The 57,671-nt window shown below is 59.3% G+C and carries 40 protein-coding genes, 2 pseudogenes and 2 riboswitches; of the genes and pseudogenes, 23 read left to right on the top strand and 19 right to left on the bottom strand.

Annotated elements, in window-relative coordinates; translation table 11 throughout:
* Window positions 1–480: 480 nt before the first annotated feature.
* The 11 genes from ACXPVS_RS18660 to ACXPVS_RS18610 all read left to right on the top strand — a co-directional run bounded on the left by ACXPVS_RS18660 (window position 481) and on the right by ACXPVS_RS18610 (window position 14,738).
* Window positions 481–1,569 carry a 3-deoxy-7-phosphoheptulonate synthase gene (locus ACXPVS_RS18660; protein WP_458511245.1) on the top strand — a complete coding sequence of 363 codons (1,089 nt, stop codon included), beginning with the start codon at window positions 481–483 and terminating at the stop codon, window positions 1,567–1,569.
* 288 nt (window positions 1,570–1,857) lie between these two features.
* Entirely contained in the window at window positions 1,858–2,739 is an 882-nt protein-coding gene (locus tag ACXPVS_RS18655; RefSeq protein WP_458511244.1) for an esterase/lipase family protein, read from the top strand.
* Between the two features lie 107 nt (window positions 2,740–2,846).
* Window positions 2,847–3,128, top strand: a complete 282-nt coding sequence (locus tag ACXPVS_RS18650) for a peptidylprolyl isomerase (protein ID WP_458511243.1) — start codon at window positions 2,847–2,849, stop codon at window positions 3,126–3,128.
* A gap of 135 nt (window positions 3,129–3,263) precedes the next feature.
* A complete protein-coding gene (locus ACXPVS_RS18645) occupies window positions 3,264–5,132 on the top strand; it encodes an extracellular solute-binding protein (RefSeq protein ID WP_458511242.1) in 1,869 nt (622 codons plus the stop codon).
* Window positions 5,132–6,193 (top strand): microcin C ABC transporter permease YejB, encoded by a 1,062-nt coding sequence (locus ACXPVS_RS18640; RefSeq protein ID WP_458511241.1) that lies wholly within the window; start codon window positions 5,132–5,134, stop codon window positions 6,191–6,193. Before ACXPVS_RS18645 ends, ACXPVS_RS18640 begins: the two co-directional genes overlap by 1 nt.
* Entirely contained in the window at window positions 6,193–7,215 is a 1,023-nt protein-coding gene (locus tag ACXPVS_RS18635) for an ABC transporter permease (protein WP_458511240.1), read from the top strand. Before ACXPVS_RS18640 ends, ACXPVS_RS18635 begins: the two co-directional genes overlap by 1 nt.
* A gap of 14 nt (window positions 7,216–7,229) precedes the next feature.
* Window positions 7,230–8,813, top strand: coding sequence for an ABC transporter ATP-binding protein (locus ACXPVS_RS18630; protein ID WP_458511239.1), 1,584 nt, complete (start codon window positions 7,230–7,232; stop codon window positions 8,811–8,813).
* Window positions 8,810–10,225 carry a sigma-54 interaction domain-containing protein gene (locus ACXPVS_RS18625; RefSeq protein ID WP_458511238.1) on the top strand — a complete coding sequence of 472 codons (1,416 nt, stop codon included), beginning with the start codon at window positions 8,810–8,812 and terminating at the stop codon, window positions 10,223–10,225. The genes ACXPVS_RS18630 and ACXPVS_RS18625 overlap by 4 nt, the downstream gene beginning before the upstream one ends.
* A 286-nt stretch (window positions 10,226–10,511) precedes the next feature.
* The gene (locus ACXPVS_RS18620; RefSeq protein WP_458511237.1) at window positions 10,512–11,903 is read left to right on the top strand and encodes a GntP family permease; all 1,392 of its coding nucleotides are present in this window, start codon (window positions 10,512–10,514) and stop codon (window positions 11,901–11,903) included.
* 7 nt (window positions 11,904–11,910) lie between these two features.
* Window positions 11,911–12,696: a 3-hydroxybutyrate dehydrogenase gene (locus ACXPVS_RS18615; RefSeq protein ID WP_458511236.1), complete on the top strand. Its 786-nt coding sequence runs from the start codon at window positions 11,911–11,913 to the stop codon at window positions 12,694–12,696.
* An 86-nt stretch (window positions 12,697–12,782) separates the two neighbouring features.
* Entirely contained in the window at window positions 12,783–14,738 is a 1,956-nt protein-coding gene (locus ACXPVS_RS18610; RefSeq protein WP_458511235.1) for an acetoacetate--CoA ligase, read from the top strand.
* A 7-nt stretch (window positions 14,739–14,745) separates the two neighbouring features.
* On the opposite strand, the gene ACXPVS_RS18605 is transcribed toward ACXPVS_RS18610, so the two are convergent.
* Complete coding sequence (locus ACXPVS_RS18605; protein WP_458511234.1) at window positions 14,746–15,855, bottom strand: PilT/PilU family type 4a pilus ATPase; 1,110 nt, start codon at window positions 15,853–15,855, stop codon at window positions 14,746–14,748.
* Between the two features lie 120 nt (window positions 15,856–15,975).
* Between ACXPVS_RS18605 and ACXPVS_RS18600 the strand changes: the two genes are divergently transcribed.
* Together ACXPVS_RS18600 and ACXPVS_RS18595 are read left to right on the top strand one after the other, a co-directional pair.
* On the top strand, window positions 15,976–18,513 hold the full coding sequence (locus ACXPVS_RS18600; RefSeq protein ID WP_458511233.1) for a PAS domain S-box protein: 2,538 nt from the start codon (window positions 15,976–15,978) through the stop codon (window positions 18,511–18,513).
* 66 nt (window positions 18,514–18,579) lie between these two features.
* On the top strand, window positions 18,580–18,855 hold the full coding sequence (locus tag ACXPVS_RS18595; protein ID WP_007898282.1) for a peptidylprolyl isomerase: 276 nt from the start codon (window positions 18,580–18,582) through the stop codon (window positions 18,853–18,855).
* 11 nt (window positions 18,856–18,866) lie between these two features.
* On the opposite strand, the gene ACXPVS_RS18590 is transcribed toward ACXPVS_RS18595, so the two are convergent.
* The 8 genes from ACXPVS_RS18590 to ACXPVS_RS18555 form a co-directional block, all read right to left on the bottom strand.
* Window positions 18,867–19,802, bottom strand: coding sequence for a sugar kinase (locus tag ACXPVS_RS18590; RefSeq protein ID WP_458511293.1), 936 nt, complete (start codon window positions 19,800–19,802; stop codon window positions 18,867–18,869).
* A gap of 57 nt (window positions 19,803–19,859) precedes the next feature.
* Window positions 19,860–21,077, bottom strand: a complete 1,218-nt coding sequence (locus ACXPVS_RS18585) for an amino acid deaminase (RefSeq protein WP_458511232.1) — start codon at window positions 21,075–21,077, stop codon at window positions 19,860–19,862.
* 39 nt (window positions 21,078–21,116) lie between these two features.
* Entirely contained in the window at window positions 21,117–21,881 is a 765-nt protein-coding gene (locus tag ACXPVS_RS18580; protein WP_458511231.1) for an IclR family transcriptional regulator, read from the bottom strand.
* Between the two features lie 121 nt (window positions 21,882–22,002).
* Window positions 22,003–22,392 carry a RidA family protein gene (locus tag ACXPVS_RS18575; RefSeq protein ID WP_038982964.1) on the bottom strand — a complete coding sequence of 130 codons (390 nt, stop codon included), beginning with the start codon at window positions 22,390–22,392 and terminating at the stop codon, window positions 22,003–22,005.
* A gap of 44 nt (window positions 22,393–22,436) precedes the next feature.
* A complete protein-coding gene (locus ACXPVS_RS18570) occupies window positions 22,437–23,228 on the bottom strand; it encodes an amino acid ABC transporter ATP-binding protein (RefSeq protein WP_458511230.1) in 792 nt (263 codons plus the stop codon).
* The gene (locus ACXPVS_RS18565) at window positions 23,225–23,887 is read right to left on the bottom strand and encodes an amino acid ABC transporter permease (protein WP_458511229.1); all 663 of its coding nucleotides are present in this window, start codon (window positions 23,885–23,887) and stop codon (window positions 23,225–23,227) included. The genes ACXPVS_RS18570 and ACXPVS_RS18565 overlap by 4 nt, the downstream gene beginning before the upstream one ends.
* A gap of 9 nt (window positions 23,888–23,896) precedes the next feature.
* A complete protein-coding gene (locus ACXPVS_RS18560) occupies window positions 23,897–24,559 on the bottom strand; it encodes an amino acid ABC transporter permease (RefSeq protein ID WP_109636084.1) in 663 nt (220 codons plus the stop codon).
* A 51-nt stretch (window positions 24,560–24,610) separates the two neighbouring features.
* Window positions 24,611–25,459, bottom strand: coding sequence for a transporter substrate-binding domain-containing protein (locus ACXPVS_RS18555; protein WP_458511228.1), 849 nt, complete (start codon window positions 25,457–25,459; stop codon window positions 24,611–24,613).
* A 713-nt stretch (window positions 25,460–26,172) separates the two neighbouring features.
* Between ACXPVS_RS18555 and ACXPVS_RS18550 the strand changes: the two genes are divergently transcribed.
* Complete coding sequence (locus tag ACXPVS_RS18550) at window positions 26,173–26,604, top strand: thioredoxin family protein (protein WP_458511227.1); 432 nt, start codon at window positions 26,173–26,175, stop codon at window positions 26,602–26,604.
* Window positions 26,605–26,672: 68 nt separating this feature from the next.
* Here the strand turns inward: ACXPVS_RS18550 and ACXPVS_RS18545 are convergent, their stop codons facing one another.
* From ACXPVS_RS18545 to cobW, 6 genes and pseudogenes are all read right to left on the bottom strand, one after another.
* Window positions 26,673–28,232, bottom strand: coding sequence for a TerC family protein (locus ACXPVS_RS18545; protein ID WP_458511226.1), 1,560 nt, complete (start codon window positions 28,230–28,232; stop codon window positions 26,673–26,675).
* 274 nt (window positions 28,233–28,506) lie between these two features.
* Window positions 28,507–28,620 (bottom strand): annotated as a pseudogene (locus ACXPVS_RS18540) (LysR family transcriptional regulator); the annotation flags it as partial.
* A gap of 54 nt (window positions 28,621–28,674) precedes the next feature.
* Complete coding sequence (locus ACXPVS_RS18535; protein ID WP_458511225.1) at window positions 28,675–29,211, bottom strand: vWA domain-containing protein; 537 nt, start codon at window positions 29,209–29,211, stop codon at window positions 28,675–28,677.
* Window positions 29,212–29,330: 119 nt separating this feature from the next.
* Entirely contained in the window at window positions 29,331–30,329 is a 999-nt protein-coding gene (locus tag ACXPVS_RS18530) for an ATP-binding protein (protein ID WP_458511224.1), read from the bottom strand.
* Window positions 30,330–30,389: 60 nt separating this feature from the next.
* On the bottom strand, window positions 30,390–34,163 hold the full coding sequence (gene cobN, locus ACXPVS_RS18525; RefSeq protein WP_458511223.1) for a cobaltochelatase subunit CobN: 3,774 nt from the start codon (window positions 34,161–34,163) through the stop codon (window positions 30,390–30,392).
* A 3-nt stretch (window positions 34,164–34,166) separates the two neighbouring features.
* Window positions 34,167–35,222, bottom strand: coding sequence for a cobalamin biosynthesis protein CobW (gene cobW / locus ACXPVS_RS18520; protein WP_458511222.1), 1,056 nt, complete (start codon window positions 35,220–35,222; stop codon window positions 34,167–34,169).
* A gap of 98 nt (window positions 35,223–35,320) precedes the next feature.
* A riboswitch (cobalamin riboswitch) is annotated at window positions 35,321–35,535 on the bottom strand.
* 93 nt (window positions 35,536–35,628) lie between these two features.
* Window positions 35,629–35,857, top strand: a riboswitch (cobalamin riboswitch).
* A 121-nt stretch (window positions 35,858–35,978) separates the two neighbouring features.
* Between cobW and ACXPVS_RS18515 the strand changes: the two genes are divergently transcribed.
* From ACXPVS_RS18515 to cobM, 4 genes are all read left to right on the top strand, one after another.
* The gene (locus ACXPVS_RS18515; RefSeq protein ID WP_458511221.1) at window positions 35,979–36,182 is read left to right on the top strand and encodes a CbtB domain-containing protein; all 204 of its coding nucleotides are present in this window, start codon (window positions 35,979–35,981) and stop codon (window positions 36,180–36,182) included.
* A gap of 11 nt (window positions 36,183–36,193) precedes the next feature.
* Complete coding sequence (locus ACXPVS_RS18510; protein WP_458511220.1) at window positions 36,194–36,901, top strand: CbtA family protein; 708 nt, start codon at window positions 36,194–36,196, stop codon at window positions 36,899–36,901.
* Window positions 36,898–37,311: a cobalamin biosynthesis protein gene (locus ACXPVS_RS18505; RefSeq protein WP_458511219.1), complete on the top strand. Its 414-nt coding sequence runs from the start codon at window positions 36,898–36,900 to the stop codon at window positions 37,309–37,311. Before ACXPVS_RS18510 ends, ACXPVS_RS18505 begins: the two co-directional genes overlap by 4 nt.
* A gap of 83 nt (window positions 37,312–37,394) precedes the next feature.
* A complete protein-coding gene (cobM, locus tag ACXPVS_RS18500) occupies window positions 37,395–38,141 on the top strand; it encodes a precorrin-4 C(11)-methyltransferase (protein WP_458511218.1) in 747 nt (248 codons plus the stop codon).
* 87 nt (window positions 38,142–38,228) lie between these two features.
* Here the strand turns inward: cobM and nfuA are convergent, their stop codons facing one another.
* Complete coding sequence (nfuA, locus tag ACXPVS_RS18495) at window positions 38,229–38,813, bottom strand: Fe-S biogenesis protein NfuA (RefSeq protein WP_458511217.1); 585 nt, start codon at window positions 38,811–38,813, stop codon at window positions 38,229–38,231.
* A gap of 189 nt (window positions 38,814–39,002) precedes the next feature.
* A complete protein-coding gene (locus ACXPVS_RS18490) occupies window positions 39,003–41,297 on the bottom strand; it encodes a fatty acid cis/trans isomerase (RefSeq protein ID WP_458511216.1) in 2,295 nt (764 codons plus the stop codon).
* A gap of 154 nt (window positions 41,298–41,451) precedes the next feature.
* On the opposite strand from ACXPVS_RS18490, the gene metH reads away from it, so the two are divergent.
* Window positions 41,452–45,162 carry a methionine synthase gene (metH, locus tag ACXPVS_RS18485; RefSeq protein ID WP_458511215.1) on the top strand — a complete coding sequence of 1,237 codons (3,711 nt, stop codon included), beginning with the start codon at window positions 41,452–41,454 and terminating at the stop codon, window positions 45,160–45,162.
* Between the two features lie 62 nt (window positions 45,163–45,224).
* Here metH and ACXPVS_RS18480 read toward each other — a convergent pair whose 3' ends face one another.
* Window positions 45,225–52,340 (bottom strand): NEL-type E3 ubiquitin ligase domain-containing protein, encoded by a 7,116-nt coding sequence (locus tag ACXPVS_RS18480; protein WP_458511214.1) that lies wholly within the window; start codon window positions 52,338–52,340, stop codon window positions 45,225–45,227.
* Window positions 52,341–52,453: 113 nt separating this feature from the next.
* Between ACXPVS_RS18480 and ACXPVS_RS18475 the strand changes: the two genes are divergently transcribed.
* The 3 genes from ACXPVS_RS18475 (at window position 52,454) to ACXPVS_RS18465 (ending at window position 55,372) form a co-directional block, all read left to right on the top strand.
* Entirely contained in the window at window positions 52,454–52,672 is a 219-nt protein-coding gene (locus ACXPVS_RS18475) for a DUF2970 domain-containing protein (RefSeq protein ID WP_458511213.1), read from the top strand.
* Between the two features lie 563 nt (window positions 52,673–53,235).
* On the top strand, window positions 53,236–54,894 hold the full coding sequence (locus ACXPVS_RS18470; RefSeq protein WP_458511212.1) for a nitrite/sulfite reductase: 1,659 nt from the start codon (window positions 53,236–53,238) through the stop codon (window positions 54,892–54,894).
* Window positions 54,878–55,372: a DUF934 domain-containing protein gene (locus tag ACXPVS_RS18465; RefSeq protein WP_458511211.1), complete on the top strand. Its 495-nt coding sequence runs from the start codon at window positions 54,878–54,880 to the stop codon at window positions 55,370–55,372. The genes ACXPVS_RS18470 and ACXPVS_RS18465 overlap by 17 nt, the downstream gene beginning before the upstream one ends.
* 83 nt (window positions 55,373–55,455) lie before the next feature.
* On the opposite strand, the gene sohB is transcribed toward ACXPVS_RS18465, so the two are convergent.
* Entirely contained in the window at window positions 55,456–56,481 is a 1,026-nt protein-coding gene (gene sohB, locus ACXPVS_RS18460) for a protease SohB (protein ID WP_458511210.1), read from the bottom strand.
* 405 nt (window positions 56,482–56,886) lie between these two features.
* On the opposite strand from sohB, the pseudogene ACXPVS_RS18455 reads away from it, so the two are divergent.
* Window positions 56,887–57,573, top strand: a pseudogene (locus ACXPVS_RS18455) (S-type pyocin domain-containing protein); the annotation flags it as partial.
* Window positions 57,574–57,671 lie beyond the last annotated feature (98 nt).

The following is a 57,671-nucleotide window of genomic DNA, read 5'->3' as shown; positions in this document are numbered from 1 at the left end:
CATCGGAGACAAATCATGTTCAACGCCCCTTCACCGCTTCGTACCGTCAGCGCCCTGCGCTCGGTGGCGGCTGCCCGGGTGAATGACGTTTGTGCCCCGGTCAGCTTTTATTTTGGGTATTGGTTTAGCCACTGGCGCGCCTGATACCCACACGGCGCCCACTTTAAACGGGCCGCCGCCAGAGAATTCTCAACCCCCGGCCGGCTTCCCGACCGGGGGTTTTGTTTTTTCAGCCCCGCACTTTTTTAGCGACACACCAGACAACCAGAGGATTCAAAAAATGAACTACGCCACTTATTACCGTTACGACAGTTTTACCGCCTGGCGATTTAGCAGCCTCCGCTCGGGACAGCCTGCCGCCTCCGATCGGTCACCCACAGGTGGCAAGCACACACGCGCGGTCAATCCGGCCAATTGTCGAACACCCCAGTAGGGCCAGCGCGCGGGAAAGAACCCGCCGCCAGCCCAGGAAGCCCGAATATGAACTCGTCCGTCTCTGCTCTGCCGCTGTCCACCTTGAGCCCTGCCAATGAAGCGCTGACCCTGCGTCTGCCCAGTTCATTGCAACTCAAACAACAACTGCCACTCAGCAACGCCCTGAGCCAGCAAGTCGCCGCCCACCGCCAGGCGGTTCGCGCGATCCTCAACGGTGAAGACTCCCGTTTGCTGGTCATCGTCGGTCCCTGCTCGATTCACGATCCTCAGTCCGCCCTCGAATACGCCGGCAACCTCGCCCGCCTCGCCGCGGAGGTCAGTGATGAAATGCTGCTGGTGATGCGCGCCTACGTCGAAAAACCCCGCACCACGGTCGGCTGGAAGGGCCTGGCCTACGACCCCCACCTGGATGGCAGCGATGACATGGCCGGCGGTTTGACGTTGTCCCGCGAGTTGATGCGCGAAATGCTTCGCCTGGGACTGCCGATTGCCACCGAACTGCTGCAACCGATGGCCGCCGGCTACTTCGACGATCTGCTGAGCTGGGTCGCCATTGGCGCTCGCACCACCGAGTCGCAGATCCACCGTGAAATGGCCAGCGGCCTGAGCATGCCGGTCGGCTTCAAGAACGGCACCGATGGTAGTGTCGGTGTGGCCAGCGACGCCATGCGCTCTGCCGCCCATCCGCATCGCCATTTCGGTGTCGACAGTCAGGGGCATCCAGCAATCATTCAAACGCCGGGCAATCCCGACACCCACCTGGTGCTGCGTGGCGGACACCGTGGGCCAAACTACGAATGCGACAGCGTCGCCCGGGTGAACAGCGATTTGACCAAACTGAAGATCCCGGCCCGGATCATGGTCGACTGCAGCCACGCCAACAGCGGCAAAGACCCATTGCGTCAGCCAGCGGTGTTTAACGATGTGCTTGAACAGCGCCTGCAAGGTGATCGTTCACTGATCGGCATGATGATCGAGAGTCACCTGTTCGAAGGCTGCCAACCGCTGGGGCCGTCAATGCGTTATGGCGTGTCAGTCACGGACGGCTGCCTTGGCTGGAGCGGGACGGAATTATTGTTACGCCAGGCGGCCGACCGGCTCAGAGCGCAGAACACGGATCAGCAATCGGCGTGAGCCACCCGCTATTCCAGTCCTCCCATCGAGGACTGGACGTCGGAATCGAGACACTATCAACAGGCAAAAGGTGCTCCCAAAGTAGGCCATCGCAGGAAAACGCTCTGTAACAGATAAAAAGATGTCCAAATATTCCGACCAAGACCTCATGTACTTTCGAATTTTCGTACATTTTCTATTCCGTTTTCATCAGGTTACAGCGGCTTTTTCATACAACGCCGAACAGCGGGTGTGCTTTAGAGTGAGCCCATCGATACCCCCCTGAACGACTGCGAAAAAGGAAAGAACATGCTACGGAATGCAACTACTCAGTATCCGATCCTGTTGGTACACGGGCTCTTCGGCTTCGATCGCATCGGCAAGATCGAACTCTTTCAAGACGTCAAGCAAGCCCTCAGGAGTGCAGGCGCAAGAGTGTTTATCCCGCACTTGTCGGCGACCCATAGTAATGAAGTTCGAGGCGACCAACTTCTGGCGCAGATCGAACGGGTACTGGAAGGAACCGGTGCAAACAAAGTCAACCTGATCGGCCACAGCCAAGGCGCACTCGCTGCGCGTTATGCGGCGGCGACAGCGTCGGAGGTAATCGCTTCGGTGACATCCGTCAGCGGACCCAATCACGGCTCGGAACTGGCCGACTTCTTGCGCAAGGCACTGACGCCCGGGCGCCTGCCGGAACACGTCGCTGCGACGGTTGCAACGTTGTTTGCAGACTTTCTGTCGCTGCTCAGCGGCAACCATCACCTGCCGCAGAATGCAATCGCCGCCCTGAATGCCCTGACCACCGAAGGCGTAGGCGCGTTCAACGACAAGTACCCCCAGGGGTTGCCGAAAACCTGGGGTGGCAAGGGTCGCGAACTGGTCGACGGCGTACGTTATTACTCTTGGAGCGGCACCCTTCAGGGCGACCTCCTCGACAAAGGGCTTGATGCTCTGAGTCCTCTGCACGGATTTCTCCGCGCCTTTTCCCACTATTTCACCACCGAACCGGAGCAGAATGACGGCCTGGTTGGCCGCTACAGCTCCCACCTGGGAAAAGTCATCCGGTCCGACTATCCGTTGGATCATCTGGACAGCCTCAGCCAGACCGCCGGTCCGTTGCGCAAGGGCATCGACCCGATAGCCCTGTATGTGCAGCATGCGGAGCGCCTGAGAAATGCAGGCCTATAAAGCAAAGCCATACCCGCCTGCAGGCCTGGACGGAACTTTGAGGAGAAATAGGCCACTGAATCCGGTAGGCTCAGCACTTTACTGAACATTGAAAGGAGCATTTTCCCATGCCTAAAGCCACTGCCCGTCACATCCTGGTTGCCTCAGAAGCCAAGTGCAACGAACTGAAAACCCAGATCGAGGGTGGCGCCGATTTCGCCGAAATCGCCAAAGCCAATTCCACTTGCCCGTCCAGCCGCCAGGGTGGTGATCTGGGTTCGTTCGGTCCAGGCCAGATGGTCAAGGAATTCGACACCGTGGTCTTCAGCGCACCGATCAACGTGGTGCAAGGCCCGGTCAAGACCCAGTTCGGTTACCACCTGCTGGAAGTGACCAGCCGTCAGGACTGATCAACCCTTGAGTTTTCTGCACAACGGCCCGCCATTTGGTGGGCCGTTGTGTTTGGGATAGGTGATACGGGTGGCGAGGGACGCGCCGCTAGCGTACAAATTGTGGTTATTGACCACCCGGCTCTAAGGCTGACAATGCGACTGGCTTTCCCTACTTTATTGTTCACCGCCGTGGCCCTGTTGTTGAGCGTCACCGGTGTGACTGCAGCACCGCAACATGCGTTGACCGTGTACGGTGAGCCGGCGAAGTATCCTGCCGGTTTCAGTCATTTTGCCTACACAAACCCGCGAGCCCCCAAGGGGGGCAGGATGCGCCGCTCAGCTGTCGAGATCGGTCATTTCGATCATATTTTGCCTTACATTGACAAAGGCATTGGCGTCACACAGATCGACGGCCTGCTTTACTCGCCTCTCGCCCAGCGTTCGCTGGACGAGCCTTACACCGTGTACGGCCTGGTGGCTCAGAAGATGGAGCGCTCGGATGACGGTTTGTTCCTGCGCTTCTACCTGAACCCCAAGGCCCGTTTCGCGGACGGCAAACCGATCACGGCCGAAGACGTGCGCTACACCTTCGACTTGTTGATGACCCAGGGCAGCCTGCGTTATCGCACTCAATTTGCCGACGTCAAAGCCGTCGAAGTGGAATCACCTCTAACGGTTCGGTTCGACTTTAAAAGCAATGAAAACCGTACCCTTCCCCTTGATATCGCGACCTTACCGGTGTTTCCCGAGCATTGGTGGAAGACTCGCGACTTCGCCAATGGCGGCGGTTACGAGCCACCTTTGGGCAGCGGCCCCTACAGGGTAGGCAAGGTCGACGCCGGTCGCAGCATCATCTTCAAGCGCAACGCCGATTGGTGGGGCAAGGATTTACCGGTCAGTCGCGGCCTCTACAACTTCGATCTTTTCAAAATCGAGTACTTTGGCGATACCGATGTCGCCCGCCAAGTCCTGCGCGGCGGTGCCTACGACTACAACCGAGAATTCTCCGCCACCGGTTACTCCATCGGCTACGACAGCCCGGCCCTCAGTGACGGGCGCCTGCAAAAGGCGCACCTGGCAATCCAAGCCCCCCAACCGGCCCAGGGCTTTGTGTTCAATCTGCAAAACCCCCTGTTCCATGACCGTCGAGTACGTCAGGCGCTGGTGATGCTCTGGGATTTCGAGTGGAGCAACCGGCAGATGATGCGCGACATGTACATCCGCCAGCAGAGTATCTTTTCCAACACCGACCTCGCCGCCCGACAACTGCCGGACGCCGGCGAACTGGCGATTCTCGAACCGCTACGGGGGCAGATCCCCGACGAAGTTTTCACCCAGGTTTTCCAAGCACCGAAAACCGATGGCAGTGGCTTGATACGCGACAAACAGTTGCAGGCACTCGATTTGCTCAAACAGGCCGGCTGGAAACCCGATGGCGATCAACTGGTCAATGCCGAAGGCAAGCCATTGAGTTTCACCTTCCTGGTCAGCCAGAACGGCATTGACCGATTGCTGCTGCCTTATAAGCGCAACCTGAAACAGATCGGCATCGACATGAACATCCGCCGTATCGACTCGTCCCAATACGTGAATCGCTTGATGAGCCGCGACTACGACATGATCGTCACCGGCTACCCCGTCACGACGTCGCCCGGGGGTGAACTGATCAATTACTTCGGCTCGGTCTCGGCCAACGACCCTGGCGCGAATAACTACATGGTCTTGAAAAACCCGGCGGTCGACACACTGGTCGCCGGACTGATTCGCGCCACCACTCAACCCGAAATGCTGCACTACGCCCACGCGCTGGACCGGGTGCTGCAATGGAACTACTACTGGATTCCCAACTATTACCCGCCGGGCAGCTCCACCGTGTGGTGGAATCGTTTCGGCAGGCCCAACGAGCAAGCGAGCAATGACGAAGCCATCGAGAGCTGGTGGGAAATCAGCACCACGCCGCTGACCAACCAACAGATGACCGCCGAGCAAATCAGCCGTGGCAAACCCGGAGGGCCGCACTGATGTGGGCTTATATACTGCGGCGTTTGCTGCTGATCATTCCGACGTTGGTGATCATTCTTCTGGTCAACTTCATCATCGTCCAGGCCGCGCCGGGCGGCCCGGTAGAACAGGCCATCGCACACTTGCAAGGCATCGGCGGCGCGAGTGTCGGTGGCGGTTCCGGCGAACGCATCTCCGGCACCTCCCGATCCAGTCGCGGCCTCGACCCGCAACTGATCAAGGACATCGAAAAGCAATATGGCTTCGACAAGCCGGCGCACGAACGCCTGTGGCTGATGCTCACCAGTTATGCGCGCCTGGACTTCGGCAAAAGCTTTTTCCGCGGCGCGACCGTCACCGACCTGATCCTGGAAAAAATGCCGGTGACCATTTCCCTAGGGCTCTGGGCGACACTGATCACCTATCTGGTGTCGATTCCTTTGGGCATCCGCAAGGCCGTGCACCACGGCAGCCACTTCGATATCTGGAGCAGCACCGCGATCGTCATCGGCTACGCCATGCCGGCGTTCCTGTTCGCCATGTTCCTGATCGTGGTCTTCGCCGGTGGTACCTCGCTGAACTGGTTCCCGGTGCGAGGGCTGGTCTCGGACAACTTCGAATCGCTGTCGACCGTGGGCAAAATCGCCGATTACTTCTGGCACCTGGTATTGCCGGTGACAGCGCTGGTGATTGGCGGGTTCGCCACGTTGACCATTCTGACCAAAAACTCCTTCCTCAATGAAATCACGCGCCAGTACGTGGTCACCGCCCGCGCCAAGGGTCTGAGCGAACGCCGAGTGCTCTACGGTCACGTGTTTCGCAACGCCATGCTGCTAGTGGTCTCGGGGATTCCCCAGGCATTTATCAGCGTATTTTTCGCCGGTTCCCTGTTGATCGAAGTGATCTTCTCCCTCGACGGCCTGGGTCGCATGAGTTACGAAGCCGCGGTTTCCCGGGACTATCCGGTGGTATTCGGCTCGCTGTTCATCTTCACGCTGTTCGGTCTCGTGATAAAACTCGTCGGCGACCTCTGCTACATCCTCGTCGACCCGCGCATCGACTTCGCCGCGAGGAACGCCTGATGCTCGAACTCTCGCCGTTAGGTCGTCGTCGTTTTGAGCGTTTCAAGAAAAATCGTCGTGGCTGGTGGTCGCTGTGGCTGTTTGTCGGCCTGTTCCTGCTGACCCTCGGTGGTGAGCTGATCGCCAACGACAAACCGCTGATCATCAGCTACCAGGGTTCCCTCTACTTCCCCACCCTGAAGCGTCATACCGAGCAGGAATTTGGCGGACAGCTGCCGTTCCAACCTGACTACCGCAGCGATTATGTGCAGAAGCTGATTCACAAGGACGGTGGCTGGATGCTGTTCCCGCCGATCCCTTTCAGCGACGACACACCGAACTACGACCTCGACCAACCGGCCCCCAGTCCTCCGACGAAGGTCAACTGGCTAGGCACCGACGACCAGGCGCGGGACGTGTTGGCCCGAGTGATTTTCGGTGCGCGGGTGTCGATCCTGTTTGCCTTGATGCTGACTTTTGTCAGCGCACTGATCGGCATCGCTGCCGGCGCGCTGCAAGGCTATTACGGCGGCTGGGTCGACCTGATCGGTCAACGGTTGCTGGAGGTTTGGTCGGGACTGCCGGTGCTGTACCTGCTGATCATCCTGTCGGGGTTCGTCGAGCCCAATTTCTGGTGGCTGCTGGGGATCATGGCGCTGTTTTCCTGGCTGGCCCTGGTGGATGTGGTGCGCGCCGAGTTTCTGCGCGGACGCAACCTGGAATACGTCAAAGCCGCCCGCGCACTGGGCCTGACCGACCGCAAGGTGATCGTCCGGCACATCCTGCCCAACGCAATGAACGCGACGCTGAGCTATCTGCCGTTCATTCTGACCGGGGCAATTTCGACCCTCACAGCATTGGACTTCCTCGGTTTCGGCATGCCCGCCGGCAGTGCATCGCTGGGCGAGTTGATCGGTCAAGGCAAGCAGAACCTGCAAGCGCCGTGGCTGGGGCTGACGGCGTTTTTCACCCTGGCGCTGATTCTTTCTTTACTGGTGTTTATTGGAGAGGCATTGCGAGATGCCTTTGATCCAAGGTCATGAAGCGGACGGCTGATATGAGTAACAACCTGATCGAAATCCGTGACCTCTGCGTGGCCTTTAGCGGCCAGACCGTGGTGCGCAATCTGTGCCTGGACATCCGCCCCGGCGAATGCCTGGCACTGGTGGGCGAGTCGGGCAGCGGCAAGTCGGTGACCGCTCACTCGATCCTGCAACTGCTGCCCGAGACCGGCACTGAAACCACGGGCAGTATTCGCTACCGGGGCCGGGAGCTGGTCGGCGCTCCGGCCAAGGTGTTGCGAGAGCTACGGGGTAACCGCATCGCGATGATCTTCCAGGAGCCCATGACCTCGCTCAACCCGCTGCACAGCATTGAAAAACAGATCGGCGAAACCTTGCTGCTGCACAAGGGCCTGGCCGGCAAAGCGGCGCAAGCGCGGATACTCGAGTTGCTGCATCTGGTTGGCATTCACAAGCCCAAAGAGCGGCTCAAGGCCTATCCCCATCAATTGTCCGGTGGCCAGCGGCAACGAGTGATGATCGCCATGGCCCTGGCCTGCGAACCGGAGTTGCTCATTGCTGACGAGCCGACCACAGCGCTGGACGTGACGGTGCAGCGCAAGATCCTGCTGCTGCTCAAGTCCCTGCAACAGCGCCTCGGTATGTCGTTGCTGCTGATTAGCCACGACCTCAATCTGGTGCGCAGCATTGCCCAACGAGTCTGCGTGATGAAGGCCGGCGAAATCGTCGAGCAGGCACCTTGCGAAACACTGTTTACCGAACCCAAACATCCTTACAGCTGCGAGCTGCTGAACGCCGAACCTGAAGGTGAAGCACTGCCCCGGGACGAGCGCGAGAACGTGCTGGAAGTGGACAATCTGCGCGTTCAGTTTGCTCTCGGTGGCGGGCTGTTTCAGCGCAAGACCTACCTGAAGGCCGTGGACGGCATCAGCCTGAACATTCAACGCGGCAAGACGCTGGGCATTGTCGGCGAATCCGGCTCCGGCAAGTCGACGCTGGGTCAGGCGATCCTGCGTTTGCTCGACTCCGAAGGCCGCATTCGCTTTCAAGGTGAAGCGCTGGACGGCCTGACGCAAAAACAGCTGCGACCGTGGCGCAAGAAAATGCAGGTGGTGTTCCAGGACCCGTTCGGCAGCCTCAGCCCGCGAATGTCCGTGGCGCAGATCATCAGTGAAGGCCTTGAGGTGCATAGCCAGTTGACGCCGGACGAATGCAAAGCTGAGGTAATTCGGGCGCTGGAAGAAGTCGGCCTCGACCCGCAAAGCCGTCATCGCTACCCGCACGAGTTTTCCGGCGGCCAACGCCAACGCATCGCCATCGCCCGGGCGCTGGTGCTGAAACCGGCGCTGATCCTGCTGGACGAACCGACCTCAGCACTGGATCGCACGGTGCAAAAACAAGTGGTCGCCCTGCTCCGCCAACTTCAGGAGAAATATGGCCTGACCTACCTGTTCATCAGCCATGACCTGGCAGTGGTGCGCGCACTGGCTCACGACATGATCGTGATCAAGGACGGCAAAGTGGTGGAAAGCGGTGCCAGCCACGACGTGTTTGAATCGCCGCAGCATCCGTATACCAAAGAGCTGTTGGCGGCGGCGCATCCTGGGGCCGTCCGATGAACACCACCGAAAGCCTCAAGGACTACCAGCGCGTTCGTTTGCTGGCCATCCGCTCGTTGTTCGAGATCATCGAGCAATCCAGTGAAGGCACGGTGATTGTCGACCGCGATGCGAACATCGTCTGGATGAACGAGCGCTATGCCCGACGCTTTGGCCTGGAATCGGCGGAAGTGGCGATTGGCAAGGCCTGCGAAAGCGTGATCCCCGGCAGTCTGTTGCGCGACGTGGTGCGCACCGGTCGACCGATCTTGCTCGACATGCAGGACACCCCCAAAGAACCACTGGTGGTGATGCGCCTGCCGATTCATGACGACGCCGGTGTGGTGATCGGTGCCATCGGGTTTGCGCTGTTCGACGAATTGCGCAGCCTCTCGCCGATGCTCAAACGCTACATGAGCATGCAGGAAGAACTGGCGTCCACCCGCTCGCTGCTGCGAGCGCGCCAGACCAAGTACAACTTCGCGCACTTTATCGGCACCAGTGCCGCCAGCCTCGACGTCAAACGCCGCGCCCGGCGCAGCGCGAGCGCCGAGTCTGCGGTGTTGCTGCTCGGTGAAACCGGCACCGGCAAAGAACTGTTGGCTCAGGCGATCCACGGCGCTTCGCCGCGCGCGCACAAAGCCTTCGTCAGCATCAACAGCGCGGCGATTCCCGAATCGTTGCTGGAAGCGGAATTCTTCGGCACCGCGCCCGGCGCCTTTACCGGTGCTGATCGCAAGGGTCGCGTCGGCAAGTTGCAGATCGCCCAGGGTGGCACCCTGTTTCTCGATGAAATCGGCGACATGCCGTTGCCACTGCAAAGCAAATTGCTGCGGGTATTGCAGGAAAAGGAGTTCGAGCCGGTGGGCTCCAACGAAATGATCCAGAGCGACGTGCGGGTGATTGCCGCGACCTCCACGGATCTGGAAGCCGCGATCAAACGCGGCGAATTTCGCGCCGATCTGTATTACCGCCTCAACGTGCTGCCGATCCAGGTCCCGCCGCTGCGTGATCGACTCGACGACCTGCCTGCTCTCAGTGAAGCGATCCTTGAGGAACTGCGCAGTCAACACGAACTGAACCACGAAGCGCTGGACCTGCTGGCTCAACATGCCTGGCCGGGGAACATTCGTGAACTGCGCAACGTGCTGGAGCGGGCGGCATTACTCAGCGATGACCTGGTGCTGAACACCGCGGATATCCGCGCGGCAATTGGTACGTTTACACCGGTCGCGCGTGCGACGCCTGTAACGATTGAGCCGGTTGCGCATGAGACTTTCAGTGCGTCTCGGGAGCGGTTTGATCGACAGTTGATTGAGGTCACCCTCGCGCAATGCGGCGGGAAGGTTGTTAAAGCAGCAGCGCGGTTGGGGCTGGGGAGGTCGACGTTGTATAAGAAAATGGTGGCCCTGGGGATTGCAGAGTCTCCATAAAGAGACATTCATCTCCACTTGTAGACAGAGCATCGCAAGCAAGTTCATTCCCGTACGTTGACCGCGTCGCGCAGAAAAATGCAGTCAAATGTCAGTGCGAACTGACTCGTGATGAGGTCGGCGTACCCCATACAAATCTCATAATAGAGACAAACGACTAAAACCCAACTCAACCAATCTGCATATATCCTTATATTTCAATAGCTTGCATGCCTGGCACGAAACTCGCTAAAGCCCTCTCTCACCAAGATCCACCCTAAAAAAATAACAATCCAGGAGACACACCATGAGTGTGATCATTGCCTTGGCAGCGCTCACGCTGCTAATGCTCGCGGCCTACCGTGGCTACAGCGTTATCCTCTTTGCCCCGATTGCCGCCCTCGGCGCCGTTCTGCTCACCGACCCTTCCGCCGTCGCGCCCGCCTTCACCGGGGTGTTCATGGAGAAAATGGTCGGCTTCATCAAACTGTATTTCCCGGTGTTCCTGCTCGGTGCCGTGTTCGGCAAGCTGATCGAGTTGTCGGGCTTTTCGCGCTCCATTGTCGCCGCGGCGATTCGCCTCCTCGGCACGAGTCAGGCGATGCTGGTGATCGTACTGGTCTGCGCCCTGCTGACTTACGGCGGCGTGTCGCTGTTCGTGGTGGTATTCGCGGTCTACCCGTTTGCTGCTGAAATGTTCCGCCAGAGCAATATTCCCAAACGACTGATCCCGGCGACCATCGCCCTCGGCGCATTCTCGTTCACCATGGACGCTCTGCCCGGCACCCCGCAAATCCAGAACATCATCCCCAGCACCTTCTTCAACACCACCGCCTGGGCCGCGCCCTGGCTAGGCCTGATCGGCTCGATCTTCGTGGTCTGCGCCGGCATGCTGTTTCTGCAGCGCCAGCGCAACAAGGCTCTGCGCGCCGGTGAGGGTTATGGCACCGAACTGCGCAACGAACCGGAAACCGCGGCCGACATCAAACTGCCCAACCCGTGGATCGCCGTGTCGCCGCTGTTGGCCGTCGGCGTCATGAACCTGCTGTTTACCCAGTGGATTCCACAGTGGTACGGCAAGACCCATAGCCTTGCGCTGCCGGGCATGGCCGCGCCGGTGACCACTGAAATCGCCAAACTCACGGCGATCTGGGCCGTTCAAGCGGCGTTGTTGGTCGGCATCATTATGGTGCTGGTATTCGGCTTCAAGGCAATTCGCGGCAAACTCGCCGAGGGCAGTAGAAGTGCAGTCAGCGGCTCCTTGCTGGCGGCGATGAACACCGCGTCGGAATACGGTTTTGGTGCGGTGATCGCCTCCTTGCCGGGCTTCCTGGTGCTGGCCGACTGGCTCAAGAGCATTCCCAATCCGCTGGTCAACGAAGCGATCACAGTGACCCTGCTGGCCGGCATTACCGGCTCCGCGTCGGGCGGCATGAGCATTGCGCTGGCGGCCATGGCCAATGACTTCATCGCAGCGGCCCACGCCGCCGACATCCCGCTGGAAGTGCTGCACCGGGTGGCCGCGATGGCCAGTGGTGGCATGGACACCCTGCCGCACAACGGCGCGGTGATTACCTTGCTGGCGGTGACCGGCCTGACCCACCGCGAAGCCTACAAAGACATTTTCTGTATTACGCTGATCAAGACCCTGGCGGTCTTTGTGGTGATCGGTACTTTCTACGCCACTGGCATTGTGTGAGGTATACATGACGACTCTTTCGGGCAAGACCGCACTGGTCACCGGTTCCACTAGCGGAATTGGCTTAGGGATTGCCCTGAGCCTGGCCAAGGCTGGCGCCAACCTGATCCTCAACGGTTTCGGTGATGCGTCCAAGGTGATTGCCGAGGTGGAGCTGCTCAATAACAACAGCGGTGGCAAAGTCGGCCATCACCCGGCCGACGTCAGCGACCCTGAACAGATCGCCGACATGATCGCCTACGCCGAGCGCGAGTTCGGCGGCGTGGACATCCTGGTCAACAACGCCGGCATCCAGCATGTGGCGTCGGTTGAGGATTTTCCGGTTGAGCGCTGGGATTCGATCATTGCGATCAACCTGTCTTCGGTATTCCATAGCACCCGCTTGAGCCTGCCCGGCATGCGCGCCAAGGGCTGGGGACGGATCATCAACATCGCTTCGGTGCACGGCCAGGTCGGTTCGGTGGGCAAGGCAGCTTACGTGGCAGCCAAGCATGGGGTGATCGGTTTGACCAAGGTGGTAGGGTTGGAGACGGCCACCACCAATGTCACCTGCAACGCCATCTGCCCGGGTTGGGTGTTGACGCCATTGGTGCAGAAGCAGATTGATGATCGCATCGCCAAAGGGATCGATCCGCAACAGGCGCAACATGATTTGCTGGCCGAGAAACAGCCTTCACTGGAGTTTGTGACGCCGCCACAATTGGGCGAACTGGTGCTGTTTTTGTGCAGTGAGGCCGGTAGCCAGGTGCGTGGCGCGGCGTGGAATATTGATGGTGGGTGGTTGGCGCAGTAACCCACAGATGATCGTTCCCAGGTCGAGGCGTCGAACCGTCCGCGTGGGAACGATCTGAACGAGAGAACAACAAAAAGAGGCAAGCCATGTCCGACATCCTCTGGCAACCCAGCGCCAAGCGCATCGGCAAGACCCGCATGGAGGCCTTTCGGCGCTTCATCAATCAGCGACACGATCTCCACGTCGACGACTACCCTGCCCTGCACCAATGGTCCATCGATCAGCGTGAAGCGTTCTGGCAGGCCATCGTCGATTTCTTCGACATCCGTTTCCACGATCAACCGGATGCGGTGCTGGTGGAAGGCGCGCAAATGCCCAGCGCCCAATGGTTTCCCGGCGCCACCCTGAACTTCGCCGAACACCTGCTGCGCCGTCGCGACGACGCCGTGGCGGTGGTGGCCATCGGTGAAAACGGTCAGCGCGAACAGTTAACCTGGGCCGAACTGGCGGAGCATGTCGCCGGCTTCCAAAATAGCTTGATCGCCGCCGGCGTCGTCGTTGGCGACCGTGTGGCCGCGTGCATGCCGAACACCTGGCAAACGCTGGTGGCCATGCTCGCCACCACCAGCCTGGGGGCGATCTGGTCCTGCTCTTCGCCGGACTTCGGCACCCAAGGGGTAATCGACCGCTTCGGCCAGATCGAGCCGACGGTGCTGATCACTTGCGCTGGTTACCGCTATGCCGGCAAGGCCATCGACCAGACCGCCAAGGTCAATGAAATCCTCGAACGCTTGCCGTCCTTGCAGCAATTGATTGTGGTGCCTTACGCCCGACCGCAAGCGCGCATCGAACACTTCCACACCCGGGCCAACGTGACGCTCTGGGATGAGTTCTACGACGCTGGCGGCGAGCCGGATTTCGTCCCCGTGCCCTTCGCTCATCCGCTGTACATCCTCTATTCCAGCGGCACGACTGGCGTGCCGAAATGCATCATTCACAGCACCGGGGGCGTGTTGCTGCAACACGTCAAGGAACACGGATTGCATTGCGATCTCGGTCCCGGCGACCGCTTGTTCTACTACACCACGTGCGGCTGGATGATGTGGAACTGGCTGGTCTCGGCGCTGGCCGTAGACAGCGCGGTGGTGCTGTACGACGGCTCGCCGTTTCATCCCGCCCCCGAGCGTCTGATTGACCTGATCGATGACGAACGCATCAGTGTTTTCGGCACCAGCCCCAAGTACCTCGCGACCCTGGAAAGCAGCGGCATCAAACCTCGCGAAAGCCATGACCTGAGCCGCCTCAAAACCCTGCTGTGCACCGGTTCCGCGTTGTCACCGCAGAGTTACGACTACGTCTACCGCGACCTCAAGACTGACCTGTGCCTGGCCTCGATGTCCGGCGGCACCGACATCGTTTCGTGCTTTGTGAACAGCAATCCGCTGCAAGCGGTGCGCCGTGGCGAGATACAAGGCAAAAGCCTGGGCATGGCGGTGGAAGTCTGGAATGACAACGGCCAACCTGTGATTGGCGAAAAAGGCGAACTGGTGTGCACCCGACACTTTCCGGCAATCCCCATCGGGTTTTGGAATGATCCTCAGCAGGACAAGCTTCGCGCCGCGTACTTCAGTCAGTTCCCCGGTGTCTGGGCCCAAGGCGATTACGCGGAACAATTACCCCATGGCTCGATGATGATCCACGGACGCTCCGACGCCGTGCTCAACCCCGGCGGCGTGCGCATCGGTACCGCGGAAATCTACCGTCAGGTGGAGAAAGTCCCGCAAGTGCTGGACAGCGTGGCCATCGGTCAGCAATGGCAGGATGACGTTCGGGTCGTGCTGTTCGTACGTTTGCGCGACGGTGTCGAATTGGACCAAGCACTGGAGCAGCACATTCGCCAGGTCATCCGCGCCAACACTACGCCGCGGCATGTGCCAGCGAAGATTGTCGCGGTGACGGACATTCCACGGACGATCAGTGGCAAGGTTGTCGAGTTGGCCGTACGAAATGTGGTGCATGGCCAGAGGGTGAAGAATACCGATGCCCTGGCCAATCCTGAGGCGTTGGAGCAGTTCCGCGACCGACCTGAATTGCAAAACTGAGGAGGCCTCAGTCCATCAACCCCCATTCACCCGGCGGCGCATGGGGGGCTGGTGATGCTTCGGCGCGCAGCTTCAGCCGCAGGCGCAAATTGTTCACCGAATCCGCATGTTTCAACGCTTCCTCCTCATCGATAGCCCCTTCTGCGACCAACTCGAATAGCGCACCGTCAAACGTCTGCATGCCCACCTCTCCAGACTTCTCCATGATTCCCTTGAGTTCTGAAAACTCATTGCGCCGGATCAGATCGCCGATGGTCGGCGTGCCAACCATCACTTCCACCGCCGCCCGTCGCTGACCGTCACGGGTACGCACCAGGCGCTGGGACACGAACGCTTTCAGGTTGTTACCCAAGTCATGCAGGAGTTGCGTGCGCCGCTCTTCGGGGAAAAAATTGATGATTCGGTCCAGCGCCTGATTAGCGTTGTGGGCATGCAGCGTAGAAATAACCAGATGACCGGTATCGGCAAACGCCAGCGCATGCTCCATCGTCTCGCGGTCACGGATTTCGCCGATCAGCACCACGTCCGGCGCCTGGCGCAGGGTGTTTTTCAAGGCCGCGCGAAAACTGCGGGTATCCACGCCGACCTCGCGCTGGTTGATGATCGATTTTTTGTGCCGATGGATGTATTCGACCGGGTCCTCGATGGTGACGATGTGGCCGCTGCTGTGGCGATTGCGGTAGTCGATCAACGCAGCCAGTGAAGTTGACTTGCCCGAGTCGGTAGCGCCGACGAACAGCATCAGTCCTTGTTTGAGCATCACCGTTTCGAGCAGCACCGGCGGCAGCTTGAGGTCTTCGAAACGCGGAATGTCGAGTTTGATATTGCGTGCAACAATCGAGACATCGTTGCGTTGTTTGAAGATATTCACTCGAAAGCGCCCGATACCGGTCAAAGAGATCGCCAGGTTCACCTCCAGCGCCCGATCGAACGCCAGACGCTGTTCGGCGTCCATGATGGACGCGGCAATCGCCGCGACTTCTCCCTGCTTGAACGGCTGATCGGCCAAGGGTTTAAGCACGCCCTCGAACCGTGCACTGGGTGGTGCACCGGTAGACAGATAAAGATCGGAGCCATTCTGGCTGGCCAGGAGCCTTAACAGTGCATCGATTTCCATGGCAAAAAGCACCCGCGAAGCATTCAATGAATAAAAATGACCCAAAAAGGGTCATCCAGCGTCTACTGCGGTACAAGGATAGTTGACGCCGCCTTACCGACTTAAACGCAGGACATCTTGATGAACGCATCACCGACCGGCAGCGATGCCCAGGCCTTGATTGCCCGACTGGACTGGAGACGCAGCCCGCTGGGCGCTGCCAGTACCTGGCCGCAGAGCCTGCGAACCGCCGTGGACATCGTGATTCATTCGCCGATGCCCATGCTGTTGCTGTGGGGCCCGCAACTTACGCAGATCTACAACGACGGCTTCGCCCTGCTGGCCGGCAGCAAGCATCCACACGCATTCGGACAGCCAACGCACCTGATCTGGCCTGAGCTTAAAGACTTTACCGACCCCATTTACAGCGCGGTCCTACAAGGACAGGTGCGGTCCTACAGCGAACAGCGCTTCACCTTGCAGCGTAATGGCCATGATTCCGACTTCTGGCTGGACCTGACCTACAGCCCCATCCGTGATGAAAGCACTCAGGTCGCCGGAATTCTGGTCACGGCCATCGAAACCAACGAACGCCGACGCATCGCCCTGGAACTCGAACAGCGTTCGGCCGCCAGCCTCAAGGCCCAGCACGAAACCGAGGAGCGTCTGCAACTGGCCCTCGCGGCCACCGACGCCGTCGGTACCTGGGATTGGGACATCGGCGAAGACCGCTTCATTGCCGACACCCACTTCGCCCAATTACATGGCATCGACCCGCTACTCGCCAGCCAGTTGCCTATCAGCGCCTACCTCCAGGGGGTGCACCCGGAAGACCGTGCCATGGTCGCCCGCAGCATCAAGCATTCCATCACCCACGGCACCGAGTACGCCGAGGAATATCGTCTGCTGCAAGCCGACGGTCAGTTGCGCTGGGTGTTTGCCCGGGGTCGTTGTTACAAGGACCACCATGGCCGGCCGATCCGCTTCCTCGGCGCAGCCCTGGACCTGACTGAGCGCAAACACACTGAACAAGCCTTGCGGCAAAGTCAGACCGAGCTGCAACTGATCATCAACGCCATGCCGATCCTGATCAGCTACGTGGACAGCGAGGAACGCTTTCGCCTGAACAATTCGGCCTACCTCGACTGGTACGGGCTGACGCCTCAGGAGCTCTTTGGCAAAACCATCCGTGAAGTACTGGGTGAAGAACCCTACGCCTTGTGCGCCGAATACATCACCCAGGCACTGTCCGGCAAGCCTTGTTGTTTCAGCACCAGCACCCCGCACCGTGACGGCAGCCTCCGCCATGCCCTGATGAATTACTTGCCGCGCCACGGCGCGGATGGTGCGGTCAATGGTTTCTACATCTTTGTGATTGACGAAACCGAGCGCAAACAGACCGAAGAAGCCCTGCGCAACCTCAACGAGACCCTTGAGGAGCGAGTCGCCGCCCGCACCCAACAATTGGCCGAAGCCAACCAGCGTCTGCACAACGAGATGTTCGAACGCGAACGCGCCGAAGAGGCATTGCGCCATGCGCAGAAAATGGAAGCGCTCGGCCAGCTCACCGGCGGCATCGCCCATGACTTCAACAATATGCTCACCGGGATCATCGGCAGCCTCGACTTGATGCAGCGCTACATCGCCGACGGGCGCGCCGCCGAGGTGGGCCGCTTCACCGAGGCGGCAGTGTCCTCGGCCAACCGCGCCGCCGCCCTGACCCATCGCCTGCTGGCGTTTTCCCGGCGCCAGTCACTGGACCGCAAGCCACTGAACGCCAATGATCTGATCCATTCCCTGGAAGATTTGCTCAGTCGGACCAAGGGCGACCACATCGAGCTCAAACTGCAATTGGCCGATGACGCCTGGCCGGTCAGCACCGACGTCAGCCAGCTGGAAAACGCCCTGCTCAATCTGGTGATCAACGCCCGGGACGCCATGCCCTATGGCGGCGAGTTGCGGATTGAAACCGCCAACGTTTACCTCGACAGCAGTGACATCAATACCCTGGAACCGGTCAAGGCCGGGGATTATCTGATGATTGCCGTCAGTGACAACGGTACCGGCATGACACCGTCGGTGCTGGCCAAGGCCTTCGACCCGTTCTTCACCACCAAACCCATCGGCCAGGGCACCGGTCTTGGGCTGTCGATGATCTATGGTTTTGCCCAGCAGTCGGGTGGGCATGTCAGTCTGTTCAGCTTATCGGGCCAGGGCACCAGCGTTCGTCTGTACCTGCCGCGACTGCACGCCGCAGAACCCGAAAACATCCTGATGCCGGTCACCAGCGAAGCGCCGGCCGCGATTGCCGGTGAAACCGTAGTGTTGGTGGAGGACGACCCGGCGGTGCGCATGCTGGTGCTCGACCTGCTCAACGAGTTGGGTTATCACGCCCATGAAGCCGAAGACGCGAAGGCCGCCCTGCCCCTTCTGGAATCCAGCCTGCGGGTCGATTTGCTGGTCACCGACGTCGGGCTGCCGGGGATGAATGGCCGGCAACTGGCGGAGATCGCCCGTCAGCACCGCCCCGGGCTCAAAGTGCTGTTCATGACCGGGTATGCGGAAAAAGCCGCCGAGCGCCAGGGTTTCCTGGAGGAAGGCATGGACATGGTGACCAAGCCCTTTTCCATTGACCTGTTGGCCAACAAGATTCGCGCAATGATCGGTCAACCGGACTGAGTTAAGGCATAATCGCGCGCCCCCCGCTGACACCAACATAGCCACCACCGTTACAAGGTACTGCCCATGAAAGCTCAAGCCCGCCATATTTTGGTGAAAACCTCGGAAGAAGCCGAACAGCTCAAACAACGCATCGCCAAGGGCGAAGCCTTCGATGTGCTGGCCAAGAAGTACTCCACCTGCCCGTCCGGCAAACGCGGCGGCGACCTGGGTGAAGTGCGGCCCGGGCAGATGGTCGGGGTTATTGATGCCGTGATCTTCAAAAAACCGTTGCGCGTAGTGCACGGACCGATCAAGAGCAAGTTCGGCTATCACCTGGTGCAGGTGTTTTACCGGGATTGATGGATCGTATTTCAGACTCGAGGGATCAGTGCTCCCGGCACCTGAATCACCCGACTCGCCAACTGATGCCCCGCTTCAGCAGCCTCAACCGGGCTGCCTCCTTTCAAGCGACTGGCCAAATACGCCGCGCTAAATGAATCCCCCGCCGCCGTAGTGTCCACCACCTGCTCAACCACCTGCGCTGGCACTTCAAACGATTCTCCCTCACAACGAATCAGACACGCCTCGGCGCCACGCTTGAGTACCACTTCAGGCGTGCCAATCTGCGCGTAAGCGGCAAACACCGCCTCGCAATCGGAAAACTGAAACAGCGCCTGTTCGTCATCGACAGTCAGCAATGCCAGGTCGACATAGGGCAGAACGCTGCGATAGGCCGCTCGTGCGTCCTCGATCGACGCCCACAACCGTGGCCGGTAGTTGTTGTCAAACACGATCCGCGCATCTCGTTGCCGGGCTTCGACCAGGGTTTCCAGTAACTTCTCCCGACCTTGCACACCCAGTACCGCCAGCGTGATGCCACTGAAATACAGCACATCGTAATCCGGCAGTGCCGCCAGGATCGGCGCGGCGGCCGGGGTGGTGAAACAATCGCGGACTGCCGCCTCGTTGCGCCAGTAAAGAAAACGCCGCTCGCCAGCAGCGTCCGTCTGGATGCAATACAAGCCGGGCAACCGCCCAGGCAAGCGCTGGACCATGCCCAGCCCGATGTTTTCGTCGGCCCAGCTCTGGCACATGGCATCGCTGAAACTGTCGTCGCCCAGGGCTGTGACGTAATCCACCGTGCCGCCCTCACCCAGCGCTCGGGACAGGTAGACCGCCGCGTTCAAGGTATCGCCACCGAAACGCTGTTGCAGGCTGCCGTCAGCGCGTTGCTGCAGTTCAATCATGCATTCGCCGATCAGGGCGATGCGCGGGATGTTGGGGCCAAGAGTGCTGATGATGTTCATTGTTGTGGGGCTCACTCGATCGATCCCACGCTCTGCGCGAGAACGATCGGATAGGGGTTAGAAACAGGTTTCCATGGTTTCGATGACATTCAGTTGCTCATCCACCAGACACCCGATACGCCACTTGTCGAACGTGAGACAGGGGTGCGAAGTACCAAAGGAAATAATGTCCCCCACCCGCAACTCAACCTCGGGCGCCACGGTCATGAACGCATGCTGGTCCATCACTGCCGTCACCTTGCAGGCGCTGACGTCGTCGCCCGTCGCCGGCACCACGCCCGCCTTGTAACGCAACAGCGGCACCGGCAACCCGGCGTCGTAGGCCACGTCGCGTTTACCCAGGGCGATCACCGCAAAGCCCGGTTCCGGCAACGACTGCACGTGAGCCCAGACTTCCAGCGCCGGGCGCAGGCCTTCGTGCAGGTCGCTGCGGCGGTCGAGCACGCAGCATTGCGCTTCTTTATAGATGCCATGGTCGTGAGCGACGTAGCTGCCGGGACGCAGCACACTGAGAAAACGCCCGCCGGCGTTCTGCGCTTCGAAAGATTCAGCGATCAGGTCATACCAGGCTGACCCCGATGCCGTGATGATCGGCTTGGGGATGGCGAATGCGCCGCTGTCCTGCAACTGCACCGCCAGGCGCACCAAAGAATCAGCGAACGCACGGATCCCGCTCACCGCGTGATCGCCGTGAATCACCCCTTCGTATCCTTCGATCCCGGTCAGCGCCAGGGCCGGCTGTGCTGCAATGGCGTTGGCCAGCGCGACCACTTCGCCTTCGGTGCGGCAGCCGCAACGACCGCCGACCACACCGTACTCGATCATCACGTTCAAGCGCGCACCGCGGGAGGCGAAATACGCGCCGAGGTCAGTGACGTTGTCCGCATGATCGACCATGCAATGGAAGTCGAAAGTCGGATCCGTCAGCAGATCGGCGATCAACGCCATGTTAGGCGTACCGACCAATTGGTTGGCCATCAGCACCCGATGTACGCCATGGGCGTAAGCCGCGCGGGTTTGCGTGGCGCTGGCCAGGGTGATGCCCCAGGCACCGGCGTCCAGTTGGCGACGAAACAACGCCGGGGTCATGCTGGTTTTGCCGTGGGGGGCGAGTTCGGCACCGCTGTTGCTGACAAAGGTCTGCATCCAGCGAATGTTGTGTTCCAGCGCTTCGCGGTGCAGTACCAGCGCAGGCAGGCTGACGTCGCGCACCAGATGGGCGCCTGCATGGGCAAAGCCCTTTTCCACGGTGGCAGTATTTTTGGCAGAACACATGGTCAAATTCCTCACATTCGCGGCCGCAGGCAGCGGCTGTTATTCGTTGATGCGACGGGCCAGGCTGTTCGCGCTGTCGATCAGCACCCGGCGATAGTCGTTGTAATTGTTCTGGGCATCGGTCCGTGGGGCGACGATACACAGGGTCGCGATGGCCACACCGCTCGGGTCTTTGACTGGGGCGGCGAAACAATGAGTAAAGGTGTCGGCCACGCTATCGAAGGAGAAAAAGCCATCGATAGCGGCCTGACGGATTTCACCGAGAAACTGCGCAAGCGACAGGCGTTCGCCGTTGGGCAGGATGAAATCTTCGTGGTCGATCAGGTCGACGATTTCCTGGTCGCTCAAGTGCGCCAGCAAGAGGCGCCCGGACGCGGTCCAGGGAATCGGCGCGTTCTCGCCGATGTCCGAGGAAATGCGAAAATGCCGCTCACCCTCTTTCATCAAGGCCACGGTATATTTTCGTCCATTGAGCAGGCACATCTGCGCGGTTTCGCGGGTCTGGCTGACGATTTCCTGCAAGGCATGATCGGCCTCGCGGGTCAGGTCAAAATGGCGTAGATGCGCTTGCCCGAGGAAGTACAGCTGACGGCCGAGGTAGACGTGACCGTCCTGGCCCACGGCCTCCAGAATCCGTCGCTCCAGCAGGGAGGCAACCAATTCGTAGACCGTGGATTTCGGGCTGCCGATGCCGCTGGCAATTTCGTTCGGGCGCAGGGGCTTGCCGACCTCCTTGAGAAAATCGAGGATATCGAACGCCCGGTCCAGACCGCGAGCCCGGCGCTTGATGGTGTCTTCGGTCATGTCTTCAGGTTCCCATTCAAAGTGGCCGGGAGTTTACCGCTAATGATCGTTCCCACGCTCTGCGTCCCAGGGGCGTCCGTTGCGGCGTTCCCACGCAGCGCGTGGCAACGATCTATTAGCGTCAGGCCTTTTTCTTGTACGCGACGCAGTCAATCTCGACCTTGCAATCAACCATCATGTTCGCCTGCACGCAGGCCCGTGCCGGTGCATGTTCGCTTTTGAAGTATTCGGAAAACACCTTGTTGAAGCTCCAGAAATCCCGCGGGTCTTCCAGCCACACACCGGTGCGCACGACATCTTCGAGGCCATAACCGGCCTCTTCGAGAATCGCGATCAGGTTCTTCATGGTCTGGTGAGTCTGTTCGACGATGCCACCCACAATGATTTCGCCATCCAGCGCCGGTACTTGCCCGGACACATGCAGCCAGCCATCGGCTTCAACGGCGCGGGCGAAAGGACGGGGCTGGCCGCCACCGGCGGTGCTGCCGGTGCCGTAACGAGTAATGCTCATGAGTGTTTCTCCTGATTGAAATGTGAAAAGGTTTTTAAAACAAATCAGAAACGCGTGTTCTTGAGAAATTCCGCCAGACGCGGAGATTGCGGGCGCTCGAACAGTTCCTTGGGTGGCCCCTGCTCTTCGATCCGCCCCTGATTCATGAAAACGATTTTGTCCGAGACTTCGAAGGCAAACCGCATTTCGTGGGTCACCAGCAACATGGTCATGCCTTCATCGGCCAGGCCCTTGATCACGTTCAGCACTTCGCCGACCAACTCCGGGTCGAGGGCCGAGGTGACTTCGTCGAACAGCATCAGGCTCGGGTTCATCGCAATCGCCCGGGCAATCGCCACGCGCTGTTGCTGGCCGCCGGACAACTGGCCGGGATAGTGATCGCGACGCTCGAACAGGCCAACCCGCTCCAACCATTTCTCGGCCAGCGCGACGGCTTCATCCTTGTGCAGCTTTTTGACCTTGAGCAAACCGAGGGTGACGTTCTGCAGCGCCGTGAGGTGCGGGAACAGGTTGAACTGCTGGAACGCCATGCCGGTCATCGCACGATGCCGGGCAATGACTTTTTCAGCGTGGCGCACGCGCTTGCCATTGACCTCGTCATAACCGATGGATTCGCCGTCGAGCAGGATCTGCCCACCCTGGAACTCTTCGAGCATGTTCACGCAGCGCAACAACGTGGTCTTGCCCGAGCCGCTTGAACCAATCAGCGTCACCACGTTGCCGCGCTGCATGGTCAGGTCGACGCCCTTGAGCACCTCAAGCTTGCCGTATTGTTTGTGCAGGCCGCGAATGTCCAGCAGCGCCTGGCCGTTTGGTGCAGTAGAAGTGTGAGTCATGGCAAAGCCACCCGCTTTTCAATGTGCCGGCCGAGTAATTCGATGGCGTAGTTGATGACGAAAAAGAGGAAACCGGCGAACAGGTAAAACTCGAGGGTCATGAAGGTCCGGGCAATGATCTGTTGTGTGCTGAGCAGCAACTCGGCCACGCCGATCACCGACAGCAAGGTCGAAGCCTTGACGATCTCGGTTGACGAGTTGACCCAGGTCGGCAGGATTTGCCGTAATGCCTGCGGCAACAACACGTAGCCCAGCGATTGATAAAACGTCAGGCCAATCGCCTTGCTCGCTTCCATCTGCCCGCGTGGCAATGCTTGCAGCGCACCGCGCACGATCTCGGCGACGTGGGAGCCGCAGAACAGCGTCAGACCCAAGGCTCCGGCCTGGAATGCGCTGATCTGCCAGCCCAATGCCGGCGCCATATAGAAACAGGCCAGCACCAACACAAACACCGGCGTGCCACGGATCAGGTCGACGTAGAAACGAAACGGCGCGCGCATCCAGACATTGCCGTAGGTCAGCACCAAACCGGTCACAATGCCGATCAAGGTGCCGAGTAAAATCGCCAGTGCCGAGCACTGAACGCTGGTCAGGAAGCCTTGCCACAGCACTTCCCGCGCCACCCATAACTCATGCAACCAACTCGGGGATTCGTACATGGGAGGCTCCTATCGGCGGATCGCCAGACGCTGCTCGAGGTAGCGCAGCATCATGGCAATGAGGTAACAGGCCGCAACATAGAGCGCTGTGGTCACCATCCAGGTTTCAATCACCCGGTAGCTTTCGACATTGATCTTGCGCGCGTAATAGGTCAGCTCTGGCACCGCAATCGCCGCGGCCAGAGAGGTGTCCTTGAACAGCGAAATGAAGTTGTTGGACAAGGCCGGCAGCACATTGCGCAGCATCACCGGCACGGTGACGTACGCCTTGACCTGCCACTCTCCCAAACCGATCGCCAACCCCGCTTCGCGTTGGCCTTTGGGAATACTCAACAGGCCACCGCGGAACACTTCGGTCAGATAAGCCCCGGCATACAACGACAGGGTGATGATGAACGACGGGATCTTGTCCAGACGAATGCCCAGGCTGGGCAAGGCAAAGTAGATCAACAGAATCAACACCAGAATCGGCGTGTTACGGATCACCGTCACATACACCGACGCCAGCACCCGCAACGCGCGGTGCTTTGACAGCAAAGCAAAGGCCATCATCAGGCCGATCACGCAGCCGATGGCGATCGACACCAGCGCCAGTTCGAGGCCCAGACCGAGCCCCGCCAGCAAGGTGTCGAAATCGCGCCACACGGCGGCAAAGTTCAACTGATAGTTCATGGTCAGCAGTACCTTGAACGGGGCGATCGGAACCGCCCCGCTCTCACGGGATCATTTGAATTCGACGGGAAAACCGATGGCTGGAGTTGGGAGATCGACACCGAACCACTGCTTGAAGGAGGCCGCGTAGGCCGGGAATTCAACACCGGTCATGGCTTCATGCAATGCGGTGTTGACGAAGTTCAGCCAGTCCTGATCGCCGCGTTTGACCGCGCACGCGTAGGTTTGCGGGCTCCAGGCATAAGCCGGGCTGCGATAGCGCCCCTGGTTCTGCACCATCAAGTATTTCACCGACGACTGATCGGTCGCAGCGGCGTCGGCACGGCCGGAGTTCACCGCTTGATACATCAGGTCCACGCTGTCGTATTGATCGACCTTGGCCTTGGGCAAGGCCTGATGCACCAGTTCTTCGGCGTACACGTTCTGCAGCACCGCCACGGTCACGCTGTCGCCTGCGGCTTTCAGGTCCTCGATTTCCTTGTACTTGCTGTTGGTCGGCAACAGCAAGCTGACACCTTCGCGGTAGTACGGCAGCGTGAACGCCACTTGCTGGGCACGGCTGGCAGACACCGTGATGAACTGGCAACTCATGTCGACCTTGTCGGTCAGCAGGTTCGGAATACGCGCATCGGACGACTGCACCACGAACTCGACCTTGCTTGGGTCGTTGAATAACCCCTTGGCCACTATCCGCGCGATATCGATATCAAAACCCTGCAACTTGCCATCCGCGCCCTGAAAGTGCCACGGCGCATTGGTACTGCCCGTGCCCACAATCAGTTTCCCGCGGGCCAACACGCTATCGAGCTTACTGTCCGCCGCCTGGGCCACGCCCATGGCAGCGGCCGAAGCCGCGAGAACAAAAACACACGCTTTAAACAAGGAAGGTCGGCGATGCATGGCAAGCACTCCAGGGTAATGTTTATTCCGTTATACCGGATATTAGTATGTAACAACGGAATAGACAGCAGAAAGTGTGCCACTGGATGGAAGGAAAGTCTTGGCGGAGACGAAAAGGCTATTAATTCAATAAGATAGAAAAATATTACTCGAGCATCGCCCCACCCTCGGCAGCGGAGTGGTTGCTACCGAGGGTTACACCGATAGGTAACAAGACCACAAAAGGTGCGTGGCGCACCTCAAAAACTCGGCGCATGCCTGCCCGTGCGCATTCATGCACCGGGCTATCAGGTTATGACCGTTCATCGGTTATGAGAGTTGACCTGTCAGATTTGACAGTTGTGGACCGCAGGTTATGAGCGCTCAATCCTTCCCTGAAACGCGATTGGCGGGGCTTGCGGTTTCTTGACAGGTCTTAACAGCCCTCAACCGCCAACTTCTGCTCAATGATGAATTCACACAGCAAGCCCAGTACTGAACGCCAGCGAGGCTGCACCTCGAGCGCACAGTTCGCAGACGTCACTGTGCCCGCAGGCACCCACAACGTGGTGATCAAGCCGGGAGCAAACGATGGTCCATTCGACACTGTTGGATCGTATTTCGATGCTGTGCCGCTCGAGCAACGTTGAAGCCTGCCCCACTGGTAGCCAGCTATCTGGCGACCAGCCCCTTCACCACGACAACTCGTGCCTTTGTTGAAGACGGAGAGTTCAATGAGTTCGACAACCACTCATACCGCACTGGCCCCGGTCTACCGCAAGGCCCTGAACACCTGGCGTCCGGTGATCTTGTACTTCGGCAGTGAGCACTGTCCGGCCTGCGAAACGGCCGGGCCGGTGTTTCGCCAGATCGCCGAGCCGTATCGGCATCACGCGCAGATCTACATGCTGAACACCGGCGAATCCCCCCGCCACCCGGACGTCACCGGCACACCCACCGTGCTGTTTTACAAGGAGGGCAAGTTGCTGAAGAAGCTCAAGGGAATTGGCACTGAGCAGACCCTGCAAGAAGACTTCGCCAGGCACATTGGCAAGGTCAAACCCAGATACGCGGCTCGCCAACCCAGCCATGACCTGGCGTGGTTGCATCAAACCCTGCGGACCCTGTGCACCGTGCCTCGGGCACGTCAGGTGGGCAGGGCTTGAGCTGTCTGTCGCCGCATAGCGCGCTTTGGCGAGCACGCCCGCGAAGGCCCCTCAAATCCGGCGTAATATCACCCGTCGATACGCGCCAGCAACACGCGCGTCACCCGCCGCTCTTCAACCGCCACCACGGTCATCCGCCAGCCCTCCCACTCATGGCTATCACCGATCATCGGCAGGCGATCCAGCAAGCTCATCACCAGTCCGGCCATGGTCTGATAGTCGTCGCCGGGCTCTGCCGAGAACCCGGTCCGCTGCCGCACGCGCGCCAGGTTCAACGCACCGCTGACCATGAATCCATCCTTCTCCTCGACCACATCCGGGCCCTCGATTTCGCTGGCGTCAGGTAACTCGCCGGCGATCGATTCGAGAATGTCAGTCATGGTCAACACACCGACGAAGTCACCGAACTCATTGACCACAAACGCAATGTGCGTCGAAGCTTTGCGCATCTGTTCCAGGGCATTGAGGATCGAGTAACTGTCCAGCAAGTTGATGGTCTTGCGCACCAAATGCTCAAGATCGGGCGAGTTGCCGGCCAGGTATTCCTTGAGCAGTTCCTTCTTGTGCACGAAGCCCAGCGGCTCATCCACTGCGCCATCGCGAATCAGTGGCAGGCGCGAATAGGACGAATGCATCAGGCGTGTGCGAATGGCCTCGGCATCGTCGGACAGATCGATGTGATCGACATCGGCGCGCACAGTCATCACGGTGCGGATCGGTCGCTCGGCGAGTTGCAGCACACCACTGATCATCACTCGCTCGCGACGGTCGAACAGTTCTGCGCTTGGTGCTTCACCGTTGTCCAGCAAGTCGGCAATTTCCTCGCCAACCTCCTCCATCGCCAGTTTGCGGCCACCGAGCAAACGCATGACGGCGTGGGCCGTGCGTTCACGAATCGGTCGCAGCCCCTGCATGGATTTTTTGCGGCGAGCCCGGGCGATCTGGTTGAAAATCTCGATCAGAATCGAGAAGCCGATGGCCGCATACAGGTAACCCTTCGGAATGTGGAAACCCAGACCTTCAGCGGTCAGCGCAAAGCCGATCATCATCAGGAAGCCCAGACACAGCATGATCACCGTCGGGTGTTCGTTGACGAAACGGGTCAGCGGCTTACTGGCGACGATCATCAGGCCGATGGAAATAATCACGGCGATCATCATCACCGCCAGTTCATCGACCATGCCCACAGCGGTAATCACCGCGTCCAGAGAGAACACCGCATCGAGTACCACGATCTGCGCCACGATCGGCCAGAACAGCGCATAACCCGCGTTTGACGAGCGTTGGCCGATATGACCCTCGAGCCGCTCATGCAATTCCATGGTCGCTTTGAACAACAGGAACACACCACCGAACAGCATGATCAGATCGCGGCCGGAGAAGCTCTTGTCGAACACCTCGAACAGCGGCTGAGTCAGCGTCACCAGCCATGAAATACTCGCCAGCAGGCCCAGACGCATCAGCAACGCCAGGGACAAACCGATGATCCGCGCACGGTCACGCTGCTCGGGCGGCAGTTTGTCGGCGAGGATTGCGATAAACACCAGGTTGTCGATGCCCAGCACCAGCTCCAGCACAATCAACGTCAACAGGCCCAGCCACGCGGTGGGGTCAGCTATCCATTCCATAAAAATGTCTCGATCTCTTCAGTAAATTCAGAATGCCGGGCACGGCAAGGCGCGGCGCGGAGGCCGTGGAACTGCAATGTCAAAGGTATTCAGAAGTCGAAAGACTGGGTGTTTTGCGTGCATCAAGACTGCGCAGTAGCGAGAGGAGAAAGGATAACCGGGAGGCTCCGAGAGGGTGTTCATGCAAGTCCTGAAAGGAAAAGGGCTTTGGAGCGTACAGGAAAAAGCGACATTTCCCACAGTTTGAAATCATTACAAAATCTGTAATCAGCTCGATCACCGATTCTGGCACCAACGCAATAACCGCCACCAGCCCGCCAGTCTGCGTACCCGGTTTCGGCGCAAACCCAGCCTGGGCGGCGACTTGCAAGGTGCCGCAGATTGGCTCCTGTCGGCGGCAAGAACGCGCATGATTCATTTCTGTGAAAGCCTGTCGCGACCTCTATATGTCATCAATATGCCGGTACTGCGCCTGCAATTGAGTTGCCAATACTTTAGCCCGCTCGAGCCGAATCGGCCCCCGCTCGATGTCGATCAGCAGGCCCGGACAATCAAGCGCGGGCAACATCGGCCAGTCCTTCAATCGGCCATCGGTCACCAGTAACAAGCGCTGATGTTCCGCCGGAAAACGCGTCTGCCTGACCGCCAGCCAGCGCCCTGCCTCACCCAGCGCCGCCAGCAACGGCGTACCACCGCCCGCTCCCAGCCCGTCAAGCCAGCTGCGCAAACCCGCGGAGGCTTTCAACCCTTGCACCTGCCACTTCGGCACATGGCCACTGGCAGTCAGCAATGCCAGGCGCGCACGCTGGCGATAGGCATCGTCGAACAGTTGCGCGAGCAGGCCTTTGGCATCGCTCAACGCCTGATGGCGGAGAGTCGAGGCCGAGGCGTCAACGATCACCAGCCACAGTTCCTGGGGCGAACGGGTGCGCAAGTGAAACAAGACATCGCCGCGCTGACGCGGGCGGCCGTTCAACAAGGTGCCGGGCCAATTGATCGAGCCGCTGCGCGCCGCGTGACGTTTACCCTGTTTGCCATTATCCAGCTGTCCGGCGCGGGGTCTGGCATTCGCCCCCGCGTCAGATCGAGGGCGAATGCCTAGGGCTTTTTTGGCCAGCTCGGCACTTCACGTCGTGCGCCGACCGGGAGCGCCTGAGCGGGCATTTCCCCCCATTGGCCCTGGCCTTCGCTCGGATTGGCATTTTGCGTAGAGGGTGCCTGACTTTGTTGCGGCGCCGGTGGCGATGGCTCACGACGGCGATGGCGCAAGGCAAATTCGGCGACGGCGTCGATATCGTCCTCGGCGATGGCGCTCGCTCCACGCCACGCCGCGTGGGCACGCGCCGCGCGCAACCAGACCAGGTCGGCTCGCAGGCCATCGACCCCGGCGGCAAAGCAACGCTCGGTAATTTGCGCCAGCGCATGGTCGTCGAGCGGGATGCTTGCCAGTGCGCTGCGCGCTTTCTGGCAACGTTCGCGCAGAGACTGCTGCTGGCTTTCCCATTCAGCGCAGAAGCGCTGGGGATCGCTGTCAAAGTCCAGCCGTCGCCGAATGATCTGGCCGCGCTCGGTCGGTGCTGTGTGGCCACTGAGGGCGACGTTCAGGCCAAAACGGTCGAGCAGTTGCGGACGCAGCTCACCCTCTTCCGGGTTCATGGTGCCGATCAGTACGAACTTCGCCGAATGCCGATGGGAAATGCCGTCGCGCTCAATCAGGTTGGTGCCGCTGGCGGCCACATCCAGCAGCAGGTCCACCAGGTGATCGGGCAGCAGGTTGACTTCATCGACGTAAAGCACGCCGCCGTCAGCCTTGGCCAGTACTCCGGGGGAAAACTGTGCGCGCCCCTCGCTCAGGGCGGCGTCCAGGTCAAGGGTACCGACCAGCCGCTCTTCGGTGGCGCCCAGCGGCAAGGTGACGAACTGGCCGCTGGCCAGCAAGTCGGCCAGACCTCGGGCCAGCGTTGACTTGGCCATGCCGCGGGGGCCTTCGATAAGAACGCCGCCAATTTTCGGGTCGATGGCGGTCAGGTACAGGGCGAGTTTCAGATCGTCGGCACCGACCACGGCGGAGAGGGGGAAATGGGGGGTGTCGGTCATCTTCAATACTCGGTCATGGTCAGTAGCAGGCACACCTTGTACCTGTGGGAGCGTGGCGCATTAACTATCTTCTTCGATGTCCAGCAACAGATCCTCCAGCGCCTCCCGATACTCGCCCGGCTCCTTCCACATCCCCCGCCGCTGCGCTTCCAGCATCCGCTCGGTCATGTCACGCAACGCATGTGGATTATGCTCACGAACAAAATCCCGGGTCGCAGGGTCCAGCAAATATGCATCCGTCAGTAACGCGTACTGGTGGTCGTCGATCAACTGCGTTGTAGCGTCGAAGGCAAACAGGTTATCGACTGTCGCCGCCAGTTCAAATGCGCCTTTATAGCCGTGGCGCTTCACACCGTCGATCCACTTCGGATTGGCGGCCCGGGAGCGGATCACCCGGTTCAGCTCTTCCTTCAACGTACGGATTTTCGGCATGTCCGGCTGACTATGATCGCCATGGTAGCTGGCCGCCGCTTCGCCACTGAGGCTTTCCACGGCCGCGAGCATGCCGCCCTGGAACTGGTAATAGTCGTTGGAATCGAGCAAGTCGTGTTCGCGGTTGTCCTGGTTTTGCAGCACAGCCTGAACCTGGCTCAGGCGCTGAGCGAACTGCTCTCGCGCTGCGGTGCCTTCGTCAGCGCCGCCGTAAGCGTAGCCGCCCCAGTTCAGGTAAACCTCGGCCAGGTCGTCGCGGCTTTGCCACAGACGCCCGTCGATGGCGCCCTGCACGCCAGCGCCATAAGCACCGGGTTTGGCGCCAAAGATGCGCCAACCGGCCTGCCGCTTGGCCGCCTCTTCATCCAGCCCCGAGTGCATCAACGCTTCGCGCTCGGTACGCACTTTGGCGGCCAAGGGGTTGAGGTCGTCCGGCTCGTCGAGGGCGGCGACCGCTTGCACGGCGGCGTCGAATAGACGGATCAGGTTGGCAAAGGCATCACGGAAGAATCCGGAGACGCGCAAGGTCACGTCGACGCGAGGACGGTCCAGCAGACTCAGCGGCAGAATCTCGAAGTCGTCGACCCGCTGACTGCCCGTCGCCCAGACCGGGCGCACGCCCATCAACGCCATGGCCTGGGCGATGTCGTCGCCACCGGTGCGCATGGTCGCGGTGCCCCACACCGACAGACCGAGCTGGCGCAGGTGATCACCGTGGTCTTGCAGGTGCCGTTCAAGAATCAGGGTCGCCGACTGGAAACCGATACGCCACGCGGTGGTGGTCGGCAGGTTACGCACGTCCACCGAGTAGAAGTTGCGCCCGGTCGGCAGCACGTCGAGTCGCCCGCGACTCGGCGCACCGCTGGGGCCGGCCGGTACGAAGCGACCACCGAGGGCGTCGAGCAGACCGCGCATTTCCGCCGGGCCGCAGGCGTCAAGCCGTGGTGCAACGACTTCGCGCAGGCTGTCGACGATGGATTTCACCTCTGACCAGCCTGGCTCGTTCAGCGGCTCAACCTCAGTGACCAAAGCTTGCTCGATCAGTTGCGTGGCGAACAGTTCCAGACGTTCGCGGGTATCACCTGCTGTGCGCCAGACTTCATCGGTGAGGGTTTGCAGTTCAATCGGGCGTGGCCCGGTCCAAGGTTCGGCGAGCGCACACTCCAGCGGATCGAAGCCCAACGTGAACGCCTTGGCCAAGGCCCGCAGCAGGCTCGATTGGGCACCCCGTCCATCGCCACGCGGAATGCGCAACAACGCCAGCAAGGTGTCGATACGCAAGCGCCCGGTCGGCGACTCGCCAAACACATGCAGCCCATCGCGGATCTGCGACTCTTTCAGGTCGCATAAATAGGTGTCCAGACGCGGCAACCAGATCGCTGCATCGGCATCACTGTCAAGTTTTTCGTCCAGCTGCAGTTCGCGGTCGATGTGCGTCTCGCGCACCAGTTGCAGGATGTCGCGCTGCAATTCCCGGGCACGGCGCGGATCGAGCAATTGCGCTTCGTAATACTCGTCGGCGAGTAATTCAAGGTTGCGTAACGGGCCGTAAGTTTCGGCGCGGGTCAGCGGCGGCATCAGGTGATCGATGATCACCGCCTGCGTACGGCGCTTGGCCTGGGCGCCCTCTCCCGGATCGTTGACGATAAACGGATAGATGTTCGGCAACGGCCCGAGCAGCACATCCGGCCAGCAATTCTCGGACAGACCGACGCCTTTGCCCGGCAACCATTCGAGGTTGCCGTGTTTGCCAACGTGGATCACGCCATGGGCGCCGTAGGTGTTACGCAACCAGAAGTAGAACGCCAGATAACCGTGAGGTGGCACCAGGTCCGGGTCGTGATACACCGCGCTCGGGTCCACCTGATAACCCCGCGCCGGTTGAATGCCGACGAAGGTCAGGCCAAAGCGCAGTCCGGCGATCATCATTCGCGCGCCACGGCACATCGGATCACTTTGCGGCGAGCCCCAACGCGCCAGCACGGCCTGGCGGTTGGCCTTGGGCAAGGCGTTGAACATCAGGTTGTAGTCGTCCATCGACAGGCTTTGATGACACGGACGCTGGTCGAGGGTGTCGAGGTCGTTGCTGACGCCGCCGAGTAATTGCTGGATCAACGCGGTGCCGGTGTCGGGCAATTCGGCGGGTAGCGGATAACCTTCTTTATGCAGCGCACGCAGGATGTTCAGCGCGGCGGCGGGTGTGTCGAGGCCGACGCCATTGCCAATACGCCCGTCACGGGTCGGGTAGTTGGCAAGGATCAGGGCGATGCGTTTTTCAGCGTTGGGCACTCGCGCCAGATCAATCCAGCGCCGCGCCAGTTCGGCGACAAAATCCATGCGTTCCGGTTGTGGTCGATAGCAGACCACATCGGATTGACTGCGCTCGCTGCGCCAGGCCAGGTCCTTGAAGCTGATCGGTCGGCTGATGATCCGCCCGTCCAGTTCCGGCAGCGCGATGTGCATCGCCAGATCACGTGGACCGAGGCCTTGTTCGCTGGCGCGCCATCCCTGCTCGTTGTCCTGGGCGCAGATCGCCTGGATCACCGGAATGTTGCGGCGAAACGGTCGCAAATGCGGCGCTTCTGGGCTCGATTGTGCGAAACCGGTGGTGTTGAGAATCACGCCGGCTTCGACTTCGTCCAACAGGTCCTCGACCACCGTCAGGCAGCCGGGCTCTTTCAGACTGGCCACCGCAATCGGCAACGGGTTCAACCCCGCGGCCTGTAAACGCTGGCAGAAAACATCGATGAAGCCTGTGTTGGCCGCCTGCAAATGCGAGCGGTAGAACAGCACTGCCGCGACCGGTTGATCGGCCTGCCAGTCGGCTTGCCAATCCTTCAGTTCAGCGGGGCTTTTGTGTGGGTGGTAAATCGCCGTGCGCGGCAAGGTTTGCGGCTCGTCCCAGGCGTAATCGCGATCCAGCCAACGATTGGCAAGGCAGTGGAAAAAATCGAGGGCATTGCTCATGCCGCCCTGACGCAGAAACTGCCAGAGCCGATCGCGGTCTTCGGCACCCACCGTGCTTAGCTCGCTGAGTTCCGGGTCCGGGCGGTCATCGCCGGGCACCAGAATCAGTTGTACCCCACGCTGGGATAATTCCACCAGACGCTCGACGCCGTAACGCCAATAGGCGATACCGCCGTGCAGCGAGATCAAAATCACCTTGGCGTGGCGCAGCACTTCGTCGACATACAGGTCAACCGAGGCGTGATTCTGCACCTGCATCGGATTGGCCAGACGCACGCTCGGGTAATCGTCGGGCAACTGCTGCGCCGCTTCAGCGAGCAGCGCGAGAGATGAGTCGCCGCTGCACAGGATCACCAGCTCGGCAGGGGTTTGTCCAAGGTCGGCAATGTTGTCATCCGACACGAAACCGCCGGGCTGGGTCCTGAGCAGGTGCATGGCTTAAACGCTGAGCGCAGCGCGCAATTGCGCTTCAAGCAGAGTGGCGTCCAGCTCCTGCCCGATCAATACCAGGCGCGTGGTACGCGCTTCGTCGGCGCCCCACTGACGGTCAAAGTGTTTGTCGAAACGTGTGCCCACGCCCTGGATCAGCAGGCGCATCGGTTTGTTCGGGATCGCCGCGAAACCTTTGACGCGCAGGATGCCGTGCTGGACCACCAATTGGGTCAGCGCGTCCAGCAGCAGGCTTTCATCGGCTTGAGGCAGCTCGATGGAAATCGAGTCAAATGCATCATGGTCGTGGTCGTCTTCATGGTGGTGATCGTGATGGCTGTGACGGCTGTCGATGTGCTCTTCGGAACCGGCACCGAGGCCGATCAGCACGTCCAATGGCACGCGACCGCTGCTGGCTTCGATGACTTTCACCGCCGGCGGCAGTTCTTCAGCGACTTCCAGGCGCACGCGGGCCAGGTCTTCAGGGCTGATCAGGTCGGCTTTATTGAGGATCACCAGGTCGGCGCTGGCCAGTTGATCCGCGAACAGCTCGTGCAGCGGCGATTCGTGGTCCAGGTTCGGGTCGAGTTTGCGCTGGGCATCGACCTGGTCCGGGAAAGCCGCGAAGGTACCGGCGGCGACCGCTGGGCTGTCGACCACGGTAATGACCGCATCAACGGTGCAGGCGCTGCGAATTTCAGGCCATTGGAAGGCTTGTACCAGCGGTTTTGGCAGAGCCAGGCCCGAGGTTTCGATGAGGATGTGGTCGAGGTCGGCGCGCCGGGCGACCAATTCGCGCATCACCGGGAAGAACTCTTCCTGAACGGTGCAGCACAGACAGCCGTTGGCCAGTTCGTAGACGCGGCCGTTGGCTTCTTCTTCAGTGCAACCAATGGCGCACTGTTTGAGGATTTCACCGTCGATGCCCAGCTCGCCGAATTCGTTGACGATCACCGCAATGCGGCGGCCCTGAGCGTTGTCGAGCATGTGCCGCAGCAAAGTGGTTTTGCCCGAGCCGAGGAAGCCGGTAACGATGGTGACGGGGAGTTTGGCCAGTGTTTTCATCGGATGCCCTTTGGCAAGGTGGCGGGCATACGGGACGACAATCGCTACGACGGATGCGCGCGGAAGAGTTCGCCACCGGATCACCCCGCCCGGTTGTAGTGAGAATCTGTATCGAGGCAGGTCTCCTGGCTGACGGCGTGTCGGGCTTGTGGGCCTGGCATTCGCTGCGCCTTCCCGCGAACCCGTTGCACAGGGTTTGCAGTGGCGTGGCAGCGAATATCACCGTTCACAGTTGCGGGGGCAGCCGCGGCATCGACCGCGTTCCCTTCTTAGCTTCGGCAGACGCCGAAGAACCTCGAAAGCGCAAGGCTACGCATCGCATGGGGGCGGGTCAATGTTCACTTGAGCTCGGTGACGTCGAGTTGAGAACCCTTGCCAATTGACGCCCAACCCTCGCCCATGCTCTCCTACACGCCTTGTTACGGGTGCCCTTCACAGGGTGAAACGGGAAACCGGTGAATCATGTGCTTTACTCTAAAGTCATGTCAGTCCGGTGCTGCCCCCGCAACGGTAAGCGAGCGAAGCGTCAGATCCACTGTGCCAGCAATTCGGCATGGGAAGGTGATGCTTGCAGGTCAAGGCGAAAGCCAGTGCCCCTCGTGAGCCCGGAGACCGGCCCGCAACACAAAGTGACCATTACGATCACTGAATAACAAACCCGCGGTGGGCGGGCGCTGTTTGAACCTCTGCGTGCGCGATTCGCAGGGGTCTTCCATGCGCTCCACATCACCCGCTGACAGACCAGAGGGAAGCGCCATGTCGATCATCAGCAGTACCGGCAGCAACACCGATAAGAGCACCGCCACCACCACCAATACCCTGACTCAACGCCTGGCCGCCGCAGTGTGCGCGTCGATCCTGGGTGTTAGCCTTGTGTATTTCGCCGGTTTCTCGCACATCGAAGCGGTGCACAACGCCGCGCACGATACCCGCCACAGCGCCGCATTCCCGTGCCATTGAGACCTGCCGATATGATCAAGCGTATTGCGCAAACCGCAGGGTTCACCGGGCTGCTGGCCGCCCTGCTACTGACCCTGCTACAAAGCTTCTGGGTGGCTCCGTTGATTCTGCAGGCCGAGACTTACGAAAAATCCGAGCCCGCCGCTGTTGAAGTTCACGAACACGCCGCAGGTGCTGTCACCGCCCACACTCACGATGCTGAAGGCTGGGAACCGGAAAACGGCTGGCAGCGCGTGCTGGCCACCACCGGCGGCAATCTGGTGGTAGCGGTCGGTTTCGCCCTAATGCTGGCCGGTCTTTACACCTTGCGCGCACCGACCAAAACCTCCCAAGGCCTGTTTTGGGGGCTGGCCGGTTACGCCACGTTCGTGCTCGCACCGACCCTCGCTCTGCCGCCTGAACTGCCGGGCACTGCCGCAGCTGATTTGGCGCAACGGCAGATTTGGTGGATCGGCACGGCAGCCTCCACAGCCGTCGGCATCGCATTGATCGTGTTCAGCCGTCACTGGCTGATGAAAGTGCTCGGCGTGGCAATCCTGGCTGTCCCTCATGTGCTCGGCGCACCACAACCGGAAGCCCACTCGATGCTGGCTCCAGAAGCCCTGGAAGCTCAGTTCAAAATCGCTTCGCAGCTGACCAACGTGGCATTCTGGCTGGCCTTGGGCCTGATCAGTGCCTGGTTGTTCCGCCGTAAAAGCGATGGTCAATACAGCGCATGACTGAGATCAGCACAGCGCCGACGTTAGTGGTCGGCCTGGGCTGCCAGCGTGGCTGCCCCGTCAGCACGCTGCGGGCGTTGCTCGATCAAGCGTTACAGGCTCATAAAATCGAACTTCACCAGATCAAGGCCCTGGCCAGCATCGACCTGAAGCGCGAAGAACCTGGCTTGATCGAATTGGCCGAACAACTAGCACTCCCCCTGATGTACTTCAGCAGCGAACAACTGGCCGGCTATCAACTGCAGCTCAGCCACCGCTCGGACATCGCGTTCGAACGCACCGGTTGCTACGGCGTCGCGGAAAGTGCCGCCCTGGCCCTGGCCGAGCAATTGGCCCAGGCACCGGCAAAATTGCTGATTTCACGACAAAAATATGCCCAGGCAACCTTGGCGTTGGCCGGCGCTGCATAAAATCCTCGATAATCCCCGCCTTCAATCATGAGCGATCTTCATCTGAAGCCTTGCCCGCCCCCTTTTTCTCACAGGAACCGACGATGACCGTCTACTTCATTGGCGCAGGTCCCGGCGACCCGGAACTGATCACTGTCAAAGGCCAACGGCTTATTCGCAGCTGCCCGGTGATCATCTATGCCGGCTCCCTGGTGCCTGCCGCCGTGCTGGAAGGTCATCGCGCCGAACAGGTAGTCAACAGCGCCGAACTGCACCTGGAACAGATCATCGAGCTGATCAAATCCGCCCATGCCATAGGCCAGGATGTGGCCAGGGTGCACTCCGGCGATCCGAGTCTTTATGGTGCAATTGGTGAGCAGATCCGCTACCTGCGTGAACTCGACATCCCGTATGAAATCATTCCCGGCGTCACGGCCACGGCGGCCTGCGCGGCATTGCTGGGCGCGGAACTGACGTTACCCGACGTGTCGCAAAGTGTGATCCTGACCCGCTATGCCGACAAAACCGCGATGCCCGCCGGCGAAGAGCTTGGCAGCCTGGCGCAGCATGGGGCGACTATGGCGATTCATCTGGGGGTCAATCATCTGGAGAAAATCCTCGCCGAATTGCTGCCGCATTACGGCGCGGATTGCCCGATCGCGGTGATTCACCGGGCGACCTGGCCGGATCAGGATTGGGTGGTGGGGACGCTTGAAGACATTGCGGCGAAGGTTCAAGCCAAGGGGTTTCGGCGCACGGCGTTGATTTTGGTGGGTCGGGTTTTGGGCAGTGATCACTTCAGTGAGTCGTCACTGTACCGTGCCGGGCATGCACATCTCTTCCGGCCCTGACCGTTCCTACGCCGTGGGAACCGTCAATCACCCATAAAAAAACGGCGCTCACGGGCGCCGTTTTTAGGTTTGCAGCGAACACCTTACTCAGTAGTAGGCGTTTTCTTTCTGCGTGTGGTCCGTGACGTCACGAACGCCCTTGAGCTCGGGAACGCGCTCGAGCAAGGTGCGCTCGATGCCTTCGCGAAGGGTGACGTCTGCCTGGCCGCAGCCTTGGCAACCGCCGCCGAACTTCAGCACGGCGATGCCGTCGTCGACCACATCGATCAGGCTGACCTGACCGCCGTGGCTGGCCAGCCCCGGGTTGATCTCGGTTTGCAGGTAATAGTTAATACGCTCATTGACCGGACTGTCGGCGTTGACCATCGGTACTTTGGCGTTTGGCGCCTTGATGGTGAGCTGGCCGCCCATACGGTCTGTGGCGTAGTCGACTACCGCATCGTCCAGGAAAGTTTCGCTGAACGAGTCGATGTAAGCGGTGAAGCTTTTGAGCCCCAGCGCCGTGTCTTCAGGTTTTTCTTCGCCCGGCTTGCAATAAGCAATGCAGGTTTCGGCGTACTGGGTGCCAGGCTGGGTAATAAAGACGCGGATGCCGATGCCTGGGGTGTTCTGCTTGGAGAGCAGATCAGCCAGATAATCGTGGGCGGCGTCGGTAATGGTAATAGCGGTCATGGAAACTCCTCGCAGGCTTGGGCGCAGTTTACGCCAATCATCGCGCCGTACAAAGTCCTAGTATTTTTGTCGGGAAAGAGCGGTTATAGCCATCTTCGCCGGTTCGGCTGTCAATCCAGTCTTTAAGCCACCGACAGACGCAACTTGCCACCCCTTCATATGCGACACCACACCATCATCAAAGGTCGATCAAAGATTCTCGTACCGGTTCATGTCCAACACGCCCTCTTCCACCGGGTCGGTCTCGTGGACGTACCGGCTCAGGTCATGGAAGTAGAACCAGAACTGCGGATGACTGCGGCGAATCCCCCAGCGCTCGACGATTTTTTCGAATCGATTAGCATCCTTGGCGTTTTCCATCTCGCCCACGAACTCAGGCACTTGCTCGGCCGGGATGTTGAATATGAAGTTCGGATAGCTGCTGAGCACGCCCGGATAAATAGTCAATGTGTCGAGCCCTGGCTGATACCGCAGAGATTCACCCAGCAGGAACGCGACGTTACTGTGCGCGCGATTGCGCAGCAGGCTGTAAACCTCGCGCTTGCCGCTCTGGGTTTCGATGCGCAGCAGGGTGGCCTCAGGCAATTGATCAATAACCTTAAGCCCGGCCGCCGGACGTGAAGTCAGACGACTCAAGGCCTGCTCGGCCCCCTGCAAGGCCGGGTCGATGTTCGGCCGCGAGCAATAAGCGCCGTGACAACGGTTGATCGGATCCGGCTTGGCGTTGAGGTCGCCGTAACGGGCCAGCAACTGCATGGCGAAATCGCGTTTCGGGTCCTTTTCGTCCAGCACCAGCGCCGTTTTTTTGTCGTTGTCGATGGCCTCGTAGTCCAGCCACATCTTGAACTTGCCACCGCTCTGGTACCAATCGTCGAGGTAATCGTCGCGCGAATCGGCCGGCATCAGGCGCAGGAAGTTTTGCTCGGCGCCGTTGCGGATCAGGTCGAAGTACAGCCGGGTCTGGGCTTGATGGGAGACGTTACCGAACACGTCGAAGTTGACCGCCAATTGGTAATACGTGCGCTCCAGCAGCGGGAAGTCGAACAGCCACATCGTTTGCGGCACGTCACCGATCAGGCCTTTGTTCACCGAGGCACTGTCGAAATGCCGAAAAATGGTCAGTAAGGCGTTGTCGTTGCCGGCCCACAAGGTCGACCAACTCGGCGCCGGGGTATCGGCGTAACTGTCACGGCGCAACGCCTCGTACGCGTTACGTTTGTCGCGGTAGTCATGCCACAGGCTCAGAACGCTGCCGACATCGTCGTTCTGCCCAGGCATCGCCAGCAAGGGAGTGGCCTGGCCGCGATACTTCGGATCAATGATGTATAGGTCGTGCTCAGGCGCCTGAAACATTGCCCAGAAATTGTCGCGGATCACGTCGGTGGCAATCTGGCCGCGGCACACCGGGCCGCGAATAAACGTACGAACGAAGTATTCGGCGTTATCGAGCATGAATTGATAACGCGCCTGGGCCGGGATCGCCTCGAACGTGGTGAACGGATTGGCCCGACGCTGCGGCCCATAGCCCGGCAAGGCCTCGACCTGCCATTTGCCGTTATAGAAGAGGCTTTTGATCCGGGCCATCTTCGCCGCGCTCAACGGGTAGGTGATGTGGGTCTTCTGCACAATCACGCCTTGCACCGGCCACAAGCGGTAATACACCTGAGTGCCTGGATCGTCATTCGGGCGACGTGTGTTGATCAGGTCGATCGGCTGGCCGGTCGGCGTGCGCGAACGCACCCACTGAAAGAAATGCCCCGGCTCGCCGTCCTTGAAATAGAGGTGAGCGAGAAACAAATGCTCGAACAACCAGCGCCCCACCAGGCTTTGCCGTGAGCCCGGGGCGTTGAGCAGGTTTTCCCACTGCACCACCTGCAATGCTTCTTTGGCGCTTGGCACAAGACCTTGCTCGTCAATCGGCGCGCCGGACGCGAGCCAACGCTGGAGCGTCTGGTATTGCTGATCGGTCAGGCCGGTGACCGCGAGCGGCATGCCCTCCTTGGGATGTAATTTGGCGTAGCCGTCGAACTCGCCCGGCAGCGCGCACATGTTTTCCCGGTTCAGGCCGAGGACGATGTCCTCCGGCAGCTTGGCATTGGGTTGTAAGGGGGTTTTGTGGCCCAACTCAAGCATCCGCGCCATTAACGCGGCCTGACTGCCCTGAGCGTCAAGCACCGAATAGAAGCCTTTTTGCTGCCAGGCGCGTTTACCGAAGGCGTCATAAAACAGCCGGGTCGGCGCGCCAGCCTGGCGGCGTTCGCCGTCGTAGACCGGGACCTTGGTCGCGCCACGAGCAACCCCTTCGCCACTGCCCAGGTTGAGCTGACAGGCGGAGTCATAGCAGGCGTGGCAGGCCACACACTTTTCGGTGAAGATCGGTTGAATGTCGCGGCGGTAGGAAACGGCAGAGGAAATGGCCGGATCCTGCGCGGCGGCGCCCCAGCTTAAAAACAGCAAAACAATGCTGATGACGCGATAAGACATATCCCTGTTCCCAATCATGAAAAACGCCGCGATTCTACCGGTCTACACCTCGCTCCAACATGAGCGATATTCATGCAAAACCGGGGCATGCTCTAAAACCGTACAGGTTTGCTATCATCCCCACCCTTCGTCATGGTCTTTCCGAGTAGTCCAAATGTCCGATCGCAGTGTTCGCCTTCAAGCTTTCAAGCACGCCCTCAAAGAGCGCATCCTGATTCTCGATGGCGGCATGGGCACGATGATCCAGAGCTACAAGCTCGAAGAGCAGGATTACCGCGGCAAACGCTTCGCGGACTGGCCAAGTGACGTTAAGGGCAACAACGACCTGTTGATCCTAACGCGCCCGGACGTGATTGGCGCTATCGAGAAAGCCTATCTGGATGCCGGCGCCGACATTCTGGAAACCAACACCTTCAACGCCACCCAGGTGTCCCAGGCCGATTACGGCATGCAGGGCCTAGCGTACGAGCTAAACGTAGAAGGCGCACGTCTGGCACGCAAGGTGGCAGACGCCAAGACCCTGGAAACCCCGAACAAGCCGCGCTTCGTTGCTGGCGTGCTCGGCCCTACAAGCCGCACCTGCTCGCTGTCGCCTGATGTGAACAACCCCGGCTACCGCAACGTGACCTTCGATGAACTGGTGGAAAACTACTCCGAGGCCACCAAAGGCCTGATCGAAGGCGGCGCCGACCTGATCCTGATCGAAACCATTTTCGACACCTTGAACGCCAAAGCGGCGATCTTCGCGGTGCAAGGTGTTTACGAAGAACTCGGCGTCGAATTGCCGATCATGATCTCAGGCACCATCACCGATGCCTCCGGCCGTACGCTATCCGGCCAGACCACCGAAGCCTTCTGGAACTCCGTGGCCCACGCCAAGCCGATCTCGGTCGGCCTGAACTGCGCCTTGGGTGCCAGCGAATTGCGTCCGTACCTGGAAGAGTTGTCGAACAAGGCCAGCACCCACGTATCCGCGCACCCGAACGCCGGCCTGCCGAACGAGTTCGGCGAGTACGACGAACTGCCGGCGGACACTGCAAAAGTCATCGAAGAATTCGCCCAAAGCGGCTTCCTCAACATCGTCGGCGGTTGCTGCGGCACCACGCCGGGCCATATCGAAGCCATCGCCAATGCTGTGGCCGGTTATGCACCGCGTGAAATTCCGGACATCCCAAAGGCCTGCCGCCTGTCGGGCCTGGAACCGTTCACCATCGACCGCAACTCGTTGTTCATCAACGTCGGCGAGCGGACCAACATCACCGGTTCAGCCAAGTTCGCCCGCCTGATCCGTGAAGACAACTACACCGAAGCCCTGGAAGTCGCCCTGCAACAGGTCGAAGCCGGCGCGCAGGTGATCGACATCAACATGGACGAAGGGATGCTCGATTCGAAGAAGGCCATGGTGACCTTCCTCAACCTGATTGCCGGTGAGCCGGACATCTCCCGTGTACCGATTATGATCGACTCCTCCAAGTGGGAAGTGATCGAAGCCGGCCTCAAGTGCATCCAGGGCAAGGGCATCGTTAACTCCATCAGCATGAAGGAAGGCGTCGAGCAGTTCATTCATCACGCCAAACTGTGCAAACGCTACGGTGCCGCAGTCGTCGTGATGGCCTTCGACGAAGCCGGCCAGGCCGACACCGAAGCGCGCAAGAAAGAAATCTGCAAACGCTCCTACGACATTCTGGTGAACGAAGTCGGCTTCCCGCCGGAAGACATCATCTTTGACCCGAACATCTTCGCCATCGCCACTGGCATCGAAGAACACAACAACTACGCTGTGGACTTCATCAACGCCTGTGCCTACATCCGTGACGAACTGCCGTACGCGCTGACCTCGGGCGGCGTGTCCAACGTGTCGTTCTCGTTCCGTGGCAACAACCCGGTGCGCGAGGCGATTCACTCGGTGTTCCTGCTGTATGCGATCCGCAACGGCCTGACCATGGGTATCGTCAACGCCGGCCAACTGGAGATCTACGACCAGATCCCGGCCGAGCTGCGTGACGCCGTTGAAGACGTAGTGCTCAACCGCACCCCGGAGGGCACCGACGCCCTCCTCGCCATTGCCGACAAATACAAGGGTGACGGCAGCGTCAAGGAAGCCGAAACCGAAGAGTGGCGCGGCTGGCCCGTCAACAAGCGGCTGGAGCATGCGCTGGTCAAGGGCATCACCACGCACATTGTTGAAGACACCGAAGAGTCCCGTCAGTCGTTCACTCGCCCGATCGAAGTGATCGAAGGCCCGCTGATGTCCGGCATGAACATCGTCGGAGACCTGTTCGGCGCCGGCAAAATGTTCCTGCCGCAGGTGGTGAAGTCCGCCCGCGTGATGAAGCAGGCTGTGGCCCACTTGATTCCATTCATCGAACTGGAAAAAGGCGACAAACCGGTAGCCAAGGGCAAAATCCTCATGGCCACGGTAAAAGGCGATGTGCACGACATCGGCAAGAACATCGTAGGCGTAGTGCTGGGTTGTAACGGTTACGACATCGTCGACCTCGGCGTAATGGTGCCGGCGGAGAAAATCCTGCAAGTGGCCAAGGAGCAGAAGTGCGACATCATCGGCCTGTCAGGCCTGATCACCCCTTCGCTGGATGAAATGGTCCACGTGGCCCGTGAGATGCAGCGTCAGGACTTCCATCTGCCGCTGATGATCGGTGGCGCGACCACCTCGAAAGCGCACACGGCGGTGAAGATCGAGCCCAAATACAGCAACGACGCAGTGATCTACGTCACCGACGCTTCCCGCGCCGTGGGCGTGGCGACGCAGTTGCTGTCCAAGGAACTGAAGCCGGCGTTCATCGAGAAGACTCGCCTGGAATACATCGAAGTCCGCGAGCGTACCGCCAACCGTAGCGCCCGCACCGAGCGCCTGAGCTACCCAGCGGCCATCGCCAAGAAGCCGCAGTTCGACTGGAGCACTTACGAGCCGGTCAAGCCGACGTTTACCGGTGCCAAGGTGCTGGACAACATCGACCTGAAAGTCCTGGCCGAATACATCGACTGGACGCCGTTCTTTATCTCCTGGGACCTGGCCGGAAAGTACCCGCGCATTCTAAAGGATGAAGTGGTCGGTGAAGCCGCCACCGCGCTGTTCGCTGATGCCCAGGAAATGCTCGCCAAGCTGATCGACGAGAAACTCATCAGCGCCCGTGCGGTGTTCGGCTTCTGGCCGGCCAATCAGGTGCGTGAAGATGACATTGAAGTCTATGGCGATGACGGCAAGCCGATTGCCAAGCTGCATCACCTGCGTCAGCAGATCATCAAGACCGACGGTAAACCGAACTTCTCCCTGGCTGACTTCGTTGCACCCAAGGACAGCGAAGTGACTGACTACGTGGGTGGCTTCATTACCACCGCCGGGATCGGGGCCGAAGAAGTGGCCAAGGCCTATCAGGATGCGGGTGACGACTACAACTCGATCATGGTCAAGGCACTGGCCGACCGCTTGGCCGAGGCTTGCGCCGAGTGGTTGCACCAGCAGGTCCGTAAAGACTACTGGGGTTACGCCAAGGACGAGACACTCGACAACGAGGCGTTGATCAAGGAGCAATACACCGGTATCCGCCCTGCCCCGGGCTACCCGGCCTGCCCGGATCACACCGAGAAATCCACGTTGTTCACATTGCTGGACCCTGAGGCCTCGGAAATGAAAGCCGGCCGCAGCGGCGTGTTCCTCACCGAGCACTACGCAATGTTCCCGGCGGCAGCGGTCAGCGGTTGGTACTTCGCTCACCCGCAAGCGCAGTATTTTGCCGTGGGCAAGATCGACAAGGATCAGGTGCAGAGCTACACCTCGCGCAAGGGTCAGGAGTTGAGCGTAACCGAGCGGTGGTTAGCGCCGAACCTGGGTTACGACAACTGATAGTGCCCCGGGAGTCGATTGGTGCGACTCCCGGGGTTCCTATGAAAGCTGCAGGGTTAACATTACAGCCCCACCAGCGTCCGTTCTTTTTCAGACAATTGGCGCACCAACTTTCCTTGCTCGAAGAGAAGGTCTGCCTCTATCGCCTGCATGGCGGTTTTGTACTGCTCCTGCGCGCCTTCGCCGTAACCTGGATACGCCTCGTCTACGTCATCTTCTCTGCCTGCGAAGCCCTCCCGCACCTGGGCGAACCGTTCAGGGTATTTGTCCTTCAAATAGTTGCTCCAGTACTTGCGGCCGACCAAGTCGTCAATAAATGCCGATGATTGTTCTGCCGCGATCACTTCAGCATGGGCTGCATCCAGCCTGTCAGGCGCAACGTTGCCGCTGTAGCGCATGCCTCTTGGTTGTCCCGGCAACTCAAGTCGCTCGGCAAGGCCGATACGATAGGCTAACCGCACTTCCGCCGGATCAGTTGAGCGGCGCTGTGCCTGTCGCTGGACAATGTCGCGATTAGCGATTTCCTCGATTTTCCCAAGGCGAAACAGGCTCCTGCCAAGTCTGAACAAGATGTTGCCTTGTTGACCTGTGGAAATTGACTTCGCGGTCTCAAATTCGAAAGCCTTAACTTCTATATCGCTGAACAACAGGATTTGACCATCCACGCACGTTGCGCCAGACCTTGCCATCTCGAATATCGTATCCCTCAGACCTGCGTCGCTATCGGCCACCCTCAGTACGGTATGGACCCGCCGCACAAGATCAGAATGTCCCGTCAGGAAGTCTGCGGTACCTTCCAATTTGGCCAGCAAATTGAAGAAGAATTTACTGTTTTGCGCTGGCTCGAAATCATCCCATATCCGTATCAGTTCCTTTGAGTCGGCTGCTGACGGAGCGATCCATCGCTCACGGGCATCGGTACCTGTCACCTCATCCATATCCACGTCTACGTCACTTGCGATCGAGTCATCGCTATCGCTGTCGTTAAAGCTGGCGTCACTACTGCTATCAAACCGCTCCAGCGCCTCGTCAATTTCTCCTGGCGTCCATCCCATTATCTGCTCGCCTTCCAGCACCTGATTACGCAGCATTAGCAGGCTCGCGCCATCCAGCGTTTCGTTGCCGGCCAGATCCGTGCCCGCACGCAACACCCGGTGTTCATCGGCCATCAGAACCGGCGCAATGGACTCGATCATGTTGTCGCGCAAATCCAGTGCGCTGAGCGAGGGGAGCTGAAGCGCGCCCTGCGGCCAGATGATCAGGCGATTTTCTCTCAGATCGAGGGCCTGCAAACGGGTAAGAGGGCTGACATCCAGCGACTCAAGCCAGTTTTCTGCCAGGTTCAATGACTCCAGGTTGCTCAATACTGCCAACTGACGCTGGAGCTGAGGCGCATCGGAAAAACGGTTATTGGCTGCCGAAAGTCGCTTGAGACTGTTCAGTGAGGTAACGGACTCTGGCAAGGCATATATTGCGTTGGCATTCAGCGCCAGGGTATGAACATGAGTAAACGCACCAAGGAAATCGCTTAGCCCCTCTTCTCTCAGGTACACGTTGTTCAGGTTCAACGAACCGACATGAGCGAAGTCGGCGGGTAGAGCCGGAAGATTGCCCAAGGGGTTATTGGACAGATCAAGGATATAACCTCCCGATGCGCCCTCCACGGCCTGCGCCCCGCAAAGGTTCTGCCTCCAGCACGCCATTATCCGGTCAGCCGCCTGACGACGCTCGGTGGCTGCAATCCACACAGGAAGAGAGGACTCACCCATCTGCTGTGGTGGGGTTTCGATCCAGGCGTTCAGGGCCTTCGTCAATGCCTGATGTTGTCTGTCCCATTTGGCCAATTGCTCATACAGGGGGCCAGCGCCGCCATGGCGCAATGTCAGTTCATCAATCATCTGTATCGCCTCGGCGCCTGGCAGATCCGGGTCAAGCCTTCGCAAGCGGGCTTGCGGGGTCAAGCGTGTCAGGTCATTGCCAGGCACAACAGGCAGCGGCAGTAACACGTCCGGATTTTGCGCGACCAAAACTGGAAAATACTCGGGCTCACCCATGGTAAAGCCCGCCTGCAAGCTGGTTCTGTAGATACCCATGAGTATTTCGGAAGAGGTACTCGCCAACAAATCGGTGCGGGCCTTGGCCGTCAACCGACAGCCCATCATATCGATCCATAGAGCATCATGGCCGGTCAGGGCAGCCTCAGGAATCGTCGTGATCGCGCTGTTGTTCAACTCAAGCGTGCCGAGGCTGGACAAGCCTAACGCACCTCCTGGCCAGTCTTTAATGGCGGTATGGCCCACACGCAGGGTCTTCAAGCGGGTCATGGCGCTGACATCCAGCGAATCGAGCCGGTTATAGCGCAAGTCCAGGCGTTCAAGGGCAGACAACCGGTTCAAGCGTTGTTGCATACTCGGGGTAATGGTCAGGTGATTTCGGCTCAGCCCCAGATCAGTGAGTTTTCCGAAGTTGCCCAATGCCGACGGAAGATCCTGCAGTTGATTGCCGCTCAGATCCAACTTGCGGACGTCGGTGAAGCCGCTCAAAAAACGACTGAAATCCTCGGGTGAGGCCACCACGCCGGACATTTTCAGGGTTTGTACATGGGCAAAATTCGTTGCTGACAGCGCTGGCAGTTCGGGCAGATCGCCCAGCGCCCAGCCGGACAAATCAAGATTCGATGAAATGATCTGTCGCGGCATGACAGGCCATGGCCGTACCGTTGAAGGTCCGGCCTGAGGTTGCCAAGAGTGTGCCTCCTCTGTTGCGCCATAGCGTTTACGCAGACCATCACGCCAGCACTCACGGATTCGCCGGGCAACAGCTTCTCGTTCCCGGAGATTGACTTGCCGGCCATTGGCGCTTGCTGTTCGCTGCTGCCACGCCTCCAGTTGCTGTCGCAATGCCTGCCCATCCTGGCGCAGTGCATTGATCCGTACCAGCAACGCCCGCCCTGCCAACCCCTCAGCCTTCATTCGCCCAAGGGCAATCTTCGAAAGATCGTCGCTTGTGTCCAGCGCGTGGTGTAGCGTGCCTTGGCAATAACGATCCAGCATTTGCCCGGCATCCAGTAAATGCGCAGGATTGTCGTGCACATACTCGTATGCCTTCACAAAGTCCTCAGTGCCCAGCCTGGCCCAGTTGAGTTTCATGCCAGGCCACAGTGATTCATGCCCAGACAGCCATTGAGGGGGAAGAGTCTTGACGTTTGAGTGGGTGAGGTCCAGCGACCTGAGCTGTGGCAATTGCAGAGCGCCCTTCGGCCAGACCTCTGTCGTTCCGTACACACTTAACGACTGCAGTTGAGTCAGGCGACTGACATCCAGTTCGTGCGCCATGCCGATCACGTCCAATTGTTGCAGTTGTGGCATGACGTCTATCAGCGACTGGGCAGCTTCGGTGAACTCCGCCCCCCGCGGCCCTATCATCCGCAGTTCACGAATACTCGGCAGTGCCTTTAGTCTCTCGGCCAGTTGAGCCCTATCGACGCCATCCTGGATCCCCAACCTTAGCGACCGGACGTTGGGGAACTGCCGCACAAAGGCTTCCGGCGTCTGACTCAATACCCCACCAACGCTCATATTCAGACCACTTACGTGAGGAAAACTGCCGACCAGTTCCGGCAAGCTGTCTGCAGCGCCCACGTCCAGATAAACACTGGCATCGCCATCGTAAATACCCCTGCGCTGCCAGACGTCTTTAATGTTTCGTGCCACTTGATGGCGGACAGTGTTCTGGCCGCCGCTGTGCACCCATTGTTCGAGCTGCGCCGTCAGTGCCTCGTATTCCCGGCCCCGTATGTTCAGAAAATTGGCAATCTGCGTTTCGGTCATGCCATCCAGGGCAAGCTGGATGACTATTGACTCCGCCATCTCATCGGAGAAGTTCGGATAGACATCCCGCAACCTTGAGATCAACGAGAGATTCACGGTTGCTCCGGCACCTCGCCCGCTCAATGGGTAGCCGACCCTGCCGTCGGCCAGTCGCAACGGCGGCCGTAATCGTGGCGTGGAGGCGTTGGGCACGAGGGTTTCCATCATCTGATCACGGTGGCCCATGGCATACGTGGTCAATGTCTTTTGTAACTTGGCACCTTGCGCCACATTGGGCATGCCCAACTGAGTGCGGACGTCGTCCGGCAACGCATGCATGACCGAAGAGAAAAAGTTGTCGCCTTCTTTCGGCACGCTGTTCAACGCGTTTTTTTGCTGGTCGAAGGCCTGGAACTGGTTGGCTTGATGATGTTGATAGCCGTCCTTGACCAGGTATTTGACTTGCTCGGCCGTCTCGCTACCGATGCTGTCGAGCAGTTTTGCACCGCAATCGCCCTGACGAACTTCCAGGCGCAGGTTTTTCGGCCAGCCGGGGAGTTTTTCCAGGCTGTGCAGCGCCAGGCGCTGGCTGTCGGACGACGCCATGCTCTCCAGCTGCAATCCGGACAGGGCCTTGTTCAGCCGAGTAACCCGGGCGCGTGCACGCCCCTTGAGCAACAGACTGCTCGGGAGTCGGCCGGTTTGTTTGATGTGCAGCCGCTCCTTGGCTGTGGCACTGACCAGGACTTCTTGCGCCGCGTCCGTCGATAGGCTGGGGAAAGTATGTTGCAGCGTCTGAATTTCACGCGCTGTTCCCCTGGAGTCCTGGCTGAGCTTGTCGAACAATGAGGTTTTGTTGCCCGAAAGATGGGCGCCAAGTTGTTGTCGAAAAACCGTTTCACGCTCTGCCGCGACCCGCGCACCTTCCCCCCCCAGCAAGCGGATGATTTCTTTCTCGTCCAGCGCCGCAAGCACTCGTTCGGGCAGTTTCCCGGCAGCTACATCTTCATGGGAAATCCTGATGCTCGGCATCACGGGTGTCGACGCCTCACCGTAACGGGACGAAGCACTGCTCAGGCTTGCATTGTCGAACACCTCGATCACCCGCCCCTGCGGCCAACGCGGCATATTGATCACTTGCGGCAAGACGTCGTTGTAGCGGCTGTCCGGCACCGGCTGATCGAGACGAATCTGTTCAATCATTGCATTGAGCTGACGGTCGATTTGAAACTGCCGCAATGTATCGGATAACGCTGATGGCAAGCGCAGGTTATCCGTATGGATCTTGCGCAGCAGGCCGTCGTCAACGCTGCTGATATCGGCGATTTTCTCCAGCGTCGCCGCGTCAATACCGTCGGCAACCGGGCCAAGACGTCGTAACAAGGTGGCACGATCCCACTCCAGCGGGCGCTCGAAACGATGGTGCCACGCGCCCTCACCGTTGTGTTCAAGAACGGGGTGGTAAGCGTCCGGGGCCGTCGGGTGTTTGAGACGCCATTTGTTCAGCTTGGGGTCGAAGGTTTTTTCGTAGACGTTTCCGTCGAGCCTGATATAGGTCTTGCCATCCACTTCATACTGCCCAAGCTTGTTAGGCTTGAGCCCCGTTGGTAAGACCCTGTCGTTCAGGTAAGGCGTCAAGCCAGGACGCCACAACTGTTCGTTGCCAAACGGCAATTTGACCTTGACCAGGCCATCGACGATGGGTGTGGACAGCACTTTCGGCGCTTTACTGGCAACCGCACCTACAGCCGCCATGAATGCCACGTTCGCGGCCACTGACTTCAAATAACTCCAGGCCTGATCCGTGTCCCCGATGCTCCACGCTTCAACTCCGTGATAAATGTCTGTGGTCAGTTGCACAGCCATCACGGCCATCATTACCTCGCCCAGGCCAGGCACAAAAAATGCGGCCACGTTGAGTATGTTCAGCCCCCATTCGGCATAGCCGCGGAGTCGTTCATACCAGGCATCATGATCGACCTTGGCCGTCGGTACCGCCAGTTGCTCGGCAGTCTCCTTCAGGCGCGTCTGGTGCCGCGTGTACAGCTCGCTAAACAGCTGCGTGTCAATAAACTCTTCACTGATATCAAGAACCGGCTCGTCCCGATAAACATTTTCGTAGATGCCGTCTATGTGCCCTAAAAGGGTCTGTTTACGGTAAGGGAAATCCGGGTTCCATTTGAGTGTTTGCAGGGCAGTCTTGATCTTGCCGAGGAACTTGCCCGCATCACCGTGGGGGATGAGCCTGAGGAAAGAACGCTGGTAATTCACATCGCGCAGCCTGTAGCTCAGGTCATTTTCAAAGGACTTGAGCGAGGCATATTCCATGACCGGCGCCACCGGATCGCCCGCATTACAGATAATGATTCGCGAGTCTTGATAACCCAGTACGTCAAACAGGTTTACACCGGGATTGGTCCAGCGGAAGTTGATCTTTTTACCTTTGCGCCGGCTTGCGCCAATGACAAACAACTCACTGACAGGCGACCCCAGCACATGTAACTGACTGAAAGTGACGCGTTCACCGTCCAGTGTTGCCGTTTTGTCGCCGTTGAGCACGGCCAGCAATGTGCTGTAGGCCGATGGCGTGATCAGCGATTTGAGGTGGGCGATATGGGCATGCACCCGCAGACTGTCCTTCCACGCGTCGATCGTTTGGGTGCGTACGGTGGCCGCCCTGTCCGTGGCATCAAACATCGCCATCAGGTGTTCCTGATACTGCTTGCCGATATCCAGTTCACGGCATAGCGAGGCGAAATCGGCGGGTTTTATCGGTAGCTTCTTGATCCTGTAGCGCGTTGAAGGGCCCTTTTCCGGATAATCCCAACCGTAAGGCCCACCTTGTGTTTCCAGATTGGCAGCCCGTTTGCCTCGTTCAGCGATGACGTCACGTTCATCAAACGCCTGATCTTCTTCAAAATTGCGCAGCGCCAGTTGCAGCAACGTCTGACGAGTGATCAGCGAGCCTGCAAAGGGTTCGTAGAGCCAAGTTTGCGCAACATTAACGTTCAACCCGAACTTTTTTTGCAACGCCGCTTCAAGCAGCGGTTGCGCAAATTCGGTGACCCCTTTGAGCCCGGTGAGTGTTTGTGCCAGGGTTTCGTTGGCGGTTCGACTGCGCTTCTGGTCGTCCCGTACAGTTTGTCGTTGGTCACTGGAGACCTTCTGAAACCAATCCGGCATGGCATTTTCGGCCAGGCCGCCTGGTGTTCTCGCCCGATCCAGCGCCCGGATGTTTGCCAGGGTCAGGTGGCGTATCCGATGGTGCAGTTTTTTTTTGATGAAATGGTTGTGAAGGCCCTTTTCCTGGGCCGATGGGATTCCCCTCATGTAGCAATACCTGATGCTGTCAAATGAAGCACCAGTCAATCAGCAGTTTTGTCATCCAGGGCGGTACATATTTATACCGGGTGCCGCCGGGGGCAAACTTCTTCCCGAGGGTTGTCTATGCTTGTCTTACTCAAACGGGAGACGAGGGGCTTATGGACGATCCAACAGACAACAAGCCGCCCACTTTCTGGCAGATGCTGCACAGCGTCATGGCGGCGGCGTTCGGGGTGCAGAGCGGGAAGAACCGGGCGCGGGACTTCACTCACGGCAAGCCCAGTCATTTCGTGATTCTGGGGGTTTTGTTCACCGCGCTGTTCGCGCTGATGCTGTATGGCATCGTGCAACTGGTGGTGCATCTGGCCGGGGTTTAGCGCATCAAGGTTTGCAGACTGAACGGATAGCGATACGACATCGGCCACCGTAATGGGTGAGATCATCCTTCCCGGGCAGCCCACCCGCCTGCGAATATGCCGGCATGGGGCGTTTTAGCCAGTGAGGTCCCGGAGAACGGCGCTTACTCGGGGTCAGTTATTGATGGCTGACCCAAAATACAGCTGTGCCCACGACCAGGATGATCAGGAACAAAATGGCCCAAGCATCGACCGTACTATCAGGTTTTGACGTTTTGGTTGGGTTGCTCATTGCATCGCCTCTTGTCGGTTTTATCGGTGATTGCATAAAGACTCGAGCACAGTTAAGACGATGATTGCCCGGATCACAAATGTGGGTTTTGGAGCGATGAGCCTCATTAGTCGTTTTGGTTCTTTACATATACTCAAACATCACTTTTGCGCATAACTGCAAACTGGTATCTTGCCCCGGCTCCGTTGGGAGTGCGCGGCCGTGCGCGCAGAATTGCCGAGGCAGCATCGGAGACTTCTAGGCGAAAAACGCAACTGGATCCGACCGGCCCAAGCCTGAGAACAGGACTTATATGTACGTATACGACGAGTACGATCAGCGGATCATCGAGGACCGCGTCAAGCAGTTCCGTGATCAGACCCGACGCTATCTGGCAGGCGAACTGAGCGAAGAAGAGTTCCGCCCCCTGCGCCTGCAAAATGGCCTTTATATCCAGCGCTTTGCGCCGATGTTGCGGGTGGCGGTGCCCTACGGCCAGCTGACTTCGCGCCAGACGCGAATGATGGCCAGGATTGCCCGCAACTTTGACAAGGGCTATGCCCACATCAGCACCCGGCAGAACGTACAGTTCAACTGGCCCGCGCTGGAAGACATCCCGGACATCCTTGCCGAACTGGCGACCGTGCAAATGCACGCGATCCAGACCAGCGGCAACTGCTTGCGCAACGTCACCACCGACCAGTTCGCCGGTGTCGCGGCCGACGAGTTGATCGATCCGCGCCCGTGGTGCGAAATCGTCCGTCAATGGACCACGTTCCACCCTGAATTCGCTTACTTGCCGCGCAAGTTCAAGATCGCCATCAACGGTTCGACTTCCGACCGTGCGGCCATCGAAGTCCATGACATCGGCCTTGAGCCGGTGCACAACGCGGCTGGCGAACTGGGCTTCCGTGTGCTGGTGGGTGGCGGTCTCGGCCGTACCCCGGTGGTCGGCGCATTCATTAATGAGTTCCTGCCGTGGCAAGACCTGTTGAGCTACCTCGACGCCATACTGCGGGTGTACAACCGCTACGGCCGTCGTGACAACAAGTACAAGGCGCGGATCAAGATTCTGGTCAAGGCCCTGACACCTGAAGTCTTCGCGCAAAAAGTCGATGCCGAAATGGAGCACCTGCGCGGTGGCCAGACCACGCTGACCGAAGCCGAAGTGCATCGCGTCGCCAAACACTTCGTTGATCCGGAGTACAAGGCTCTGGACAACCAGACCCTGGCGTTGGCCGAACTCGATAAAGAACACCCAGGCTTCGCGCGCTGGCGCATCCGCAATACCTTGGCTCACAAGAAGCCGGGCTATGTGGCCGTGACCCTGTCCCTGAAGCCGACCGGTGTTGCGCCGGGCGACATCACCGACAAGCAGCTCGATGCCGTTGCCGACCTGGCCGATCGCTACAGCTTCGGTCAGCTGCGCACGTCTCACGAGCAGAACATCATTCTGGCCGACGTTGAGCAAACTCAGTTGTTTGCGATGTGGGGCGAGTTGCGCGAGCAGGGCTTCGCCACGCCGAACATCGGCTTGCTGACCGACATCATCTGCTGCCCGGGCGGCGACTTCTGCTCCCTGGCCAACGCGAAGTCGATACCGATCGCCGAGTCGATCCAGCGTCGCTTCGAAGACCTGGATTACCTGTTCGATATCGGCGAACTGGACCTGAACATCTCCGGCTGCATGAACGCCTGCGGTCACCACCACGTCGGCCACATCGGCATTCTAGGGGTGGACAAGAAAGGCGAAGAGTTCTACCAGGTGTCCCTGGGTGGCAGCGCCAGTCGCGACGCCAGCCTGGGCAAGATCCTCGGCCCGTCTTTCGCCCAGGGAGCCATGCCTGACGTGATCGAAAAGCTGATCGACGTGTACATCGAACAACGTACCGAAGACGAGCGTTTCATCGACACCTATCAGCGTATTGGCATTGACCTCTTCAAGGAGCGCGTCTATGCAGCGAATAATTAAGAACTACGAAGTTGTCGATGAAACCTGGCACCTGTTGCCCAAGGACTTCAATATCGACGAGATCAGCAACTGCGACGACCTGATCGTCCCGTTACAGCTGTGGCGCGAACACAGCCGAATGCTCAAGGCCCGCGATGGCGGCCTGGGCGTATGGCTGGATGCCGATGAAGAAGCGGAAGAAATCGGTGACGACGTGGAAAGTTTCCAGGTGATCGCCCTGAATTTCCCAGCCTTCACTGATGGCCGCAACTATTCCAACGCCCGCCTGCTGCGTGACCGTTATGGTTTCAAAGGCGAATTGCGGGCCATTGGCGATGTGCTGCGCGACCAGTTGTTCTACCTGCACCGCTGCGGTTTCGACGCCTTTGCGATCCGCGCCGACAAAGACCCGTACGAAGCCCTGGAAGGTCTCAAGGACTTCTCGGTGACCTATCAGGCTGCTACCGACGAACCACTGCCGCTGTTCCGTCGCCGCTAAGTAGGCGTATAACAAAAAGCCCTGTATCGGGAATCCGATTCAGGGCTTTTTTGTGGCCGGCGTAAACGATTACGTAACGGTGCTTACCAGAAGCGTTGCTGGGTCAATCGACTCCACCAGCTCAGCAGCACACGATCGACCGAGCCGCTGGCCGCCATGCCGATGCGTTCCTGCAGGCTTTTACGTTCGGCGTAGTGCAAGTGGTACAGCTCGGACTTCTTGGCACGCTCGGCGAGGTATTCATCGCTGGTTTTGAGTTCGTCCACCAGTTGCTTGTCCAGCGCGGCAACACCCAGCCAGATTTCGCCGGTGGCCACTTCGTCGATGGCCAGTTGCGGGCGATAGCGCGAAACGAAGTTCTTGAACAACTGGTGAGTGATGTCCAGGTCTTCCTGGAACTTCTCGCGGCCCTTCTCGGTGTTTTCGCCAAACACCGTGAGGGTGCGCTTGTACTCGCCCGCGGTCAGCACTTCGAAGTCGATGTCGTGCTTTTTCAACAGGCGGTTGACGTTAGGCAACTGCGCCACGACGCCAATCGAGCCAAGAATCGCGAACGGCGCACTGATGATCTTCTCGCCGATGCACGCCATCATGTAGCCGCCGCTGGCCGCTACCTTGTCGATGCACACGGTCAACGGCACACCGGCATCACGGATACGCGCCAGTTGAGAGGACGCCAGGCCGTAGCTGTGAACCATGCCGCCGCCGCTTTCCAGACGCAGCACCACTTCATCCTTGGGCGTGGCAAGGGTCAGCAGCGCGGTAATTTCATGGCGCAGGCTTTCGGTGGCCGACGCCTTGATGTCGCCGTCAAAATCCAGCACGAACACCCGAGGCTTGGTTGCCTCAGGTTTTTTCTTTTGCTTTTTCTCGGTTTTAGCTGCGACCTTGCGCAAGGCCTTGAGCTGCTCCTTGTCGAGCAAAGTTTGTTCCAGGCGTTCGCGCAGCCCTTTGTAGAAGTCATTGAGTTTGCTGACTTGCAACTGCCCGACCGACTTGCGCCGACCTTTGCTGCGCAATGCCGCGAAACTGGCCAGGACCACCAGAATGGCGATCACCAGTGTCACGGTCTTAGCCAGAAAAACTGCGTACTCGGCAAAAAACTCCATAAGGCTTCCAATGAGGCATGAGAGGCCCATTCTACGGACATCTTTCGACGGATGTCTAACGCTGTTGTTACAGTGTTCTAACACTATGTGACACCGCTGAGGCCCCAAAATGCCTGACTTCCAGAGGCCTGCACGAGCGCGATAACGACCCCATGCGGGCGCACGATAAGGCTCCGGCGCGAGGGTCCCACGGGGGACTTTGGGGCGGTAGAAACACTGAGGTGGTCATTCAGATTTTTCTGTCTGATTCTCGAATAGACCATTCAGCTCAACATTAGGACTTTTCCTACATCATCCACATACGGCCCCGTCTTAGCCTGGCAGGCCAACCTATTACCGGATGATAGCTGTATGACCGCAGGGAGCTGGAATGGCCACCATTGCAAAGTATGCTATGACCAAGCAATGCAAGAGAAAGCGAGGCTCAATACGCTTTTGCAGGATAAACGTAGACGAGAGATCAAAGAGCCCCCGCCGATCCCCAAAAAGCCACTGCGACCAGCGCTTAAGGGCAGTGTCTTCGCCAAGTCCTGTGCATTGCCAGATGGGCTGATTAACCATAGCAATCCCGGTGGCTTTGTACCTGTTGAATCACTGAAGCAGTACGGCACCTATGCGGTACTGGGCACTGGCTCAGCAGTTACCGCTGGAGGTACTGCACTGCAATGGGTCGGAGGTTCGGGTAATGCTTCAGCCCTTGCAGCCCTTCTTAGGGGCTCCTTAACGTTAGCTGGTTCCACGGCTGTGGGCTTCGCTGCGTTGCTGATACCTGACGATACTTCCGCTGACAGCGCCTTCTATACGTCCGAGCAATACGCCCAATTGAGCCAAGGGAACACCCGTGTGCGGGTCAATGTGAAACACCTGCCAGATGGCTCTGTGAGTGTGTACGGTTTCTATACCGGGACGAAGACGGAGTGGCAACAGGTGCCCGTGATCGCAGCGCAGGCACGGGGTGAGCAACGGGTTGCGGACATAGGGAACGGAATTGAGGTCATCTGGACCCCGGCAGCCGACCCTAATGAGGTGCTGGGCATTCCAGCATTGGAAGGCGCCTCGTTGAAGCCTGGGATATGGGTGTACCCGCCGACCGTAAGCGAACGGGCATTACAGGTTGCGTAACGGCAGCCAGTTATGCGGCAACAACTCGGCGATCTCACTGGCGCGCTGCGTCGGCAGCCGCATCAGCA

It is taken from the genome of Pseudomonas sp. Ma2-10, assembly GCF_054330215.1.
Note: the sequence above shows the minus strand (reverse complement) of the source record. Positions and strands in the feature narration are given on the sequence as shown.

What these genes read in the sequence shown, in the direction of transcription:
- ACXPVS_RS18660 (WP_458511245.1), top strand. Translation starts at nt 481, where the DNA reads ATGAACTCGTCCGTCTCTGCTCTGCCGCTGTCCACCTTGAGCCCTGCC.
- ACXPVS_RS18655 (WP_458511244.1), top strand. Translation starts at nt 1,858, where the DNA reads ATGCTACGGAATGCAACTACTCAGTATCCGATCCTGTTGGTACACGGG.
- ACXPVS_RS18650 (WP_458511243.1), top strand. Translation starts at nt 2,847, where the DNA reads ATGCCTAAAGCCACTGCCCGTCACATCCTGGTTGCCTCAGAAGCCAAG.
- ACXPVS_RS18645 (WP_458511242.1), top strand. Translation starts at nt 3,264, where the DNA reads ATGCGACTGGCTTTCCCTACTTTATTGTTCACCGCCGTGGCCCTGTTG.
- ACXPVS_RS18640 (WP_458511241.1), top strand. Translation starts at nt 5,132, where the DNA reads ATGTGGGCTTATATACTGCGGCGTTTGCTGCTGATCATTCCGACGTTG.
- ACXPVS_RS18635 (WP_458511240.1), top strand. Translation starts at nt 6,193, where the DNA reads ATGCTCGAACTCTCGCCGTTAGGTCGTCGTCGTTTTGAGCGTTTCAAG.
- ACXPVS_RS18630 (WP_458511239.1), top strand. Translation starts at nt 7,230, where the DNA reads ATGAGTAACAACCTGATCGAAATCCGTGACCTCTGCGTGGCCTTTAGC.
- ACXPVS_RS18625 (WP_458511238.1), top strand. Translation starts at nt 8,810, where the DNA reads ATGAACACCACCGAAAGCCTCAAGGACTACCAGCGCGTTCGTTTGCTG.
- ACXPVS_RS18620 (WP_458511237.1), top strand. Translation starts at nt 10,512, where the DNA reads ATGAGTGTGATCATTGCCTTGGCAGCGCTCACGCTGCTAATGCTCGCG.
- ACXPVS_RS18615 (WP_458511236.1), top strand. Translation starts at nt 11,911, where the DNA reads ATGACGACTCTTTCGGGCAAGACCGCACTGGTCACCGGTTCCACTAGC.
- ACXPVS_RS18610 (WP_458511235.1), top strand. Translation starts at nt 12,783, where the DNA reads ATGTCCGACATCCTCTGGCAACCCAGCGCCAAGCGCATCGGCAAGACC.
- ACXPVS_RS18605 (WP_458511234.1), bottom strand. Translation starts at nt 15,855, where the DNA reads ATGGAAATCGATGCACTGTTAAGGCTCCTGGCCAGCCAGAATGGCTCC.
- ACXPVS_RS18600 (WP_458511233.1), top strand. Translation starts at nt 15,976, where the DNA reads ATGAACGCATCACCGACCGGCAGCGATGCCCAGGCCTTGATTGCCCGA.
- ACXPVS_RS18595 (WP_007898282.1), top strand. Translation starts at nt 18,580, where the DNA reads ATGAAAGCTCAAGCCCGCCATATTTTGGTGAAAACCTCGGAAGAAGCC.
- ACXPVS_RS18590 (WP_458511293.1), bottom strand. Translation starts at nt 19,802, where the DNA reads ATGAACATCATCAGCACTCTTGGCCCCAACATCCCGCGCATCGCCCTG.
- ACXPVS_RS18585 (WP_458511232.1), bottom strand. Translation starts at nt 21,077, where the DNA reads ATGTGTTCTGCCAAAAATACTGCCACCGTGGAAAAGGGCTTTGCCCAT.
- ACXPVS_RS18580 (WP_458511231.1), bottom strand. Translation starts at nt 21,881, where the DNA reads ATGACCGAAGACACCATCAAGCGCCGGGCTCGCGGTCTGGACCGGGCG.
- ACXPVS_RS18575 (WP_038982964.1), bottom strand. Translation starts at nt 22,392, where the DNA reads ATGAGCATTACTCGTTACGGCACCGGCAGCACCGCCGGTGGCGGCCAG.
- ACXPVS_RS18570 (WP_458511230.1), bottom strand. Translation starts at nt 23,228, where the DNA reads ATGACTCACACTTCTACTGCACCAAACGGCCAGGCGCTGCTGGACATT.
- ACXPVS_RS18565 (WP_458511229.1), bottom strand. Translation starts at nt 23,887, where the DNA reads ATGTACGAATCCCCGAGTTGGTTGCATGAGTTATGGGTGGCGCGGGAA.
- ACXPVS_RS18560 (WP_109636084.1), bottom strand. Translation starts at nt 24,559, where the DNA reads ATGAACTATCAGTTGAACTTTGCCGCCGTGTGGCGCGATTTCGACACC.
- ACXPVS_RS18555 (WP_458511228.1), bottom strand. Translation starts at nt 25,459, where the DNA reads ATGCATCGCCGACCTTCCTTGTTTAAAGCGTGTGTTTTTGTTCTCGCG.
- ACXPVS_RS18550 (WP_458511227.1), top strand. Translation starts at nt 26,173, where the DNA reads ATGAGTTCGACAACCACTCATACCGCACTGGCCCCGGTCTACCGCAAG.
- ACXPVS_RS18545 (WP_458511226.1), bottom strand. Translation starts at nt 28,232, where the DNA reads ATGGAATGGATAGCTGACCCCACCGCGTGGCTGGGCCTGTTGACGTTG.
- ACXPVS_RS18530 (WP_458511224.1), bottom strand. Translation starts at nt 30,329, where the DNA reads ATGACCGACACCCCCCATTTCCCCCTCTCCGCCGTGGTCGGTGCCGAC.
- cobN (WP_458511223.1), bottom strand. Translation starts at nt 34,163, where the DNA reads ATGCACCTGCTCAGGACCCAGCCCGGCGGTTTCGTGTCGGATGACAAC.
- cobW (WP_458511222.1), bottom strand. Translation starts at nt 35,222, where the DNA reads ATGAAAACACTGGCCAAACTCCCCGTCACCATCGTTACCGGCTTCCTC.
- ACXPVS_RS18515 (WP_458511221.1), top strand. Translation starts at nt 35,979, where the DNA reads ATGTCGATCATCAGCAGTACCGGCAGCAACACCGATAAGAGCACCGCC.
- ACXPVS_RS18510 (WP_458511220.1), top strand. Translation starts at nt 36,194, where the DNA reads ATGATCAAGCGTATTGCGCAAACCGCAGGGTTCACCGGGCTGCTGGCC.
- ACXPVS_RS18505 (WP_458511219.1), top strand. Translation starts at nt 36,898, where the DNA reads ATGACTGAGATCAGCACAGCGCCGACGTTAGTGGTCGGCCTGGGCTGC.
- cobM (WP_458511218.1), top strand. Translation starts at nt 37,395, where the DNA reads ATGACCGTCTACTTCATTGGCGCAGGTCCCGGCGACCCGGAACTGATC.
- nfuA (WP_458511217.1), bottom strand. Translation starts at nt 38,813, where the DNA reads ATGACCGCTATTACCATTACCGACGCCGCCCACGATTATCTGGCTGAT.
- ACXPVS_RS18490 (WP_458511216.1), bottom strand. Translation starts at nt 41,297, where the DNA reads ATGTCTTATCGCGTCATCAGCATTGTTTTGCTGTTTTTAAGCTGGGGC.
- metH (WP_458511215.1), top strand. Translation starts at nt 41,452, where the DNA reads ATGTCCGATCGCAGTGTTCGCCTTCAAGCTTTCAAGCACGCCCTCAAA.
- ACXPVS_RS18475 (WP_458511213.1), top strand. Translation starts at nt 52,454, where the DNA reads ATGGACGATCCAACAGACAACAAGCCGCCCACTTTCTGGCAGATGCTG.
- ACXPVS_RS18470 (WP_458511212.1), top strand. Translation starts at nt 53,236, where the DNA reads ATGTACGTATACGACGAGTACGATCAGCGGATCATCGAGGACCGCGTC.
- ACXPVS_RS18465 (WP_458511211.1), top strand. Translation starts at nt 54,878, where the DNA reads ATGCAGCGAATAATTAAGAACTACGAAGTTGTCGATGAAACCTGGCAC.
- sohB (WP_458511210.1), bottom strand. Translation starts at nt 56,481, where the DNA reads ATGGAGTTTTTTGCCGAGTACGCAGTTTTTCTGGCTAAGACCGTGACA.